We start from the raw sequence: 55,198 nt of genomic DNA on the forward strand, positions 1-55,198 counted from the left end.
CGGGGTGGGGGGGAGGGGGGGGTGGGGGCGGGGGGGGGTGGGGGGTGGGAGCGGGTGAGCCCGGTGGGGAGAGTGGCGGGGGGCTGGGGCGGGTGGGGGGGGAGCCGCCGGGGGGGGGCGGGGGGGGGCCCTGGGGGGGGGGGGGGGGCGCGAGGGGGCGCGGCGGTTCGGGTGCCCGCCACCGCCACGCCGAGCACGGCCCGTCTGCCGGGTCGTGCGGTGTCCCCGCCTGCCGTCTGTCGAGCTGCCATGGTCCACTCCGTAGGGCTCGTCGCTCCGGCCCGCGTGGTCCCCGCGGGCCTGCCGGTCGCGCCCCGATCATGGTCGGCGGCCCTGTACGCACCGGGACGGGCGGGGAAACGCATGAGAAAGCCGCGTCAAAACCGAGTATCCGTGGTGTGAACCCCCCGCGCGACGCGAAGGAAGAGACGAGTATCGTCACTGGAGATACGGGCACACCCATGCCCATGACCGACCGGAGGGGAAGTTGTCCCGATTCGTGCTGCTGAAGGTGCTGCTCGGCCCTCTGCTGAAGCTCTTCTTCCGCCCGCGGGTCGAGGGAGGCGAGAGCGTTCCCGCCGACGGGCCGGTCATCCTGGCCGGCAACCACCTCACGTTCATCGACTCGATCATCCTGCCCCTGGTCATGGAGCGGCAGGTGTTCTTCATCGGCAAGGACGAGTACGTCCGGGGCCGCAGCCTCAAGGGCCGGCTCATGGCGTGGTTCTTCACCGCCGTCGGCATGATCCCGGTGGACCGGGACGGCGGCCACGGCGGCGTCGCGGCGCTGATGACCGGGCGGCGGGTGCTGGAGGAGGGCAAGGTCTTCGGGATCTACCCCGAGGGCACGCGGTCACCCGACGGGCGCCTGTACCGGGGCCGCACCGGCATCGCGCGCCTGACGCTCATGACCGGCGCGCCGGTGGTGCCGTTCGCGATGATCGGCACCGACCAGGTCCAGCCGGGCGGCCGTGGCCTGCCCCGGGTGGGGCCCGGCCGGCGGATCACGGTCCGCTTCGGCGAGCCCCTGGACTTCTCGCGGTACGAGGGCATGGACCGCGACCGCTACGTGCTGCGGGCCGTGACCGACGAGGTCATGGCCGAGGTGATGCGCCTGTCCGGCCAGGAGTACGTGGACATGTACGCGACCAAGGTGAAGGCCGCCTGACGGTCACGGCCGGGCGGTGCGCCTGAGCAGGCGCTGGATCGTCGGGTAGGAGCGGCCGGTGGCCCGGGCGATCTGGGCACGGGTGTGCCCCTGCTCCAGCGCCGCGCGGGCCCGTTCCGCGAGCGCGGCCCGTTCCCCGGGGGACAGCCGTTTGTTCTTCGGGTAGCGCGGCAGCCCGACCGGCGGATGAACCGGCCGGGGCCGGGCCGCGACCGGCGGTTTCCCGCGCCCTGCTCAAGGAGTGGGGACGGCTCGCTCAGGCTGCCGTCCGCAGACGGCAGTGGTCGGTGGCGAGAGCCCGAAGACGGGCGGCCACGGCGTCCGGCCCGAGTGCTGCCAGGGCCCACAGGGCACTGAGGCGGCGGCCCGAGGCCCAGATGCCGGTGGTCGGCGGCCGGAACGGCGCAACGGCGATGTTCTGGGCGGCGAACGGCTCGGGGTCGAGGTAGGTGATGCCGCCGGTCCCGCACAGATACGTCCGAGCGCCGGTCGCGGCGGCCAGATCGGCGAGGCGGACGGACCGGCCCGGCCGAGCGGTCAGGCGGCTGCTGGTGAGGATCTGGCCCTGCCAGCCGATCAGGTCCAGCAGGACGCGGGTGGACGTCTGGGCGACGACTGCGGTCCGCCCGGTGGCGAATGCGTCCAGCACGGGTTCCAGGACCTCGGGTAGGGCGGGCCAGTGGGGGCTGGCGCCATAGTGCTGCCGCACCATCCCGGCGGTCCTGCGGCGGGCCAGAACCGGGTTGTCGATCAACGCGTCCCGGAGGAGGGTGGATCTCCCGCCGGGGAGGCGGGTGGGGATGGTGAGCCACTGCTGGCGGGCCGGGTCGCCGAGGTCCGCGAGCCGGGCTCGGTGCTGGTAGTCACGGCGGGTGAACTGCACGTCGTCCAGGACGATCCAGTAGTCCGCCGCGAACAGCTTGGCCAGCGTCGTCAGTCTCGGGAACACGTTGGGCTGGTGGATGGAGCACAGTCCGCCCGGTTCGGGCAGCTCACGAGGCGATGAGGCGGCTGGTGAAGCCGTCGCGGATGAGGGCTTCGTACGCGGCATGCACGTCCTCCGGAACCTCCTGCTCGATGGCGAATCCGAGCTTCGGATACTCGATGACCCGCTGGAGGTCGCCGACGAGCATGTCCAGGACGAGCTTTTCGTCGCCGATGGACTTCAGGTAGTCGTCGAACTCCAGCGGTTCCGACGCACAGAGGATCTCGACGTCGGGCCACAGCTTGCGGGCGGTCGCGAACGACCGCCTTTCCATGTAGGGCTTGGAGACCAGCAGCGCCGTGGTCGGGTGGATGCCGGCGGCGGCGAGAACCTCGCGGGCCAGCGTGATGTTCTGCCCGGTGTTGGACGCGTTCGGTTCCAGCAGGATCGCCTCGGCCGGCACGCCGAGTTCGATGGCGTACTCGCGGTAGTGGACGGCCTCCCCGCGCGGGAAGCGAGCCTCGGTGGTGGGACTGTTGCCGCCGGTGAACACCAGCGTCGGGAAGAGCCCGGCGCGATACAGCTCGGCGGAGTGGGCGGCGACGCCGAGGTCGTGGCTGCCCAGCCCGATCGCCACGTTGACGGGCCGCAGTTCGTGCCGCATCTGGTGGTAATCCCAGATCAGCTTGGCCTGCCACCACTGGTCCTCGGTGATGCCCTGCTGGTCGTTGCTCACGCGTTTCTCCCTGTTCACCGTTGTCGGGGCCCGGTCGGCCCCTCACGCATGGCCTCGATGCCCTCGATACTGCGCAGCTGGTGCACGAGTCCGTACTGCGAGGCCACCTTGGCGGCTTGGTCGAGGACGAGGTGGCCATCATCCCGGGTCGCCGTGTCGGAGAGCAGGATGTGGCCATGAGCGGTGTCCAGTCGCACGCGCTGCATCGGTGAGTCCGTGCTACCGCTGCTGCGGGCGATGTCGATGAAGTGCAGGGCCTGAGTGAGATCGCCAGCGCCGCGGCGGGCGAGGGCGAGTTTCTGGTGCGCCACCGACCAGTCGTCCGGTTCGGTGAGGTCTTCGAAGTCGCGGATCGCCGCCTGTATGACGCGGGTCGCATAGTCGTGCTGGCCGTCCTTGCTCAGCGCGGTCCCCACCCACAATCTCGCGCGTGCCCGGTCGCGGCGGGAAAGCCGGTCGTCGACGGCGAGGGTCTCGTAGCTGCGGGCGGCGATCTCCAGCTTGCCGGACATCTCGGTGACCACGGCCAGGGAGAGGTCGAGCTGGGCGACGCGGCGGGGGATGTCGAGCTGGGTGAACACCGCGCGAGCGCCTGCATAGGAATGCTGGGCGGACAGCGGGCCGAGGACGACGCCCTGGTCGCGCTCCAGGTCGCCGAGCAGGGCGGTCGAGCGGGCGAGGAGATACAGGCCCTTTTCGTCCAGCTCGGAAGCCTTGGACCGGCCCAGCCACCGGGTGAGGAGGCTGTGGGCGAAGGCGAAGTCCTGCCGGGACAGGGCGACCAGGACGCGGTCGAGGTCGTCGGCCCAGGACTCGTACTCCCAGGCTCTCGGCCCGGAGGCGGTGACACGGCGCCCACCGGCGCTCTGCACCGGGCTGGTCATCTCGGAGAGGAGCGTTTCGAACCGCTGATGGACGACGGCGTCCGCGCGGCCGAGAGCGGTGTCGAGGATGGCCTGGGTGTCGGGTCTCGGCTCGGTGTCGGCGAGCTTGGCCTCCCACTTGGACACGGTCGCAACCGCCAGGCCGAGCTGCTGGGCGAAGGCCCGCACGCTCAGTCGCAGGGCGAGACGCAGGGCCCTGGCCTCAAGGCCGGTCCACTGGTGCACGGTCGCCACGCATCACTCCCTTCCACCGGTCATCGAAGCAGATCCGTCCAGTCGGCAGGACGGAGGTGGATCAGAAGTAGAACGGCAGGTGGTTGGCCGCGAGTCGGCCGGACGCCACGCTCAGGATGTCACCACTTTCGAGCCTTTGGACGGTCCAGATCATGGAACCTCTCACGGAGCATCGCCCGGTCAGCGGCCCGGTCGTTTACGGCTTTCTGCGGCTGTTGCGGGTCTCCCGGGCGCGGCAGGACGCGCTGGTCGCCTCGCTCGCCGAGTACTGCCGCAGCCATGAGTTGGAGCTCTCCGGCGTCTTCACCGACCGCGACGCGTCCGCAGGTCCGGCTTCGGCGGCCTTCAGCGGGCTGCTGGACGTGCTCGCACTACCGGACGTCTATGGCGTGATCGCCCCGGCCGAGTCGCATCTGGGGCCGAAGGCCATAGCCGCTGAACGCGGGCGCCGGATCGAGGCGGCCGGCTCGCGGCTGCTGCTGGTCCGCAAGCCCCGCACCGCCCACCGCTCCGTCTCCAGCAACGGCCCCGGACGGCGCCGCCATCCCGGCACCATCCGCGTCATGGGCGCCGAGTCATGAGGACCGTGATGACCAGGACGACCCGGCGGTTCTTCGAGACCCGGCCCGAGTCAGTCCGCCAGGCGGATGCCGCGCTCACGGCCGACCGGCTGCTGCTCGGATGCGCCCCCATCCGCTGACCTCAGATCTCCTCACATGGCCCCCGGACGGAACGGATGAGAGGGAACTGCAATGGAAACCTTCGAACGTGCCAGACTTGACGCCTACTTCGCCCGGATCGCCACCCAGTTCGCCCCGGGTGGGCAGACTGCGTCGTTCCTGATCACGCACCTGCTGGCCGAACGTCCCGCGTTCGTCCGCGCGGTCGCCGCGATGACCCGGCTGGCCGCAGTGCTGCCCAAGCCCAAGTCCGTCCACCCGGCCGCGAAGCGTGCGGTCGAGCAGACCGTTCCGGTCGACACTCTCACCCGCGAGATGTTCACCGACGACGGCACCGCCCTGGACTACCTCGAGTCCCGGGCCGCAGGGGAGACGGCCTGCCTGCTGGATGTCGGCGGCTACTTCGCCCCGAGCCTCGCCGAGGTCCACAGCCGTTTCACTGGCCGGCTCAGTGGGGTGATCGAGGACACCGAGAACGGCCACCGCCGCTATGAAGACCTCGACAAACTACCCTGCCCCGTCATCTCCGTCGCCCGGTCCCCGCTGAAGGACCCCGAGGACTTCCTCGTCGGCCAGTCCGTCGTCTTCTCCACCGAGGCCGTCATGCGCGACCGCGGCGACATCCTCCACGGACGGCCCGCCCTGGTGATCGGATTCGGCAAGCTCGGCTCCTCGATCGCCCGGCTCCTGCACGCCAAGGGCGTCCAGGTCACCGTCTTCGACATCGACCCCGTCCGCCGCATTCAGGCCCTCTCCCACGGGTTCACCGTCGCCCGTGACCGCGAGGCCGCCCTGGCTGGCGCCGGCCTGGTCCTCTGCGCGACCGGAGCGGTCTCCCTGCGGGGAGAGGACTTCTCCCATCTCCGCAATGGCACCTACATCGCCACCGTCACCAGCAGCGAGGACGAACTCGACCTGGCCGGACTCCCCGACGTCTACACCCGCACGCAGGTCGGCGACCACGTCACCCGCTACCAGACCACGGGCCACTACTTCTATCTGGCGAACGGCGGCAACGCCGTCAACTTTATTCACGGCGCCAGCGTTGGGCCGTTCATCTTCCTGGTTCAGGCCGAGATCCTGGCCGCGATCAGGATGCTCACCCGCGAAGACCTCGCTCCCGGCATCCACGAGGTCCCCGCGACCGACCGCGCCGCCATCGCGGCGACCTGGCTCAACTACTTCAATAGGTGATCACTATGGCCATCACGGCAGACCACATCCGCACCACCCTCGCCGACTACCTTGACCGGCACCCCGAGGCCAAGACCGAACTCGGCATCGTCCTCGGGCTTCTGGACGACGGCGACGACCTCACCAGCCGTAAGACCTGCCCCGGCCACGTCACCGCCGGAGCGATCCTCGTCCGCCCCGACAGCCACGTCCTGCACATTCTCCACAACGCCACCGGAAAGTGGCTGCTGCCCGGCGGCCACCTCGAAGCCTCCGACGGCACGCTTCTCCAGGCCGCCGGCCGAGAGCTCACCGAGGAGACCGGTATCCCGCCCCTCGTCATCACCCCGCACAGCCAGGTTCCCCTCCACATCGACATCCATCCCATCGACGCCAATCCCGCCAAGGACGAGCCCGCCCACCAGCACTTCGACTTCCGCTTCCTCTTCCGTACCACCGCCGACATCGGCGAGCTCCAGACCGAAGAGGTCTCCGGCGCCACTTGGCGCCACCTCGAAGCGCTGTCCGATTCTCAGTTGCGGCAGCGGATCACAGAGGCCATCCGTTGAGCACCGGGAAATAGTCGGCCTGGACGGCGGCTGCGCAAGGATTCCCGGCACGAAGCTCCGGCGACCACTGACCTCAGCCGCCGGGGCCGGGCGCTGCGACGTGGCATCTTCCCCCCGCTCCGTTACGAATCGTGAGGTGACCATGCGCTTGACGAGGAAGTGCGCCGACAACTGCTGGAGGGCGTCCGGTCCGCCCGTGCCGCCGAGTCCGTCGCGGGGGTGCGGCGGACGCTGGGGCCATTGCGGCGGCGCGGGGCCCGGGAAGCGGCGGATCTGGACGAGCGGGCCCGCGCGTGGCAGCTCGCCCACACCTGACTCAGTGCCAGGGGAGGGTGGCGCGGTGGTGCCAGTACGTCGTGGGGGGTTCCGCGAGGGTGGCCAGGGTGGCGCGTTGGGGGGTGGACAGGTGGAGGGTGGCCGCTGTCAGGTTGGCGGTGAGCTGGTCGAGGGTGGCGGCGCCGGAGAGGGCGATGCCGCACCAGGGGTGGGCCAGCACGGCGGCCAGGGCGACGGCGTCCGGGCCGGTGCCCGTCTCCTCCGCGACGCGGCGCAGCGCGGGTGGGGCGGCGTCACCGGCCAGGCGGCCGTTGGCCATGCCCTCCTTGACGATCACGGTGAGCCCGGCCTCGTGCGCCTCGGCCAGGGCGGGGCCCGCCGAGGTCTCCAGCACGTTGAACGTGGACTGGACCGTGCCGAACAGCGGGCGGCCGTCCACCGTGATCTCCAGGGCGGCGCGGATGGCGTCGGCCTGCGCGGGGCCGCTGGTGGACAGCCCGACGGTCACGCCGGAGGCGGCCAGCCGGGACAGGCGGCCGATCACCTCCGGGTCGGTGAGGGCGGGGCTCTCCGGGGTGACGGAGTGGATCTGGTAGAGGTCGAGGTGGTCGCCGAGCAGGGCGCGGGTCTCGGCGTACTGGCGGTCGAACGTGGCGGCCGAGTGGTCCTTGACCTCGTGCGTCCCCGCGTCGGCGCGCCAGTCGGCGGTGTAGGTGTAGCCCCACTTGCTGCCGACGACGACCTCCCCGGCGGTGTCCGGCCGGGTGGCGAGCCAGCCGCCGAGGAACTCCTCGGCCCGCCCGTACGAGCGGGCCGCGTCCACGTAGCGCACGCCGTGCGCGTGCGCGGCGTCGAGGAGCTGGTGCGTCCGGTCCCGCAGCGCCTCCCGGGTGCGGTCGGCGGGGAGGTCGCGCTCCCGCCCCAGGTTGATGTACCCGGGCCGGCCGACGGCGGCGAGTCCGAGCCCGACGCGGGCGGCGGGGGTGGCCTCGGGGTCGAAGCGGGAGAACGCCATGCGGGACCTTCCGTGCGGGGTCGTGCGGGTCGTACGGGGTGCGTCAGGCGGTCTCGCCGGCCACCCAGGCGCGCTGGCGGGCCAGGCCGGCCTTCGCCTCGGTGAGCTGGACGGCGACCGCGGCGGGCGCGGGGCCGCCGCGCGCGGCGCGGGCGGCGAGGGAGCCCTCGACGGTGAGCACCTCGCGCACCTCGGGCGTGAGGTGCGGGGAGATCTTCGCGAACTGCTCGTCGGTGAGCTGGTCCAGCTCGATGCCCTCCGCCTCGCAGACCTTCACGCACTCGCCGGCGACCTCGTGCGCCACCCGGAACGGCACGCCGCGCCGGACCAGCCACTCCGCGATGTCGGTGGCGAGGGAGAACCCGGCCGGGGCCAGCTCCGCCATCCGCTCGGCGTTGACCGTGAGGGTGGCCAGCATGCCGGTGAACGCCGGGAGCAGCACCTCCAGTTGGTCGCAGGAGTCGAAGACCGGCTCCTTGTCCTCCTGGAGGTCGCGGTTGTAGGCCAGCGGCAGGGCCTTGAGCGTGGCCATGAGGCCCGTCAGGTTGCCGATGAGCCGGCCGGACTTGCCCCGGGCCAGCTCCGCGATGTCCGGGTTCTTCTTCTGCGGCATGATCGAGCTGCCGGTGGAGAAGGAGTCGTGCAGGGTCACGAAGGAGAACTCCTTCGTGTTCCAGACGATGATCTCCTCCGCGATCCGCGAGACGTCCACGCCGATCATCGCCGTGACGAAGGCGAACTCGGCGGCGAAGTCCCGGGCGGCGGTGCCGTCGATGGAGTTGGCCACCGAGCCGCCCTCGAAGCCGAGGTCCGCCGCGACCGCCTCCGGGTCCAGGCCGAGCGAGGAGCCGGCCAGCGCGCCGGAGCCGTACGGCGAGACGGCGGTGCGGGCGTCCCACTGCCGCAGCCGCTCCGCGTCCCGGGCCAGGGCCTGGACGTGGGCCAGGACGTGGTGGGCGAAGAGCACCGGCTGCGCGTGCTGGAAGTGGGTCCGGCCCGGCATGGCGACGCCGGGGTGGGCGTCGGCCAGGGCGATCAGCGCCTCCTGGAGGTCGGCGATCAGCCCGGCGAGGATCCGCGCGTGGTCCCGCAGGTACATCCGGAACAGGGTGGCGACCTGGTCGTTCCGCGACCGGCCGGCCCGCAGCTTGCCGCCCAGCTCGGGGCCGAGCCGCTCCAGCAGGCCGCGTTCGAGCGCGGTGTGCACGTCCTCGTCGGCGACGGTGCCGGTGAACGAGCCGTCCGCGACGTCGGCCGCGAGCCGGTCGAGCCCGTCCAGCATCCGGCTCAGCTCGTCCTCGGTGAGCAGCCCGGCCCGGTGCAGGACGCGGGCGTGGGCGCGGGAGCCGGCGATGTCGTACGGCGCGAGCCGCCAGTCGAAGTGGACGGAGGCGCTGAGCCGCTCCAGGGCCTCGGCCGGTCCGTGCGCGAACCGGCCGCCCCACAGCCGCACGTCCGGGGCGCCGTGGCTGTCGTGGCTCACTGGGCGAGGTCCCGCCGGGCGGCGATCTTGCTGGACATGGCGAAGATGTCGATGAAGCCCTTGGACGCGGACTGGTCGAACGTGTCGCCCGTGTCGTAGGTCGCGAGGCTGAAGTCGTACAGCGACTGCTCGGACCGCCGGCCGGTGACGACGGCCCGGCCGCCGTGCAGGGTCATCCGGATGTCGCCGCTGACGTGCTGGTTCGCCTCCTCGACGAAGCCGTCCAGGGCGCGCTTGAGCGGGGAGAACCACAGGCCGTCGTAGACCAGCTCGGCCCAGCGCTGCTCGACCTGCCGCTTGTACCGGGCGAGTTCGCGCTCGACCGTGACGCTCTCCAGCTCCTGGTGGGCGGTGATCAGCGCGATGGCGCCGGGCGACTCGTACACCTCGCGGGACTTGATGCCCACGAGCCGGTCCTCGACCATGTCGATGCGGCCCACGCCGTGGGCGCCGGCCCGCTCGTTCAGCTCCTGGATCGCCTGGAGCATGGTGACGGCCCGGCCGTCGATGGCCACCGGGACGCCCTGCCGGAAGGTGATGACGACCTCGTCGGGGTCGCGGGGGGTCGAGGGGCTCTGCGTGTACTCGTAGATGTCCTCGATCGGCGCGTTCCAGATGTCCTCCAGGAAGCCGGTCTCGACGGCGCGGCCGAAGACGTTGGCGTCGATGGAGTACGGCGACTTCTTGGTGGTGGCGATCGGCAGGCCCTTGGTCTCGGCGAACGCGATGGCCTTGTCCCGGGTCATCGCGTAGTCCCGGACGGGGGCGACGCACTTGAGGTCGGGGGCGAGGGAGGCGATGCCGGCCTCGAACCGCACCTGGTCGTTGCCCTTGCCGGTGCAGCCGTGGGCGACGGTGTCCGCGCCGTGCTTGCGGGCGGTGGCGGCCAGGTGCTTGACGATCACCGGCCGGGAGAGGGCGGACACCAGCGGGTACCGGTCCATGTAGAGCGCGTTCGCCTTGACCGCCGGCAGGCAGTACTCCTCGGCGAACTCGTCCCGGGCGTCGACGACCTCGGACTCGACCGCGCCGCAGGCCAGTGCGCGCTTCCGGATGACGTCCATGCTCTCGCCGCCCTGGCCGACATCGACGGCGACGGCGACGACCTCCGCCCCGGTCGCCTCGGCGATCCAGCCGATGCAGACAGAGGTGTCCAGGCCGCCGGAGTAGGCGAGTACGACGCGCTGGGTCACGGTGTCTCCTTAGAATCCATGCACTGACTAGAATAAGTATGCAGGGCTCCGCATGTTTCGTCAATCCGGTGGCGCGCACTGGGATACTGCGTGCCATGGGCAAGGATTATGAGCGCATAGACGGCAGGCTGAGGACGTTCATCGAGGAGCAGCCCCTCTTCTTCACCGCCACCGCCCCCCTCGCGGGCGACGGCACGGTCAACCTCTCCCCCAAGGGCCTGACCGGGTCGCTCGCGATCCTGGACGACCGCACCCTCGCCTATCTCGACTTCGCCGGCAGCCACGCCGAGACCATCGCCCACCTCCGGGAGAACGGCCGCATCACGCTCATGTGGTGCGCGTTCTCCGGGCCGCCGACCATCGTGCGCGTGCACGGGCGCGGCGAGCCGGTCTTCCGGGACGACCCGCGCTGGCCGGGTCTGCTGGCCCGGTTCGCCGGCATCGACCCGGCCGACCACGGGCTGCGGGCGATCATCGTGGTGACCGCCGAGCACATCCGCGACTCCTGCGGGTTCGCCGTGCCGTTCATGACGTACGAGGCCGACCGCCCGCTGCACGCCAGGCGCTTCGCGCGCGAGACGGACGAGACGCTGGACACGTACTTCCGCTCGCGCTCGCACAACGGGACCAGCGTCGACGGCCTGCCGGGCCTGCCCCTGCCGCTGCCGCCGACCCCGCCCGCCGCGACGGGGGTGTGACGGCCGTGCGGAGCGCGTGGGAGCGGCCGGGGCTGCGCGAGGCCGCGGCGGAGAACGAACGGATCGTCGCCGCCGGGGAGTACACGGTGCCCGGCGGCGGCCGGGTGGAGATCGGCGCGGCGGTGGCGCGCGCCGCGGCCGGGCCCGCGCTGTTCGGGCCGGAGCCGGTGCCGGGGGTGCCGGCCGGGGGCGAGGCGCGCACGGCGGTCGAGGTGACCGGCGAGGACAGCCTGACCGCCGCGCGGCGGCTGGCCCGGGGCGGCGGCCCCCCGCCGACAGCCGGGCGGGGGTCCGGCGGACCGGGGGCGACGGCATGACCACGCTCCCCGACACCGCCGCCGAGCAGCGCACCGCGCGGGAGGCGCTGCGCCGGGCCCGCGCGCTGCTCGACCCGGCGCTGCGCGACTGGGTACGGCGCCTGCCCGAGCCGATCGCGCGGGTCGCCTCGTACCACTTCGGCTGGACGGACAGCGCCGGCCGGCCCGACAACGCGCCCGCCGGCAAGGCGCTGCGGCCCGCCCTCGTCTTCCTTAGCGCCGAGGCGGTGGGAGCGCCGGCCGAGAGCGCCCTCGCCCCGGCCGTCGCCGTGGAGCTGGTGCACAACTTCTCGCTGCTCCACGACGACATCCTCGACGGCGACGCGACACGGCGTCACCGCGCCACCGCCTGGACGGTGTTCGGCTCCTCCAGCGCGCTCCTGGCGGGCGACGCGCTGCTCATCCACGCGGCCCGGGTGCTGACCGAGGAGGCCACGGCGGCCGGCACGGTCACCGGCGTCCGGTGGCTGGGCGACGCCACCACCCAGCTCATCGAGGGCGAGTACGCCGATCTCAGCTTCGAGGAGCGCGACCACGTCTCCCTCGCCGAGTGCCTGGGCATGGCGGAGCGCAAGACGGCCGAGCTGCTGGCCTGTTCGTGCGCGCTGGGGTCCCTGTGGGGCGGCGGCTCCCCCGACCGGACGGACGCGCTGCGGCGGTTCGGCACCCACCTGGGCATCGCGTTCCAGCTCGCCGACGACCTCCTCGGCATATGGGGCGATCCGGCGGTCACCGGCAAACCGGCCGGGGCCGACCTGACGGCCCGCAAGAAGTCCCTGCCGGTGGTCGCCGCCTTGGACTCCGGCACCGACGCCGGGCGCGAGCTGGCCGAGCTGTACGCCCGGCCGCCCGCCCCGGACGCCGCCGCGTCGGACCCGGCCGCGACGTCCCGGCTCGCCTCGCTCGTGGAACGGGCCGGTGGCCGGGCCTGGGCCGAGGAGACGGCCGACGAGCAGGTGCGGCTGGCCCTGGACTGCCTGCGGGTCGCGGACATCGCGGACCCCGCCGCCGGAACGCTGGCCGCGCTCGCCCGGCACGCCTCGCGGCGCGACCGCTGAGAGACCGCCCGGGCGCGGCCGGTCCGCCCGGGCGGCTCAGTCCTCGTCGTCCTCCGGGTGCTCCTTCCCCTTCTGGGCCAGGCGCAGCAGATGGTCCGCCAGGGACTGGCCCCCGCTCGGGTCCCTGCTGATCAGCAGCAGGGTGTCGTCGCCGGCGATGGTGCCCAGGATGTCGTGCACCTCCGCCTGGTCGATGGCGGAGGCGAGGAACTGGGCGGCCCCCGGCGGGGTGCGCAGGACCACCAGGTTCGCCGACGCCTCCGCCGAGATCAGCAGCTCCCCCGCCAGCCGGGCCATCCGCTCCTCCTTGGCGGACTCGCCCAGCGGCACCCGGGGGGTGCGGAACCCGCCCTCGCTGGGGACGGCGTAGATCAGCTCGCCCCCGGTGTTGCGGATCTTGACCGCGCCCAGCTCGTCGAGGTCGCGGCTGAGCGTCGCCTGCGTGACGTTCAGCCCGTCGTCGGCGAGCAGCTTCGCCAACTGGCTCTGGGACCGCACCGGCTGTCTGTTCAGGATCTCGACGATCCGGCGGTGCCGGGCCGTCCGCGTCTGGGGCACGGCCGGGCCGTTCCCGGCCGGGTGCCGCTCGTCCGTCATGCTCTCTCCCCGTTGGTCATCGTTCTCCGGCCGACGTGTCCACGGTGTCGAGAACGCCGGGGAGTGCCGCGAGGAAGGCGTCCACCTCCTCGTCGCCCACGATCAGCGGCGGGGCCAGCCGCACCACGTCGGGGGCGACGGCGTTCACCAGCAGTCCGGCGTCCTGAGCCGCCTGCTGCACGCGCGGCGCCAGGGGCTCGGTGAGCACGATACCGAGCAGTAGCCCGGCGCCCCTGACCCGGTCGACGAGTGGGTGGCCCAGCCGCCAGATCCCGTCCCGCAGCCGCTCGCCCGCCTCCTTGACCCGCTGGAGCAGGTCCTCGGACTCGATGGTGTCCAGCACGGCGAGCGCGGCGGCGCACGACACGGGGTTGCCGCCGAAGGTGGAGCCGTGGGCCCCGGGCGTCAGCAGCTCCGCCGCCTCGCCGAACGCCATGGTCGCGCCGATCGGCAGGCCCCCCGCCAGGCCCTTGGCGAGGGTCACCACATCGGCCTCGACGCCCTGCGCCTGACCGGCGAACCAGTGGCCGGTCCGCCCGATGCCGGTCTGCACCTCGTCCAGGACCAGCAGCGTGCCGGTGGCGCGGGTGATCGCCCGGGCCTCCGCGAGATAGCCCTCCGGCGGGACGACCACGCCGTTCTCGCCCTGGATCGGCTCCAGGACGACCAGCGCGGTGTCCGTGGTGACGGCCGCGCGCAGCGCGTCGGCGTCGCCGTAGGGGACGTGGGTGACATCGCCGGGCAGCGGCAGGAAGCCCTCCTGCTTCTTCGGCTGCCCGGTCAGGGCGAGGGCGCCGACGGTGCGGCCGTGGAAGCCGCCGTGGGTGGCGACCATGTGCCGCCGGCCGGTGAGCCGGCCGATCTTGAACGCGGCCTCGACGGCCTCGGTGCCGGAGTTGCACAGGAAGACCCGTCCCGGCCGGCCGGCCAGGGCGAGGAGCCGCTCGGCGAGGGCGACGGGCGGCTCGGCCCCGAAGAGGTTGGAGACGTGGCCCAGGAGGGCGACCTGATCGGAGACGGCGCGCACCACGGCCGGGTGGCCGGTGCCGAGGGAGTTGACGGCGATGCCGCCGACGAAGTCCAGGTACTCCTTGCCGTCCGCGTCCCACATCCGGGCGCCCTCGCCGTGGGTGAGGGGGACGCGGGGGGTGCCGTAGTTGTCCATAAGGGCGTTCCGCCAGCGGGCGGTCAGCGCCGCGTTCCCCGTGGCGGGCGCGGTGGTCGGGGTGGTGTCGGCGTTCATGTCGGCTCTCCCTTACCGGCCTCGTCCGGGACGACCATCGTCCCGATTCCCTCGTCGGTGAAGATCTCCAGCAGGATGGAGTGCGGCACCCGCCCGTCGATGACGCGGGCGGTCCGCACACCGTTGCGGACGGCGTGCAGGCAGCCCTCCATCTTCGGCACCATGCCGCTGGCCAGGTCGGGCAGCAGCTTCTCCAGCTCGCTCTCCGTCAGCCGGCTGATCACCTCGTCGCTGGCCGGCCAGTCGGCGTACAGGCCCTCGACGTCCGTCAGCACCATGAGCGTCTCGGCGCCGAGCGCGGCGGCGAGCGCGGCGGCGGCGGTGTCGGCGTTGACGTTGTACACGTGGCCGTCGTCGGCGCTGCGCGCGATGGAGGAGATGACCGGGATGCGGCCGTCGTCCAGCAGCGCCTCCACGGCGCCCGGCTCGATGCCGGTGATGTCGCCGACGCGGCCGAGGTCGACACGTTCGCCGTCCACGGTGGCGAACCGCTTGGTCGCCGACATCAGGTGCGCGTCCTCGCCGGTCATGCCGACGGCGAACGGGCCGTGGGCGTTGAGCAGGCCGACGAGTTCGCGCTGCACCTGACCGGCCAGCACCATCCGGACCACGTCCATGGTCTCGGGGGTGGTGACCCGCAGGCCCGCCTTGAACTCGGAGGTGAGGCCGAGGCGTTCGAGCTGTGCGGTGATCTGCGGCCCGCCGCCGTGCACCACGACCGGGCGGAGCCCGGCATGGCGGAGGAAGACGACGTCCTGGGCGAACGCGGCCTTCAGCGCGTCGTCCACCATGGCGTTCCCGCCGAACTTGATGACGACGGTCTTCCCGTGGTGGCGGGTCAGCCAGGGCAGGGCCTCGATGAGGATGCGCGCCTTGGGCAGGGCGGTGTGCCTGCGGGTGGGCGACGTGGAGGTGGGCGGCACGGGTCCCGATGCGTGATTGTCCGTCATGACCGGCTTTCGCTTCTCGGCTCGTCGGAAGGAGGGTCGTCAGGAGGAGTAGGCGCTGTTCTCGTGGACGTAGTCGGCGGTGAGGTCGTTGGTCCACAGCACGGCGGACTCGGTGCCGGCGGACAGGTCGGCGGTGATGACGACCTCGCGGTGCCGCATGTCCACCAGGTCCCGGTCCTCGCCGACCGAGCCGTTCCGGCAGACCCAGACGCCGTTGATCGCGACGTCGAGCCGGTCGGGCTCGAAGGCGGCGGAGGTGGTGCCGATGGCGGAGAGCACCCGGCCCCAGTTGGGGTCCTCGCCGTGGATGGCGCACTTCAGCAGGTTGTTGCGGGCGATGGAGCGGCCGACCTCGACGGCGTCGTCCTCCGTGGCGGCGTTGACGACCTCGATCCGGATCTCCTTGGAGGCGCCCTCGGCGTCCTTGACGAGCTGGCGGGCCAGGTCGTCGCAGACGGCGCGGACGGCCTCGGCGAACTCCGCCGCGTCCGGCACGGTGCCCGAGGCGCCGGAGGCCAGCAGCAGCACGGTGTCGTTGGTGGACATGCAGCCGTCGGAGTCGACGCGGTCGAACGTGGTCCGGGTCGCGGCGCGCAGCGCCCGGTCCAGGTCGGGGGCCTCGACGTCGGCGTCGGTGGTGAGCACGACGAGCATGGTGGCCAGGCCGGGGGCGAGCATCCCCGCGCCCTTGGCCATGCCGCCCACGGTCCAGCCGGTGCCCTCGGCGACGGCGGTCTTGTGGACGCTGTCGGTGGTCTTGATGGCGATGGCGGCCCGCTCACCGCCGTCGGCGGAGAGCTGCCCGGCGGCCGTCGCGATCCCGGGCAGCAGCTTGTCCATGGGCAGCGGGATGCCGATGAGGCCGGTGGAGGCGACGGCGACCTCGGCGGCGCTGGTGCCGAGGACCTCCGCCACCTTCTCGGCGGTGGCGTGGGTGTCCTGGAAGCCGAGCGGCCCGGTGCAGGCGTTGGCGCCGCCGGAGTTGAGGACGACGGCGGAGACCCGGCCGCCCTTGACGACCTGCTCGGACCAGACGACAGGGGCCGCCTTGACGCGGTTGCTCGTGAAGACCCCGGCGGCGGCGGCGCGCGGCCCCTGGTTGACGACGAGCGCGAGGTCGGGCGCGCCGCTGTCCTTGATCCCGGCGGCGATGCCCGCCGCCGTGAATCCCCGTGCTGCCGTGACGCTCATGGAGCCACTCCGATCGTCGAGAGCCCCGTGTCCTCCGGGAGGCCGAGGGCGATGTTCATGCTCTGCACCGCGCCGCCCGCGGTGCCCTTGGTGAGGTTGTCGATGGCGCTGATGGCGATCAGGCGCCCGGCGTCCTCGTCCAGCGCGACCTGCACCAGCGCCGCGTTGGAGCCGGCGACGGCGCCGGTGGTGGGCCACCGGCCCTCCGGGAGCAGCCGGACGAACGGCTCGGCGGCGAACGCCTTGGCGTACGCCTCGCGCAGCGCCGGTCCCGTCACCCCGGGCCTGACCCGGGCGCTGCACGTGGCGAGGATGCCCCGCGGCATGGGGGCGAGGGTCGGGGTGAACGAGACGGTCACCCGCTCGCCCGCGACCGCCGACAGGTTCTGGATCATCTCGGGCGTGTGCCGGTGGGTGCCGCCGACGCCGTACGGGCTCATGGCCCCCATGACCTCGCTGCCCAGCAGATGCGGCTTGAGCGACCGGCCGGCGCCCGAGGTGCCGGACGCGGCCACGATCACCGCCTCCGGCTCGACGAGCCGCGCCGCGTAGGCCGGGAACAGCGCCAGGCTGACGGCCGTCGGGTAGCACCCGGGGACCGCGACGCGGGTGGAGCCGCGCAGCGCCTCCCGGGCGCCGGGCAGCTCGGGCAGGCCGTAGGGCCAGGTGCCGGCGTGCGGCGATCCGTAGAACCGCTCCCAGTCCGCCGCGTCCCGCAGCCGGAAGTCGGCGCCGCAGTCGACGATCAGCGCGCTGTCGCCGAGCTGCTCGGCGACGGCGGCCGAGTGGCCGTGCGGGAGGGCGAGGAAGACGATGTCGTGGCCGGCCAGCGTCCCGGGGGTGGTCGGCTCCAGGACCCGGTCGGCCAGCGGGACGAGCTGGGGCTGGAGAGCGCCGAGGCGCTCGCCCGCGTTCGCGTTGCCCGTCAGGGCGCCGATCTCGATCCGGGGATGCTGGAGCAGCAGCCGCAGGATCTCCCCTCCCGCGTAGCCACTCGCTCCCGCCACCGCAGCGCGCATCGCCATCGCCTCCCTCATACGTGGAGCATGACTATACGTAGCGCAGCAGCTTTATGCAATGGCGCCCCCCGCCACGCGGGGAAGCGGGCGTATACGTATCCGGCACGCGCCGGGCGGGCTTTCCGCCCGGCGTTCAGTGGCGGACGCCGAGGGCGCGCAGGGCGGACAGGGCCGCGTTGTGGCCGCTCATGCAGTGGGCCCCGGCGCCGGGCGGGGTGGCCGCCGAGCAGAGGTACACGCCGGGGACCCCGGTGCGGTACGGGTCGAGGGCGAGGCGCGGGCGCATGGTGAGCTGGAGCGGGGTGTTGGCGCCGCCGACGATGTCGCCGCCCACGTAGTTGGCGTTGTACCGCTCCAGCTCGGCGGTGGACATGGCGTCGGTCGCGACGATCCGCTCCCGGGTGCCGGGGGCGAACCGTTCGAACTGGGCGAGCATCGCCTCCGTCGCGTCGCCGGTCCAGCCGTGCGGCACGTGCGCGTAGGCCGAGACGGGATGGATGTCGCCCGAGGAACGGCCGGGGTCGGCCAGGTACTGCTGGGAGACCAGCATGAACGGCCGCTCGGGCATCCGCCCCCGGCTCATCTCCGCCTCCGCCCGCGCCACCTGCTCGAACGTGCCGCCCAGGTGGAGGGTGCCCGCGCGGCGGCACGCCTCGTCGCGCCAGGGCACGCCGCCCTCGACCGCGAGGTCGAGCTTGAACGCGCCGGGCCCCTGCCGGAAGCGGGTGTACGCGCGGCGGACGCGCGGCGGCAGGCGGTCGCCGACCACCCCGGCGGCGGCGGCCGGGGCGAGATCCAGCAGCACCGCCCCGGCCGGCGGCAGCTCGTCGAGGGAACGGACCCGCACCCCCGTCTCCACCCGCCCGCCGGCCTCGGTCAGCATCGCGGCCAGCGCGTCGGCGATGGCCCGCGGGCCGCCCCGGGCGACCGGCCACCCGAACCGGTGCCCGGCGGCGATGATCATCAGCCCGACCGAGGCGCCGACCGGCTGCTCCAGCGGCCCGAACAGGTGCGCCGCCACCCCGCCGAACAGCGCCCGCGCCCGCGCGGTGCGGAAGCGGCGGGCGACCAGCGTCGCGGGCTGGAGCGCCCGCAGCCCGAACCGGGCCATGCGCACCGGATGCCGGGGAACCTTCAGCATCGGCCGCATCACCTCGTCGGTGATCGCCTCGGCGTCGGCGGCCAGCGGCCCGAACAGCCGCCGCCAGGCCGGGCCGTCCTCGCCGAGCCCCGCCGCCGTCTCCTCCACCGACCGGTACAGCGCCCCGGCGCCCTCCCCGTCCAGCGGGTGCGCCAGGTCGATCTCGGGCCAGGCCCACTCCAGGCCGTACCGCTTCAGGTCGAGCGAGCGGAGGAACGGCGATCCGGCGCCCATGATGTGCGTCGAGGAGCAGTGGTCGAACAGCACGCCCGGCACGGTCAGTTCACCGCTGCGCGTGCCGCCGCCGATCTCGTCGGCCGCCTCCAGCACGGTCACCCGCAGGCCGTGCCGCGCCAGCGTGACGGCGGCGGCCAGCCCGTTGGGACCGGCCCCCACCACGATCGCTTCGTCCCAGTATCTTATACACACCTGCGCCACCCGGCGACTAGATGAGAGCGACATCAGTAGGTCACCGCAGGTCCTAATACGAAAACAAGCAGTAGATGACACTACATGACAGCGCAACACAGTCAGTCCGGACTCCCGGGCGGGTGACGCGCGTTGACCTCAACCAAGGCACAGGCTCCAGCGTCCGCGGCAGCCGTTGAGGCTGACCACGGACAGCGGGTGCACCTCGGTGCGCCAGTACGACTGCGGGGGCGCCTTGAGCGCGTAGAGCATGGCCGCGCGGATCACCGAGGACTCGGTGACGGCGACGATCCGCCCGTCGCCCTCGACCGGCCGGGTGTCCAGCCAGGCGCCGATCCGGGAGACGAAGGCCAGCAGCGGCTCCCCGCCGTGCGGCGCCGAGCGGGGGTCGGCCAGCCAGGCGTCCACGGCCGCCGGCTCACGGACGGCGGCCTCGCGCAGGGTCATGCCCCGCCACCGCCCCATGTCGCATTCGCGCAGCGCCACCTGGACCAGCGGGGCGAGCCCGAGGGCGTCGCCGGTCTGCCTGCTGGCAAGCGTCGGCGAGCAGTAACGGAGTTCGGCGGCGGCCAGCGGCAACAGCGCCGGAATGACGCGCTCCAGGGCTTGCCAGTCGGCGAGGTCCAGCGGCCGGTCGTCACCGAAACGCGCGTCGGGGACCGGCGTGCCGCGGGCCGCGGCGATCAGCGTGACCAGCATGGCGCGATCGTACGAGCATGCGAATAGGAGCACCACTACCACGACGTAAACAGCCCGCCCGCCGCACACCCGGGGACGAGGGCGGAACGACACGTACCCTCACGGCCCCTCCCAACGCCCCTCACACCGCCCGCCTCCCGGGGCTGCCGCCCGCGCCGGGCGGCCGTACGGTGGAACAGGAGTGACGTGGACCACCACACGAGGCGACAGGAGGCACTCCTGATGCGAGCCAAGGCCGGCGACCGGGTCGTCACGCGTGGCAGGACCGTCGGGCAGGGCGACCGGGTGACCGAGATCGTGGAAGTGCTGGGCCGGGACGGCGCGCCGCCGTACCGGGTCCGCGCGGAGGACGGCCACGAGAGCGTGGTCTCCCCCGGTCCGGACTCGACCGTCTCCCCGTCCCGCGGGCGCCGCCGCTGAACGGACGCCCCGCGTCGGCCCCGCCCCGGGGGCCGCGAAAACCGGTGGGACCACGGCGGGCCGTGCGCCTACGCTGCGCTGCCATGGCCACTTCAACCGACGACGGATACGAGATCTCGAACGACGCCGCCCGGATCGACTACGACCGCGTCCACCACTGGCTCACCACCGACACCTACTGGGCCCGGGGCCGCGACCGCGCCACCGTCGACCGGGCCGCCGGGGCGTCGCTCAACTTCGGGGTCTACGGCCCCGCCGGTGATCAGGTCGGCTACGCGCGGGTGGTCACCGACCTGGCGACGTTCGCCTGGGTCAGTGACGTGTACATCGACCGCGACCACCGCGGCCTGGGCCTGGGCGGCCGGCTGGCCGCCGCCATCCGCGACCACCTGGCGCCGTACCGGCTGAAGCGCGTGCTGCTGGCCACCCGGGACGCGCAGGAGGTATACGCCCGGGTCGGCTTCCAGCCCTACGACCAGCCCGAACAGATCATGGTCATGGGGTTCGCCCCCTGAGCTGCCGGACCCCGCCGGGCCCGGCGGCCCGCGCCGTGCCGTCGTAGTGGTCGGCCACCACCCGCGACATCGCGCCGATCGGGTCGGAGACGACGTGGCTCGCGGAGTAGAAGACGTTGCCGCCGACCTGCGGATGCCCGTCGCACGGCGTCAGGGGGCGCGACAGTTCGGCCGGGTCCTGCCAGGCGGCGGGCTGCGCGGGGTCGCCCGCCTTGTACAGGGCCTCGCCGATGTACAGATCGACGCCGGTACCGTCGGCGACGTCCGCCCACCACGCGACCAGGGTCTCGTAGTCGGCCGCCTCGTACCCGATGTGCCAGTAGACCTGCGGGACGACGTAGTCCAGCCAGCCCTCCCTGACCCAGGTCCGGGTGTCCGCGTACAGGTCGTCGTAGGTCTCGACCCCGGCCCGGGTGTCCGAGCCCAGCGGGTCCGTCCCCTTGTTGCGCCAGACCGCGAACGGGCTCACGCCGAACGGCAGCCCCGGCTTCGCCGCCCGCACCCGCTCCCGCATCTCCTTCACCAGCAGGTCGATGTTGTGCCGCCGCCAGTCGCCCCGGTCGTCGAAGTCCCCGCCGTACTCCTCGAACGCGTCGTCGTCGTCGAACTCCTCGCCCGCCACCGGATACGGGTAGAAGTAGTCGTCCCAGTGCACGCCGTCGATCGCGTAGGTCTCCACCGCGTCCGCCATCGCGTCCTGGACGAACGCCCGCACCTCGGGAATCCCCGGGTTGTAGTACAGCCGCCCGCCGTAGGGCACCACCCACTCCGGGTGCCGCCGCGCCGGGTGGTCCTCGGTCAGCCGGTCCGGGTCGTCGTGCGTGGCGACGCGGTACGGGTTGAACCAGGCGTGCAGCGCCAGCCCGCGCGCGTGCGCCTCGCGGACCGCCACGTCCAGCGGATCCCAGCCGGGGTCACGCCCCTGCACCCCGGTGAGCCACTCCGACCACGGCTCGTACGGCGACGGCCAGAGCGCGTCCGCGGTCGGCCGCACCTGGAAGAACACGGTGGTGAGCTTTCTCTCGACCGCCGCGTCCAGCAGCGCGACCAGCTCGGCGCGGCCCTCGTCCGGCGAGAGGCCGGGCTTGTCCGGCCAGTCGATGTTCGCCACCGTCGCGATCCACATGCCGCGCATGCCGGCCGCGCCGCCCACCGGCTCCGGCCGCCCGGACCGCGACGCGGACGCCGACGCCTGGCTGAGCGTGAGCGCTCCGGCGACCGTGCCCACGGCGGCGAAGGCCAGGCTCCTGCGGCTGATCCGTCCCATGATCGACCCCCTGCCGTACCTCTTTGTCACACATGCCCGGCACAGCGTGACGAATCTCCCCCCGTTACGCTTCCGTGACACGCCGTACGGCGGGAGCCCCGGCCAGTAAACACCACCGCCCCCCACACCCCCCGGCTCCCGTTCCACCCGCCGCCGGACGGGCCGGGTTCACCTCGCCGGGCCATACGAAGCCGGCGGACTGGTACTCAGCGAACCGCCGCACACCACGCACAGCGCCCGCCACCAGCCCAGCCACCGAAACCCCAACCCGTACGACGACCCGCCAAAACGCCCGCTTGCCCGACGCGGACCCCCTCTCCACGGACCTTCGCTCCCGGCACTCCCCAACACCGGAACCGACTCGCACGCCGAGCCCACGAGACAGGCAGAAATCTCGTATGCCGTCTTCTGCTTGAAAAAAAAAAAAAAAAAAAAAAAAAAAAAAAGAAAAGAAAAAAAAGAAAGAAAGAATGTACAGACTCTACGCGAACACAACTAAAATCAGAGAATAATTACGAGGACATGGGGCCGTCCGTCAGGACGCGCGCTTGCGTGGGGTGGACTTCTTCTTCGCGGGGGTCTTCCCGGTCTCGGCCTTCTTGGCCGTTCCCCCGGCCGCCGTCTTCTTCGTGGCTGTCTTCTTCGCCGCCGCCTTCCTCGGGGCCGCCTTCTTCGCCGGGGCCTTCTCCGCGGCCGTCTTCTTGATCGGCGTGACGGTCGCCTCCTCGCCCTCGCCGCGCGTCCGGCGCGCGCTGCGGACGCTGTCCTCCAGCGCGGCCATCAGGTCCACGACCTTCCCGCCGACCGGGACGGTCTCCCCCGGCCGCTCCGGCTCGGCCCCGGCGAGCTTGGCGCTGACCAGCGCCTCCACGGCCTCCCGGTACTCGTCGTGCAGCTCGGACATGTCCACCTCGCCGAGCGTGTCCATCAGGGTGTACGCGAGGTCCAGCTCGGCGTCCCGGATGGTGACCTTCTCGGCGGGCGCCAGCCCGGCGGCGGGCCGGATCTCGTCGGGCCACAGCAGCGTGTGCATCCCGAGCACCTCCTCGCCCTCCAGGGCGCGGACCAGGGCGAGGGTCTCGCGCCCGCGCATCGCGAGCTTGGCGATGGCGCCCTTCTCGGCGCGCCGCAACGCCTCGCGCAGCAGCACGTACGGCTTGGCCGCCCCCGCGTCGGCGGTCAGGTAGTACGAGCGGTCGAGCTGGTACGGGTCGATGCTCGCGACCGGCACGAAGCCGAGGATCTCGACGGTCCTGGCGGTGGGCAGCGGCAGGGCCGCCAGATCCTCGTCGGTCACCTGCACGACCGTGCCGTCCGCCGTCTCGTAGCCCTTGCCGATCTGGTCGCCGGACAGCTCCTCGCCGTCGATCTCGCACACCTTGCGGTAGCGGATCCGGCCGTCGTCGGCGGTGTGGATCTGGCGGAAGGAGACGGCGTGGTTCTCGGTCGCGCCGACGACCTTGACGGGGATGGTGACCAGGCCAAACGAGATGGCGCCCTTCCATACCGTTCGCATCATCTGCCCCTTTCGTGCCAGTCTCAGGGTATGCCTGTGGTCACGGTCGAGGGGCGTCGTCTGACGCTGTCGAATCTGGAGAAGGTCCTCTACGCGGACGGCACGACCAAGGGCGAGCTGCTCCACTACTACGCCGCCCACGGCGCCGTGCTCCTGCCCCACCTGCGCGACCGGCCGGTGAGCTTCCTGCGCTACCCGGACGGCCCGGAGGGCGAGAGGTTCTTCGCCAAGAACGTCCCGCCGGGCACCCCCGAGTGGGTGAGGACGGCCGAGGTGCCGCGCTCGGGCGGCGGCTCGATGCGCCAGGTGGTGGTCGAGGACCTGGCCGCGCTGGCGTGGGCCGCGAATCTGGTCGTGGAGTTCCACACCCCGCAGTGGCGCGCGTCCGACCCGGGGATGGCGGACCGGCTGGTGTTCGACCTCGACCCCGGCGCCCCGGCCACCGTGCTGGACTGCTGCGTGGTGGCGCGCTGGCTGCGCGACCGGCTGGCGGCGGACGGCCTGACCGCGTACGCGAAGACCTCCGGCTCCAAGGGCCTGCATCTGCTGTGCGCGCTGCGGCCCGTGCCGTCGGCGGACGCGTCGGCGTACGCCAAGGCTCTCGCGACGGAGGCGGCGGGCGAGCTGTCCGGGCTGGCGATCGCGGTGATGGCCCGGAACCTGCGGCCGGGCAAGGTGTTCATCGACCACAGCCAGAACGCGGCCCGCAAGACGACCGCCACGCCCTACACGGTCCGCGCCCGCCCCCGGCCCACCGTGTCGGCGCCGGTCACCTGGGACGAGATCGACACGTGCGCCGACCCGGCCGCCCTCGACTTCCACCTCGCCGACATCCCGGACCGCCTGGCCGCCCTCGGCGACCTGCTGCTGCCCCTGACCGACCCGGCCGAGGCGGCCCCCCTGCCCGCGCTGCGCTGAAACAGCGAGGCGCGGGCGGGGGACGTACCGCCGGATCAGGCGCCGCGCAGCGCCGCACCGGTACGGGCGACCGCCGCCGCCACCGCCGCCTCGCGGGCGGCCGTGGCCTCCTCGGCGGTCAGCGTGCGGTCCGGCGCGCGGAACCGCAGCGCGTACGCCAGCGACTTCCGGCCCGCGCCGAGCTGCTCGCCGGTGAAGATGTCGAACAGCCGCAGCGACTCCAGCAGTTCACCCGCGCCCGACCGCAGCGCGGCCTCCACCTCGGCCGCCGGGACCGACGCGTCCACGACCAGCGCGCCGTCCTGCGTGGCCACCGGGAACGACGAGATCCGCGGCGCGCTCGCCGGCCCGCCCCCGGCCCGCGCCAGCAGGTCGAGGTCGGCCTCCATCGCGCACGTCCGCGCCGGCAGGCCCAGCGCCTTGACCACCCGCGGGTGCAGCTCACCCGCGTGGCCGACGAGGGTCCTGCGGCCGTCCACGTCCGCGTACAGCGCGGCGCACCGGCCGGGGTGCCACGGCGCGTGCCGGTCGTTCTCGATGGTCAGCTCCGCCCGCGCCTCCCGGGCGACGGTCCGGGCCGCCTCGACGGCGTCCGCCCAGCCGGCCGGGCGGCCGGCGCCCCACCAGCCCGCCCGCTCGCGGTTCCCGGCGAGCGCGACGGCGACCCGGCGCGGCTGCCGGGGCAGCGACGCGTTGAGCCGCGCGATCTCCTCGTCGGACGGCCGGCCGGTGACCGGCAGCCGCACCGGGGCCGCCTCGTCGCCCGTGACGCGGAAGACCAGGCCGGTCTCGAAGAGGGCGACGTCCCCCGCGCCGCGCCCGTGGTTGCGGCGCAGCGCCTCCAGCAGCCCCGGCAGCAGCGTGGTACGCAGCGAGGGCTCCTCGTCGGAGAGGGGGTTGACCAGGCGTACGGTGCGGCGGCGGTCGTCCTCGGCCGGCAGGCCGAGCGCGTCCAGCGCGGCCGTGCCGAGGAACGGGTAGTTCAGCGCCTCGACATAGCCCGCCCCGGCCAGCGCGCGGCCCACCCGCCGGTGGAGCCGCTGCCGCCCGGTCAGCCCGCGCCCGGCCGGGGGGCGCGGGAGCGTGGAGGGCAGCGCCTCGTAGCCCTCCAGGCGGATGACCTCCTCGGCCAGGTCGTTGGGGTCGTTGAGGTCGGGGCGCCAGCTCGGCGGGGTGACGGTCAGCTCGTCGGTGCCGGAGACGGCGCAGCCGATCTCCTGGAGCCGCCGCACCACGGCCTCCCGCCCGTACGTCACGCCCGCGACCCGGTCGGGGTGGTCGGCCGGGATGACGATGGCGCGCGGCGCGGCCGGGGCCGTGACCTCGGTGACGCCCGGGTCGGCGGTGCCGCCGCCGAGCAGCACCAGCAGATCGACCGCGCGCTGGGCCGCCGCGGCGGCGGCCTCCGGGTCGACACCGCGCTCGAAGCGGCGGGCCGCCTCGCTGGACAGCTTGTGCCGGCGGGCGGCGCGGGCCACGGTGACCGGGTCGAAGTGCGCCGCCTCGATGACGATGTCGGTGGTGCCGGGCGCGGACTCCCCGGCGTCGGCGATCTCGGTGTCGGCGCCGCCCATCACCCCGGCCAGGCCGACGGGCCCGCCGCTGTCGGTGATCAGCAGGTCCTCCGGGTCCAGGACCCGCTGCGCGCCGTCCAGGGTGGTCAGCTTCTCGCCCGGCTCGGCGCGCCGGACCCCGAGGGGCCCGGTCAGCCGGGACCGGTCGTAGGCGTGGAGCGGCTGGCCGATCTCCAGCATCACGTAGTTGGTGACGTCGACGGCGAGCGAGATGGGCCGCATGCCAGCCTTCTGGAGCCGCCGCTGGAGCCAGATCGGCGCGTGCGCCTCGGGCCGCAGACCGGTGACGGTGCGGGCGACGAAACGGTCGCACGCCGCCGGGTCCTTGATCTCGACGGGGAAGCCGTCCCCGTTCGCCTCGGGCACGTCCAGCAGCGCGGGGTCGCGCAGCGGCAGCCCGAAGGCGGTCGCCGTCTCGCGGGCGACGCCGCGCATCGACAGGCAGTACCCCCGGTCGGGGTTGACCGCGATGTCCAGCACCTCGTCGACGAGTTCGAGCAACTCGATGGCGTCGGTGCCCGCCTCGTGCTCGGGCGGCAGGACGATGATGCCGGCGTGGTCGTCGCCGATGCCCAGCTCGCGCGCCGAGCAGATCATGCCCTCGGAGACCTTGCCGTAGGTGGGCCGGGCGGAGATCGCGAAACCGCCGGGCAGCACGGCGCCGGGGAGCACCACGACGACCTTGTCGCCGACGCGGAAGTTCGAGGCGCCGCAGATGATGTTCTGCGGCTCGCCGGTGCCGTTGGCGGTGCCGACGTCCACCTGGCAGTACCGGATGGGCTTCTTGAAACCGGTCAGCTCCTCGATCGCCAGCACCTTGCCGACGACGAGGGGGCCGGTGATGTCGGTGCCGAGCCGCTCGACGGTCTCGACCTCGAGCCCGGCCGCGATGAGCTTGACCGCGACCTCGGGTCCGGTCACGGCGGCGGGCAGGTCGACGTACTCGCGCAGCCAGGAAAGCGGGACGCGCATCAGATCTCCATCCCGAACGGCCGGGTGAAGCGCACGTCACCCTCGATCATGTCCCTGATGTCCTCGACGTTGTGACGGAACATCAGCATCCTCTCGATGCCGAAGCCGAACGCGAAGCCGCTGTACCGGGCCGGGTCGATGCCGCAGGCCACCAGCACCCGCGGGTTGACCATGCCGCAGCCGCCCAGCTCGATCCAGCCCTCGCTGGAGCACGTACGGCAGGGCCGGTCCGGGTTCCCCACGGACTCGCCGCGGCAGCGGAAGCAGACCATGTCCATCTCGGCGGACGGCTCGGTGAACGGGAAGTAGTCCGGGCGCAGCCGGGTCCGCATGCCCTCGCCGAAGAGCGACTGGACCATGTGGTCCAGGGTGCCCTTCAGGTCGGCCATGGTCAGGCCCTCGTCCACGGCGAGCAGCTCGACCTGGCTGAACACCGGCGTGTGGGTGGCGTCCAGCTCGTCGGTGCGGTAGACGCGGCCGGGACAGACCACGTAGATCGGCGGCTCGCGGTCCAGCATGGAACGGATTTGCACCGGCGAGGTGTGGGTGCGCAGCACCAGGTCCGCGTCGGCGGACCCGCCTTTGGCGCCCTCGACGAAGAACGTGTCGTGCGTGGAGCGGGCCGGGTGGTCGGGGCCGAGGTTGAGCGCGTCGAAGTTGAACCACTCCGCCTCGACCTCGGGGCCCTCGGCGACCTCGTAGCCCATCGCCACGAAGATGTCCTCGATCCGCTCCGACAGCGTGGTCAGCGGGTGCCGGGCGCCGGCCGGGACGCGGTCGTGGGGCAGGGTGACGTCCACCGCCTCCTCGACCAGCACGCGCTCGTCGCGCTCCGCCTCCAGCTCCCGCTGGCGGGCGGCGAGCGCCTTGCTGACCGCGCCCCGGGCCTGGCCGACGCGCTTGCCCGCGTCCGCCTTGGCGTGCGGCGGCAGGGCGCCGATCTCGCGGTTGGCCAGGGCCAGGGGCGAACGGTCGCCGGCGTGCGCGACCTTGACCTCGCGCAGCGCGTCGAGGCTGTCCGCGGCGGCGATCGCCGCGAGTGCCTCGTTCCGCACGCGGTCGATCTCTTCCGGTTTCAGTGCCTCGACCTCGACAGGGTCGTACGACTTGTTGGGTGCCGACATCTCTTCCCGTGCTTCCGTGTGGATTGCGCCCCGCTGCGCGCCCCGGGGTGCCCGGGACCGAGTCTAAGGGGGCGCACGTGGCGGTCCGTACGCGGTGGGAGCCCGCGGGAGCGGCCGGCCGGCGTCAGGAGAGGAACGCCGGGGTGCCCGCGGGCAGGATAAATCGGAACCTGGCGCCGCCCCCGGCGGACCGGCCGACGGTGACGGTGCCGCCGTGGGCCTCGACGATGCCCTTGACGATGTACAGCCCGAGTCCCGTGCCGCCGCGGTCGCTGCCGCGCCAGAAACGCGTGAAGACCCGTTGCATCGCCTCTTCGGGGATGCCGGGTCCTTCGTCGCTCACGGTGACGGACATGCCTTCCTGTCGTGTGCTGCTCGGCGGTACACGGGCCATCTCGATGGTGACGGTTCCGGCGCCGTGGCGCACCGCGTTTTCCAGCAGGTTGACCAGGACCTGATCGATCTTGTCGGGGTCGGCCCACAGGCCGGGCAGCGGTCCCTCGACGCGCAGGTCGAAGCGGTCGGCCGGGCAGCCCCCGTTGACCAGCGTCTTCACATGGCGGCGGACGGCCTCGTCCAGGCGGACGGGCTGGCGGCGCAGCTCCAGGCGGCCGGAGTCGATGCGGGAGACGTCGAGCAGCTCGGTGATGAGGCGGGTGACGCGGTCGGCGTCGCCGTCGACGGTCTGGAGCATGAGCCGCTTCTGGTCGTCGGTGAAGCGCTCCCACTTGTCGAGAAGGGTGGCCGTGAACCCCTTGACGGAGGTGAGCGGGGAGCGCAGCTCGTGGGCGACGGTCGCGATCAGCTCGGCGTTGCTGCGCTCGGTCCGCTTCCTGGCGTCGGTGCCGCGCAGGGTGACGACGAGGCGGCGTACGGGCCCGCCGGGGCCGGTGCGCACGTACCGGGCGGAGACCAGCACCTCGCGCCCGCCGGGCAGCAGCAGGTTCCGTTCGGGCTGCCCGGAGCGGGTGGCCAGGCCGTGGTACGGGTCGGTGATCCGCCACCAGCGGCGGCCGTCGAGGTCCTCCAGCGGGAGCGCCTCCTCGATGGGGACGCCGAGCGCGGCGCCCGGCGCCCGGCCGGTGAGCCGCGCCGCCTCGGCGTTGAAGCATGTGACCAGGCCGCGCCGGTCGGCGACCACCAGCCCGTCGGGAAGATCGTCGGGCCGGAGGTCCAGCTCCCCGGCGCCGGGTGCGGTGTCCATCCCGTTCGCCCCTCTCCCAGTGCGCGTCAGCCTACTAGTGCCCGCCGGGTGCGCCCCGCCCCGGCGGGGGCGGTCACCGGGGCGCGCGGCAGCCACCGGGCGCACGCTGGGCGCGGGCCGAGGCGTAGAGGCACACGGCGGCGGCGGTGGCGAGGTTCAGGCTCTCCGCCCGGCCGTGCAGGGGGACGCGGACGACCGCGTCGGCGAGCGCGCGGGTCTCCGCGGGCAGACCCCACGCCTCGTTGCCGAAGATCCACGCGGTGGGTCCGCCCATCCGGTCCGCGTCCAGCTCGGCGTCCAGGTCGCGGTCGCCGCCGCCGTCGGCGGCCAGCACCCGCACCCCGGCGCCGGCCAGGCCGCGCACGGCCTCCCCGACGGGGACACCGACGGCCACCGGCAGGTGGAAGAGGCTGCCGGCGGAGGCGCGGACGGCCTTGGGGTTGTACAGGTCCACGGAGGCGTCGGTGAGCACCACGGCGTCGGCGCCGGCGGCGTCGGCGCAGCGCAGCACCGTACCGGCGTTGCCGGGGTCGCGGACGTGGGCGAGCACGGCGACCAGCCGGGGCCGGGCGGCGAGGATCCCGGCGAACGGGCGGTCGAGGAAGCGGCAGACGCCGACCAGGCCCTGGGGGGTGACGGTCTGCGAGATCCCGGCGACGACGTCCGGGTCGGCCAGGTGGACGCGGGCGCCGGCCGCGTGCGCCGCGCCGACGAGGTCGGCGTGCCGCTCGGCGGCCTCCGGGGTGGCGAACAGCTCGATCAGGGTGGCGAGCCCGTCGGCGCGGTGGGCGACGGCCTCCCGCACCGCCTGCGGCCCCTCGGCGAGGAACCTGCGCTCCTTGCCCCGGAAGGCGCGGCGGGCCAGGCGCCTGGCGGCGGCGGCGCGCGGGGAGCGCGGGGAGATCAGCTCGGCGGCGGGACCCATGGCGGACGGCTCACTTCTGCGCGTCGGACGGTGGACTGCGCGGGCCGGGGGACGAGGGGGGAAAAGGCGGACCCGCAGGCACGGGGCCTGCGGGTCCGGGGCGCCGGGGACGCGGGAACGTCGCTCAGGCGGCGGCCTTCGGCGCGTTCACGTCGCTCGGCAGCGCCTTCTGGGCCGTCTCGACCAGCACGGCGAACGCGTTCGGGTCGTTGACCGCCAGCTCGGCGAGCATCTTGCGGTCCACCTCGATCTCAGCGGCCTTCAGGCCCTGGATGAAGCGGTTGTAGGTGACGCCGTTGGCGCGGGCGGCGGCGTTGATGCGCTGGATCCAGAGCTGCCGGAAGTCGCCCTTGCGCTTCTTGCGGTCGTTGTAGTTGTAGACGAGGGAGTGGGTGACCTGCTCCTTCGCCTTCCGGTACAGCCGCGAGCGCTGGCCGCGGTAGCCGCTGGCCTGCTCGAGAATCGCCCGGCGCTTCTTGTGGGCGTTGACTGCCCGCTTGACGCGTGCCACGTGTGTACTCCTTGTTGCGGGGCCGCGGAGTCGTCACGCGGCCCGGGAACGGATGGGGTCCGGTCGGCTGCCCGGCGCCCGCCGCCGGATGTCGGCGTGCGGTCGCGGCCGGGTCACTTGCCGAGAAGCTTCTTGATCCTCTTGGCGTCGGCCGGAGCCGTCTCCGCGGTGCCGGCGAGGCGACGGGTCAGCGTCGACGGCTTGTGCTCCAGGTAGTGACGGCGACCGGCGCGCTGGCGCATCACCTTGCCGGAACCACTGATCTTGAAGCGCTTACCGGCACCGGTGTGCGTCTTGTTCTTCGGCATGTCGCCGTTCTCTCCTCGTCCTCTTCGCTGTCTGTGCCCCGCAGGAGGCGGCTGCCCGGCCGTCAGGCCGAGGCCCTCCCCTGCTGGCGCTCAGCTTCCTGCTGGCGCTCGGTTTCCTGCTGGTGCTGGCGCTCGGCCTTGCGGGCGGCCTGCGCCTCCCGGGCCTCGGCCATCGCCTCGGTCTTCTTCTTGTGCGGACCGAGAACCATGATCATGTTCCGGCCGTCCTGCTTGGGGTTGGACTCGACAAAGCCCAGATCCTGGACGTCCTCGGCGAGCCGCTGGAGCAGCCGGAAGCCCAACTCGGGGCGGGACTGCTCACGACCGCGGAACATGATCGTGATCTTGACCTTGTCCCCCTGCTTCAGGAACCGGACGACGTGACCCTTCTTGGTGTCGTAGTCGTGCGGGTCGATCTTCGGCCGGAGCTTCATCTCCTTGATGACCGTGTGCGCCTGGTTCTTGCGCGCTTCACGGGCCTTCATGGCCGACTCGTACTTGAACTTCCCGTAGTCCATGAGCTTGCAGACCGGCGGGCGGGCGTTCGCGGCCACCTCGACCAGGTCCAGGTCGTACTCCTGGGCAAGCTCCAGGGCCTTGGCAAGCGGCACGATGCCGACCTGCTCGCCACTGGGACCGACGAGTCGCACCTCGGGGACGCGGATCCGGTCGTTGATGCGGGGTTCGGCGCTGATGGGGCCTCCTCGGTTGCGCCGCGCGGATGTCTGGCGAACAGCCGCGCTGGTATAGATCATGTGGACCGCCGCGCCGCGGCGTCAAAAAACGCCCCGGACGGCACACAGGCGGGGCTCCACGCAGACCGGGAGTACCGCCGCAGTGTCACCGCGGGGCGCAGCCTGACCAGTGACCTGCCGCCCCTCGGGACGGTCAGGTGGGAGTGCGGAGCCCTCCACTTGCGGGCCGGAGCACATGGGTGTCCGGCCGGTCGTCTTCCATCTTACCTCAGACCGGCAAGACCACACGCCGGGCGCCCACCCGGCGTCACCCGCCCGCCGGACCGGCATAGTCTGGGCGCCATGAGCGACGCGAGTGACGACATCGGCGGGATGACCAGGGACATCGCGGAGGTGCCCGCGGTCGAGCTGATCACGACCGTCGCGGTGCATCTGATGAGTTCCGCCGCGGTCAACCTGGGGCTCGCCGAGGACGGCGAGCGGCACAAGGACCTCGACGAGGCCCGGAAGCTGATCACCGCGCTGGCCGGCCTGGTGACGGCGAGCGCGACCGAGGTGGGTTCCTACCACGCCGCTCCCCTGCGGGACGGGCTGAAGACGCTCCAGCTCGCCTTCCGGGAGGCGTCCGCCGTCCCGGACGAGCCGGGCCAGGGTCCGGGCGAGAAGTTCACCGGGCCGGTCCACGGCTGACCTCCGGCGCCGCGACGACGGCGCGGTGCGCGAGCACCGCGACCGCGGCGCCGACCAGCGGCGCCAGGATGAACAGCCAGAGCTGCGCCAGCGCGTCCCCGCCCGCGAAGAGCGCGGGCCCGAAGCTGCGCGCCGGGGTGACCGAGGCGCCGGTCAGCGGCACGCCGATCAGGCTGACCGCGCCCAGCGCCAGCCCGAGCGGCAGACCGTCGAGGCCGCGCACGGTGATGTCGCGGGTCACCGAGAGGAAGACGAGGACGAGCAGGAACGTCAGCACCGCCTCGGCGACGAAGGAGCCGCCGAGGGAGAGGCCGACGGCCGAGCGGTCGTCGTAGCCGTTGGTGCCGAACGCGTCGCTCGTCTCCAGCCCCGGCACCTGATGGGCCACCAGGAAGAGCAGCGCGGCCCCCAGGAACGCCCCCACCAACTGCGCCGCCCAGTACACGCCGGCCGCGCGCGGGCTCATCCGGCCCGCGAGCAGCATGCCGAGCGTCACGGCGGGGTTGACGTGGGCGCCGGAGACCGGTCCGAGGACGTGCACGAGGGCCAGGAGCGTGAAGGCGAACGCCAGCGCGATGCCGAGGGTGCCGATGTACTCACCGGCCAGGACGGCCGAGCCGACGCCGAAGAAGACGAGCACCAGGGTGCCGACCAGTTCGGCCGCGAGCGGACGGACATCGGACTCGCCGGACGTCTCGCTGGTCATGCGCCCTCCACTGCCTGACGGGTGACTTGACTCGCAGTCTTCGCCAGGCGCGCGCCGGACGCACCCCGGGCCGCGCCGCACGGGTGGCGGGCCCGGCGGGCGTCCGCTCAGCGGCGGTAGGTCGGCTCGCCGGGGAGGGTGGTCGTGGGGGGCAGGACCGCCAGGTGCAGGCCGCGGACCAGGTGGGTGCGGAGGGTCTCGTCGGCGGCGAGGGCGCGGGCGAGGCGGCCGACCGTGGCCGCCGCGTCGGCCGCGGGCTCCAGGTACAGGGCCAGGGCGCCGTCGGCCTCGCCGCCGGGGACCAGATGGGCGGTCGTCACCGCGGGCTCCGCCGCCAGCAGGTCGCGCACGGCCCGTACGACGGCCGGGTGGCCGGCCGGATCGGCGCCGGCCGCGACGGCCCGTAGCGCGGCGCCGGACAGCTCGTAGGTGACCGGCCCGGCCACGTCGAGGACCAGCGCGCCCGCGTTCTCCTGGACGGCGGCGCGCAGCGCCTGCTCGGTGGTGACCGCGACGGGCCGCGCGTCGGGGCGCCAGCGGGCCAGGTGCTCGGTGGCGGTGAAGGCCGGCAGGGCGCGGCGGCCGTCCGGCAGGGCGAGGGTGAGGACCGCCATGTCGCTGCTCTTCTCGCGGCGCAGCCCGTCCGGGCCGGTCTCGGTCTCGCCGAGGACGGCGACGACGGGAACGAGGAGGCGGGCGCCGGTGAGCGCCGTCAGGAGCCGGGGCTCGGCCGCCGGGTCGCGCGACCAGTCGGCGAGCGCCCGGGCGAGCGCCGGGTCCGCCGTTCCGTCGTCGTCGGCGAAGGGGGACCGCGGGATGTCTTTGAGCGCCACGCGTCGAGGGTATCCCGGCGTCCGCGCACGGCTGCCCGCGCCCGTAACAGGCTTGTCCGAGCCTACTGTTACGCGTTCTTCATTCAACAGGCGATGACTATGTCACTACGGAGAGATAACGTGCTGATCATGAGTTCGCCGTGGCGGGTCCGCCCCGCCCTGGTGGTCGGCACCACGCTCACCACCGCGCTGCTGACCGCCCTCGCCGTCAGCGACTCCGGGCCGTTCCCGCTGGGAGTGGAGGACACGGGGGGCACGCCCGGCACGTCGGACGCCGCGGCGTCCGGCCCGTCCACCGAGGCGTCGGGGGTGCCGCCCGTCTGGGAGCGCTCCGGGGCCGCGCCGGACGCGCTGCCGCCGACCGAGGCGGACCTACTCCTGGCCGAGGCCGTGGAGCCGCTGGTCGCCGAGGGCGAGGTGCGGATGTCGGTGGCGGTGATCTCCCTGGAGACCGGCGCGAGCGCCGCGTACGGCGACGACCTGTACGACACGGCCAGCATCGCCAAGGTGAACATCCTGGCCGCCCTGCTGCTCCAGGCGCAGGACGAGGAACGGGAGCTGACCGCGGCGGAACGGCGCAACGCCGAAATCATGATCCGGAACAGCGACAACGCGGCGGCCGACGAGCTGTGGCGCTCCATAGGCGGCGCCGAGGGACTGGACGCGGCCAACGAACGGCTCGGGCTGACCGGGACGACCGGCGGTCCGGACGGCCACTGGGGCCTGACGCAGACCACGAGCCGGGACCAGATAGCCCTGCTGCGGGCGGTGTACGGCGACGACTCGCCCCTGGACGCCGCCTCGCGCGCCTATGTGCGGGAGCTGATGGCCGGGGTGGTGGCCGGACAGGACTGGGGGATATCGGCCGCGGCCGACGGGGGGTTCGAGCTGAAGAACGGCTGGCTGCCCCGCTCCGGGACCGGCCTGTGGGACGTCAACAGCATCGGCCGCGTCTCCTCGGGGGGCGAGGACTACCTGGTGGCCGTCGTCTCCGACGGCCACCTTACCCAGGCGGACGGCATAGCGGCCGTGGAGGCCGCCGCCGTGGCCGCCGTCGACGCGGTCAGTACGGCAGGCCGGCCCGGCCAGCGGCCCGGCGTCTGAACCTCGCCCGCAGCCGGGCGGTTCCGCCGGTGAGCGCCACCGAGGCGCCCAGCAGCAGCACCCCCAGCGCCCCCGACACGGGCGCCAGCCAGGCCGTTCCGCTCGATCCGGACGCCTCCGGCCGCGGCCCGGGGCCGAAGTACTCCCCCGTGTAATCGCCCACCGCGTCCGCGGGGCCGGACGCGGTGAACGCCTCCGCCGCCTCCAGCGCCGCCGCCGGGTCCACGGTGCCGCTGCCCAGCGCGTCGCTGCGCCCGCCCTCCGGCGGGTTCGGCGCGGTGTCCGTGAGCAACTGCCGTATCTGGGCCGGGGAGAGGTCGGGGTAGGCGGCGCACAGCAGGGCGGCCGAGCCGGAGACGAACGCCGCCGCCGCCGACGTTCCCCAGCCGGTGTAGTAGTCGCGGTCGGGGTCGGCCACGATGACGTCCTGGCCCGGCGCGCTGAGCGTGGCGTACCAGCGGCGGGTGGAGAACTCGGTGGGGCTGCCGCCCCGGTCCACGGCCGTCACCGCGATCACCCCGGGGTAACCGGCGGGGTAGGAGACGGGGTTGCCGTTCTCGCCGCCGTTGCCCGCCGAGGCGACCACCACCACGCCCTGGGACAGGGCGTAGCGGACGGCGGCGTCCTCCTCGGGGTCGGGGTGGGCGGACTCGCTGTCGTCGCCCAGGGAGAGGTTGATGACGTCGGCGCCGTGGTCGGTCGCCCAGCGGATGCCCTCGGCGAGGGCGCCCGAGCGGGTTTCCCTGGCCTCGTCGCGGTCCGGGTCGTTGTCCTCCAGCAGGACGCGGACCGGCAGGATCTCGGCCTCGGGGGCGACGCCCAGCACGCCGTCGCCGTGGTCCGCGCCGTGCCCGCGCCCGGCGATGATGCCGGCCATGGCCGTGCCGTGCTCGGCCCACAGGGGATCGCCGGGCTCGGCGCCCATGCCGACGAAGTCGTGGCCGTCCAGCACCGCGCCCATCAGGTCGGGGTGGGAGGCGTCGACGCCGGTGTCGAGCACGGCGACGGTGACGCCCGCGCCGCGGGTGGTCTCCCACGCCTCGGGGGCGTTGATCGCGTCCAGCGCCCACTGCTGCTGGTCGCGTATGGAGTCGGCGTGCGCGGGCGCGGCGCCGAGCGGCGGGCCGGGGGCGAGGAGCGCCCCGCGGGCGACGGCGGCGGGCAGGGCGCGGCGGCGGGGGGGCATCGGGGCTCCTGTGCCTGCCGGCCGGCCGCCGCGCGCAGGCCGCGGGGGACGCCGTCCGCGAGGGCGCGGGCGTCGTGGCCCAGGCCGGCGAGCGCGATCGTGCTGTGCCGGCCGTCGGCGGTGGCCTCGGCGGCCGGTTCCGGGTCGGATATCGCGCGGCCGTCGGCGAACCCGGTGACCGCGAAGGCGACGACGGGCAGTCCGGCGACGACCTGGACGGTCCAGGAGCCGCGCTGGGGGTCCTGGAAGTCCTCGGCGGGCGTGCCGGGGACGGGGAACGTACGGGGCATGAGGTCGGTCCTGGCGGTCAGGCCGTCCTCGGTGAGCCGTTCGTCCAGGGCGGCCATGGCCGCCGCGTCGGCCTCGGGGAAGAGCAGCCCGACGGTGGTGACGTTGGTCGCGGTCTCGTCGGTGTAGGTGGCGCGCACCAGGCGGTGGCAGCCGACCGGGGCCAGCGCGGCGGCGAGCAGCGGGTCGAACGCCTCGGCGCAGCCGCTGTCGGGCGCGACGGCGACCCGTATCCAGCGCCGGGCGGCGCCGCCGGGACCGGCCTCCTCGGGGGTGAGTTCGGGCGGGAACAGCTCGTCCACGGGGACCTCCCGCCACAGCGCCCGGCCGTCGTCGAACGCGACCTCCGCGGCGGTGCGGTCGTCGCCGCCCCCGGCGAGCCACGTCCCGGCGGCGGCCCCGCCGAGCAGCCCGGCGCCCAGCACCAGGCAGACGATCGCGGCCACGAGCCGCGTCGAGGGGCTCGCCGTGGAGGCGCGGGCGGTGAGGGCGCGGCCGTGGCTTTTTTCACCACCGGCGCTGCCGGCGCAGGGGATGGGGTGGGGCGGGGGGGTGGACGCAGCCGTGGAAAGAGCAGAAGGATGAGGAGTCGTGAGACGCGGAGAGAGCGACCTCCGCGGCGGTGCGGTCGTCACCGCCCCCGGCGAGCCCCTCGACGCGGCTCGTGGCCGGGATCGTCTGCCTGGTGCTGGGCGCCGGGGGAACGGGCGGTATCGGAGGCGGCAGGGGCGGAAGCGGTGAACTTCGCGGTCCCTGCTCGGTGTTCATCCGCACACTCCCCGGCCGCGCGGCGTCCCGCTGCCCTTGCTCGACGTGGGTCACTCTACGGTCGGGACCTCAGACTTCGGTACCGGGTCCGCCGGAGACGGTCCTGACACCGAGGACCAGACGGTCGAGATCGGCGACCTGCGGCGCATCGTCCCCGATGTCGAATCCCAGCCGGATCATGACGAGATCGCCGGAGTCGTCCGGGGCGGGGAAGGCGACGGTCTCCACGTACGCCTGGGTGCCCGCCGCGGTCTCGATCCGGGACCTGACGCGGTAGCCCTCCTGCCCGGCGACGGTGACCTCCTCGGCCAGCAGGCGCTGGGAGTCGGTGACGCCGCCGTACGCCTCCTCGCTGTACGACTCGCGCTCGTTCTCGCCGATGTCGGCGACCGCGACCTCCCGCGGGGGGACGCCGCCCATGCCGGGGCGGACGAAGAGGAACGCGCCGCCCTCGACGCAGCGCAGGCTCTCGTCGCCGGGGCACGGGTACTCGCCGGAGGTCACCGAGACGCCGCCGGTGAGTTCGCCCTCGGTCCAGCCGTCGAGGAGGGGCAGCGCGACGCCGCCCGCCGTGGCGCCGGTGACCCCGGCCGCGCCGCCGTTCCCGTCGTCGTCCCCGGTGCCGGGGTCCTCCCCGGCCGAGGTGCCGGGATCGTCCGCGCGCGGCTCGCCGTCCTCCCCGCCGTCGCCGCCGAGCACCAGCACGGCGATGACGGCCAGGACGGCCGCCAGGGCCCCGCCCCCGGTGACGAGGGCGGCGGTCACGCCCCGCCGCCCGGGCGGCGGGGCGGGCGACGGCGGCGGGCCGAACGGCTGGTACTCCGGCAGCGCGACGGACGCCGGGAACGCCGGCGGGCCGCCGCCGGGGACGCGGGTGTGGGCGGTCCACGCGGAACCGTCCCACCAGCGCTCCGGCGCGGGCCCGCCACCGCTGTGGCCGGGATCGGGGTACCAGCCGGGAGGGGTCGTCATGCTCACCCGGCGAACCTCTCACAGCCGCCCCGGACCCGGCCAGCACCGTTCCGGCTGGAATCGGCCGCACGTTCCGGCCACCCGCGGCCCGCCCGGCCGCCCGGCCGCCTAGAGCGGCGTCACGTACGCGCCGGAGATGCCGCCGTCCACCAGGAAGCCGGCGGCGTTGACGAACGACGAGTCGTCGCTGGCGAGGAACGCCACGGCGGCGGCGATCTCCTCCGGCTCGGCGAACCGCCCGGCCGGCACATGGACCAGGCGGCGCGCGGCGCGTTCCGGGTCCTTGGCGAACAGCTCCTTCAGCAGCGGGGTGTTGACCGGCCCCGGGCAGAGGGCGTTGACGCGGATGCCCTCGCGGGCGAACTGGACGCCCAGTTCGCGGGACATGGCGAGCACGCCGCCCTTGGAGGCGGTGTAGCTGATCTGGGAGGTGGCGGCGCCCATCACCGCGACGAAGGAGGCGGTGTTGATGATCGAGCCCTTGCCCTGGCGGCGCATGTAGGGGATCACGGCCTTGCAGCACAGGTAGACCGAGGTGAGGTTGGTCTGCTGGACGCGCTGCCAGGCGTCGAGTCCCGTGGTGAGGATGGAGTCGTCGTCGGGCGGCGAGATGCCCGCGTTGTTGAAGGCGATGTCGACCGAGCCGTACGTGTCGTGGGCGGTCCGGAACAGCGCCTCGACCTGCTCGGCGTCGGTGACGTCGGTGTGCGCGTACCGGCCGCCGACCTCGGCCGCGGCGGCCTCGCCGCGCTCGGCGTCCACGTCGGCGCAGACCACGTGGGCGCCCTCGGCTGCCAGCCTGCGGACGGTCGCCAGACCGATGCCGCTGCCCGCCCCGGTGACGACGGCGGTGCGGCCCACGAGGCGGCGGCAGACGGCGGTGGTGTCGGTCACTGGTTCTCCTTGTCGCTGGGGTGTGGCCGGGGTGTCGCCGGTCCCGGGCGCCCGGGGTCCGGTGCTCAGTGCCCGGTGTCGAGGAAGACGTTCTTGGTCTCGGTGAACGCCGCCAGGGCGTCCGGTCCCAGTTCGCGGCCCAGGCCCGACTGCTTGAACCCGCCGAAGGGGGTGGTGTACCGGACGCTGCTGTGCGAGTTGACCGAGAGGTTCCCGGCGGCGACACCGCGCGCCACGCGCACGGCGCGGCCCACGTCGCGGGTCCAGATCGAGCCGGAGAGCCCGTACTCCCCGGCGTTGGCGAGCCGGACCGCCTCGTCCTCGTCCTCGAAGGGCGTGACGACGGCGACCGGCCCGAAGATCTCCTCGACGGCGGCCCGGTCCCCGGCGGCGTGGGACTCCAGCACGGTCGCCGGGTACCAGTACCCCTTGCCCGCCGGGACCTCGCCCCGGATGGCCGCGGGCGCGTCCTCGGTGACGTAGGACCGTACGCGCTCCCGCTGCGCGGCGGAGATCAACGGGCCCATGGCGGTGGCCGGATCGGCCGGGTCACCGGCGCGGACTGCGCGCACGGCCGGTTCCAGCAGGGCGAGGAACCGGTCGTACACGGTCCGCTGGACGAGGATGCGGCTGCGGGCGCAGCAGTCCTGCCCGGTGTTGTCGAGGAACGCGCCCGGGGCGGTGGCGGCGGCGCGCTCGATGTCCGCGTCGGCGAAGACGATGTTGGGGCTCTTGCCGCCGAGTTCGAGGGTCACGCGCTTCACCCGGGCCGCGCAGCGGGCCATGATGCTCCTGCCGACGGCGGTGGAGCCGGTGAACACCACCTTGGCGACGCCCGGATGGTCCACCAGGGCCGTGCCGGTGACCGGACCGGCGCCGGGCAGCACCTGGAACAGGCCCTCGGGCAGCCCGGCGTCCAGGGCGAGTTCGGCCAGGCGGAGCGCGGTCAGCGGGGTGGTCTCGGCCGGTTTGAGGAGCACGGCGTTCCCGGCGGCGAGCGCGGGCGCGGTGCCCCAGGCGGCCACGGGCATCGGGAAGTTCCACGGCGCGATGACGGCGACGGTGCCGAGCGGCTCGTGGAAGGTGACGTCGAGGCCGCCCGCGACCGGGATCTGACGGCCGGTCAGCCGCTCCACTCCCCCGGCGGCGTAGTCGAGCAGGTCGCGGACGTTGCCCGCCTCCCAGCGGGCGTTGCCCAGCGGGTGCCCGGCCTGGCGGACCTCCAGCAGCGCCAGCTCCTCCGCCGCCGCGTCCACGACCGAGGCGAACCGGCGCAGCAGCCGGGCCCGTTCGCCTCGGTCGTGGGCGCGGCGGCGGCGGGCTCTTCTCCACATCTGACGCTGCCGACGAGACAGGCGAGGGGGAGTGGGGGGGTGGCGGGAAACGATCAACGTACAAGAGGTCTTTTTTTTTTTTTTTTTTTTTTTTATTTCTTTTTTTTTTTTTTTAAGAGTCTCGTGGGCTCGGAGTGTGTATAAGAGACAGGTTGCCTGTCTCGTGGGCTCGGAGTGTGTATAAGAGACAGGTGCTCCTGGGCCTGCGGCTCGTCCTGCACGGTGATCGGTGTCCTCACATGCGCTCGAAGGAGCGGAAGCGCTCCCAGTCGGTGACGGCGGAGTCGTAGGCGTCCTGCTCGACGCGGGCCATGGTGGCGTAGTGGTCGACCACCTCGTCGCCGAACGCGTCGCGGGCCAGCCGGCTGTCGTGCCACAGCGCGGCGGCGTCGCGCAGGGTGGCGGGGACGCGGGCGGCGTCGCCCCGGTAGGCGTTCCCGGTCTCGGGCGGGGGGAGTTCGAGGCCGTTGTCCACGCCGTGCAGCCCGGCCGCGATCATGCCCGCGACGGCGAGGTAGGGGTTGACGTCGCCGCCGGGGAGCCGGTTCTCCATGCGCAGGGACGGGCCGTGGCCGACGACGCGCAGCGCGCAGGTGCGGTTGTCCGGGCCCCAGGCGACGGCGGTGGGGGCGAAGGAGCCGGCGCGGAAACGCTTGTAGGAGTTGATGTTCGGGGCGTGGAGGAGGCTCAGTTCGCGCAGGGCGGCGAGCTGTCCGGCGAGGAAGTGCCGCATCGTGGCGGACATCCCGCCGTACGGTCCGGCGGGGTCGGTGAAGACCGGCCGGCCGTCGCGGTCGCGCAGCGAGAAGTGGATGTGGCACGAATTGCCCTCGCGCTCGTCGTACTTGGCCATGAACGTCAGGGCCATGCCCTCCTGGGCGGCGATCTCCTTGGCGCCGGTCTTGTAGACGCTGTGCTGGTCGCAGGTGGTCAGGGCGTCGGCGTAGCGGAACACGATCTCGTGCTGGCCGAGGTTGCACTCGCCCTTGGCGGACTCGACCGTCATCCCGGCGGCGCCCATCTCGTTGCGGATGCGGCGCAGCAGCGGCTCGACGCGGCCGGTGCCGAGGACGGAGTAGTCGCCGTTGTACTGGTTGGCCGGGGTCAGCCCGCGGTACGCGGCGTCCCACGCCTGCTCGTAGGTGTTCCGGAAGACGATGAACTCCAGCTCGGTGCCGACGTGGGCGGTCCAGCCGCGCTCGGCCAGCCGGTCGAGCTGGCGGCGGAGGATCTGCCGGGGCGAGGCGGCCACGGGGGTGCCGTCGTGCCAGGCCAGGTCGGCGGTGAGCATGGCGGTGCCGGGGGGCCAGGGGACCCGCCGCAGGGGGGCGGGGGCGCCGTGGAGGGCGAAGGCGCCGTAGCCGCGGTCCCAGGAGGCCATGGCGTAGCCGTCGACGGGGTTCATGTCGGCGTCCACGGCGAGCAGGTAGGCGCAGCCCTCGGTGCCGTGCGGCAGCACCTCGGAGAGGAAGAAGCGGGCCGCGAACCGTTTGCCCTGGAGTCTGCCCTGCATGTCGGTGAAGGCCAGGACGACGGTGTCGATCTCGCCGAGATCGGCCAGACCTCTGAGTTCCTCGAGGGAGAGCGGGGGTGTGCGCGTCACCACGTCTGCGGCCTCCTGTTCGGTTCCGCCGGAGGCCATAAGGTATCCATGCAGACCTTTGAAGGGGAAGTAGGCCCGATGGACGGCGTGGAGAACGGCGGCCGGGCACCGGGCACGGCCTGGCCGGCCGGAGTGCTCCGGCCGGTGCGGAGCGGCAACGGCTTCGAGGAGGCGCTGCGGCAGCTCCTGCGGGTGCTGCGGCTGGGCCTGGTCCCCGAGGGGGGCCGGCTGCCTGCCGAACGGGAACTGGCGCCGATGCTGGGCGTCAGCCGGGTCACGCTGCGCGAGGTGCTGCGTGTGCTCCAGGACGAGGGCCTGGTGGAGAGCAGGCGCGGCCGGTACGGGGGAACGTTCGTGCGGCGCCGTCCCGTCCCGGCGCGCGGCGGCGCCGGGGCGGAGCTGCGGCGGCGGATCGCCGGGGTGGACCTGGAGGACACGCTGCGGCTGCGCGAGGTGCTGGACGTGGGCGCGGCCGGGCTGTGCGCGGCCGACGGGCTCGGCCCGGCGGCCGCGCGGCGACTGCGCGCCGCGCTGGCCGCCACGGGCGAGGCGCCGCCGGCGGAGTACCGCCGCGCGGACACGCTGCTGCACCTGACGCTCGCGGAGCTGTCCGGGTCGCCGTCGCTGGCCGCCCAGTACGCGGCGGTCCGCGCCACCCTGAACGACCTGCTGGACTGCCTCCCGCTGCTGGTGCGGAACCTGGAGCACTCGCAGGCCCAGCACGCCGCCCTGGTGCGGGCGGTGCTGGCGGGCGACGCGGACGGGGCGCGCGAGGCGATGCGCGAGCACTGCGCGGGGACGGCGGCCCTGCTGCGCGGCTTTCTGGAGTGACCCGGAGCGACCCGGAGCGACCCGGCGGGGGGCTTGTGCGGGAGCCGCCCGGACCGCAAAGGGATGGGGGCAGACCTTTCCGGCGCGAGGCGGGAGGGGCCCATGACCGAAGGCCCCGAAGCGCGCATACCCGCCGGAGGGGATCCGTACCTCGGCCGGCGCACCCTGCGCACCGGCAGCGCCGGTCCGCTGCTGCTGACCGGGCTCGGCGTGGCGTATGTCGTCTCCGGCGACTACGCCGGATGGAACTTCGGGCTGGCCGAGGGGGGTTTCGGCGGGCTGGCGGTGGCGACGGCGCTGATGGGCCTGATGTACACCTGCATGGTCTTCGCGCTGGCCGAGCTGGCGGCCGTGCTGCCGACCGCGGGCGGCGGTTACGGCTTCGCGCGCCGCGCCCTCGGCCCGTGGGGCGGCTTCCTGACCGGGACGGCGATCCTCATCGAGTTCGTGCTGGCCCCGGCGGCGATCGCGATCTTCATCGGTGACTACGTCGAGTCCCTGGACCTGTTCGGCCTCACCTCCGGCTGGCCGGTGTATCTCGGCTGCTTCGTCCTCTTCCTCGCCATCCACCTGTGGGGCGTGGGCGAGGCGCTGCGTTTCAGCCTGGTGGTGACCGCGATCGCGGTGGCCGCCCTGGTGGTCTTCGCGTGCGGTGCCCTCGCGGACTTCCACGGCGGCTCGCTGAACGACATCCCCGCCGACCCCGACGCCTTCGGATCCAGCTCCTGGCTGCCGTTCGGGCTGCTGGGCATCTGGGCGGCGTTCCCGTTCGGCATGTGGTTCTTCCTCGGCGTGGAGGGCGTGCCGCTGGCGGCCGAGGAGGCCAGGGACCCGGTCCGCACCCTGCCGAGGGCGATGGCCTGGGCGATCGGTGTGCTGCTGGTCCTGGCGGTGGTGACGCTCCTGGCCGCGTCCGGCGCGCGCGGCCCGGCGGCGGTGCGGGACGCGGGGAACCCGCTGGTGGCGGCGCTGGAGCCGGACGGCGAGACGACGGCGCTGAGCCGTTTCGTGAACTACGCCGGGCTGGCGGGCCTGGTCGCGTCGTTCTTCTCGCTGGTCTACGCCGGGTCCCGGCAGCTCTTCGCGCTCTCCCGGGCGGGCTACCTGCCGCGTTTCCTGTCCCTGACCAGCCGCCGCAAGGCCCCCTACCTGGGTCTGCTGGTCCCGGGCGCGCTGGGCTTCGCCCTGGCCGCGGGGACCGGGGACGGCGCGCGGATGCTGAACGTCGCCGTCTTCGGCGCGGCCGTGTCGTACTGCTTCATGACGCTGTCGCACGTCGTGCTGCGCCGCCGGGAGCCGGACCTGCCGCGCCCCTACCGGACGCCGGGCGGTGCCGTCACCTCGGGCGTGGCGTTCGCGCTGGCGCTGTCGGCGGTGGTGGCCACGTTCCTGGTGGACCGGGACGCCGCCCTCATCGCGCTGGGGGTCTACGCGGTGGCCGTCGCGTACTTCGCCTTCTACAGTCGGCACCGTCTGGTGGCCGCCGCTCCGGAGGAGGAGTTCGCGGCGCTGGCCGCGGCCGAGGCCGAACTCGCCCGCGACTGACGGGCGGGGGGAGCACGGCGTGCACAGGCGCGAACCGCCGCTGATCGGCGTCAGCACCTATCTGGAGGCGTCGGCCCGCTGGGGCGTGTGGGACCAGCCCGCCGCGCTGCTGCCGGCCGGGTACCACAGGTTGGTGCAGCGGGCGGGCGGCGTGGCGGTGCTGTTGCCGCCGGACGCGGGCCGGGGGGCGGCGGCGGGGGCGCGGGGCCGCCTCGGCGGCCTGGTGATCGCGGGCGGCCCGGACGTGGACCCGGCCCGCTACGGCGCCCCGCGCGACCCGCGCACCGGCCCGCCCGCGCCGGAGCGCGACGCGTGGGAACTGGCGCTGATCGAGGCGGCGTTGTCCCGCCGGATGCCGCTGCTCGGGGTCTGCCGGGGCATGCAACTGCTGAACGTGGCCCTCGGCGGCACGCTGCGGCAGCACGTGGACGGCCACGCCGGTCCGCCCGGCGTCTTCACCGAGCACGAGGTGATCCCGGTGCCCGGGACCCTCCTGGCGACGATCCTGCCCGGACCGGTCCGCGTCCCGGCCTACCACCACCAGGCGGTGGCCGGCCTCGGCGCGGGCCTGATCCCCTCGGCCCACGCCCCGGACGGCACGGTGGAGGCGGTCGAGCTGCCCACCGCCGAAACGTGCGTCCTGGCCGTCCAGTGGCACCCCGAGGCGGGCCGCGACACGGCGCTGATGACGAGCCTGGTCGCCGCCGCCTCCCGGGGGTCCTGACCGCGCCGGGCTCAGCGGGCCGCCGCCAGCGCGGTGGCGAGGACCGCCGGGGCCTCGGGCAGGGCCGGGCCGTACCAGGTGAGGGGGCGACCGCTGACCAGGGCGGCCGGAAGCGCCGGGAACGCCCCGGGGCCGTCGTCCGCCGTGAACGCGTAGGGCTCGTCGGGGAGCACCACCAGATCCGCCCGGCCCGGCGCGGTCAGCTCCGGCAGCGGCACACGTGGATAGCGCTCCGGGTGCCCGGCGTAGGCGTTCCGCACGCCCAGCCAGGCCAGCCCGTCACCGGCGAACGTGTCGCGTCCGAGCACCATCCACGGCCGTCGCCACACCGGCACCACGGTGACGCGCTCCGGCTTGCCCGGCCGTACCGCCGCCCACGCCTCCTCCGCCTCGGCCAGCCACGCGGGCCGCGCGAGTCCGCAGCCGGCGACCAGCACCCGTTCCAGCTCCGTGAACGCCCCGGCCAGCGTGCGGATCTCGGTCACCAGCACCTCGACGCCCGCCGCCCGCAGGGCCGCCAGGTCCGGCGCCCGGTTCTCCTCCTCGTTGGCGACGACCAGATCCGGCCGCAGCGCCACCACCCGGGCCACGTCCGGGTTCTTGGTGCCGCCGATCCGTTCCACCGCCAGGTCCGCCGGGTGCGCGCACCAGTCCGTCGCGCCGACCAGCAGCTCCGGCGCGGTGGCCGCCACCGCCTCGGTCAGCGACGGCACCAGCGACACGACGCGCCGCACGCCGCTCACCGCGCGGCCTCCTGCCCGGCGCGGCGCCCGCCGGGCAGGATCCGGGCCACCCAGTGCGAACGCCCGGCGGCCAGCGGCGCGATCACGGCGAGGATGAGCACGTATCCCGCGATGAACGGCGACAGCCGCTCGTCCAGCCCGGCCCCGGCCGCCATGGTGGCCAGGATCAGGGCGAACTCCCCGCGCGCCAGCAGCGTGGTCGCCACATTGGCGGACGGCCGCGGCCCGAACCGGTAGATCCGGCCGGTGAGCAGCCCGGCCAGCAGGTTCATCGAGACGGTCACCAGCAGCGCGATCAGCACCGGCACGATCACCGTCGGCAGGTCCCCCGGGTCGATGGACAGGCCGAACGAGAAGAAGAAGATGGCGGCGAACGCGTCCCGCAGCGGGTGCACCAGCTCCCTGATCCGCTCCCCCGAGCCGGTGTTGCCCAGGATGAGGCCGACCATGAACGCCGCGATGGCGTCCGCCACCCCGAACTTCTCGGCCACCCCGGCGACGAGAACCGCCGCGCCCAGGAAGGAGATCACCAGCAGCTCGTCGTCCTTCGTCGCGAACATCCGGCCGATGGCCCGGGTCCCCCAGCGGGCGGCCACCGCCAGCAGCAGCAGGAAGCCGAACGCCTTCCCGAAGTCCCCCACCGACGCAGCCAGGCTGTCCGCACCGGAGATGACCGGTTGCAGGGCCGCCAGGTACAGGGCGAGGAAGACGTCCTCCACCACGATGATGCCCAGGATCGGCCGGGTCTCGGGGTTGTCGACGCGACCGAGGTCGAGCAGCACCTTGGTCACGATCGCCGACGACGAGATCCCGAGGACCCCGGCCAGGACCAGCGCCTCCTCGGTGCCCCAGCCCAGCCCGAAGCCGAACGCCAGTCCGGCGCCCACGTTGAGCGCGAGATACGCGCCGCCGGCCGCGGCCATCTTCCGGCCGCCGCTCCTCAGGTCGTCGATGTGGAATTCGAGCCCGAGGTAGAACAGCAGGAGCACCAGCCCGAGTGCCGACAGCATCGCCAGCTCGTGCGGATCCTCCACCAGCACATAGCCGGGCGTGTGGGGGCCGAGCAGAATGCCGGCGAGGATGAACAACGGAATCGTCGGCAGCCCGATGCGGCTGCCCAGGCGGGCGAGGACGGCGGCGGCGACAAAGGCGCCGCCCATGGCGAGCAGGGTGTCCGCGTGGATGGTTCCTCCCGGGTGACCGGCGGAAGCGCGCGACGGAGGCGTTCAGCCGGAAGAGTCAAGCGGGGGTCAAGGAATCGTCAACACTTAGCTTACCAAACGACTTTTTTGGCTCCCGCCGTCCGCTTCCGGGGGCTCACCGTGCCCCACCCGCGCCTTACGGCATGATCCCAGGGTGACCAGACGACTGATGCTGCTCGACACCGCCTCGCTCTACTTCCGGGCCTACTTCGGCGTCCCGGAATCGGTGCGCGCCCCCGACGGCACGCCCGTCAACGCCGTGCGCGGCCTGCTGGACTTCATCGCCCGCCTCGTCCAGGACCACCGGCCCGACGAGCTGGTCGCCTGCCTGGACGAGGACTGGCGCCCGGCCTGGCGGGTGGAGCTGATCCCGTCGTACAAGGCGCACCGCGTCGCCGAGGAGGTCGCCGGGGGCGCCGACACCGAGGTGGTCCCGGACACCCTCACCCCCCAGGTGGCCGTGATCGACGACGTCCTCGACGCCCTCGGCATCGCCCGGCTCGGCGCCCCCGGCTACGAGGCCGACGACGTCATCGGCACCCTCACCGACCGGGCCGCCGGACCGGTGGACATCGTCACCGGGGACCGCGACCTGTTCCAGCTCATCGACGACGCCCGCGGCGTGCGCGTGCTCTACCCGGTCAAGGGCATGGCCACCCTGGCCGCCTTCGACGAGGCGGCGCTGCGCGAGAAGTACGGGGTGGACGGCCCCGGTTACGCCGACCTGGCGCTGCTGCGCGGCGACCCGAGCGACGGGCTGCCCGGCGTCCCCGGCATCGGCGAGAAGACCGCCGCCCGGCTGTTGGACCGCCACGGCGACCTCGCCGGCATCCCGGCCGCGCTGGACGCGCCGGGCGGCGGCCCGTTCACCCCGGCGCAGCGCAAGCGGCTGACGGAGGCCCGGCCGTACCTGGCGGTGGCCCCCCGCGTGGTGCGGGTCGCCCGGGACGTGCCGCTGCCCGACCACGACGCGACGCTGCCGGCCGGGCCGCGCGCCGCCGAGGCCCTGGACGCGCTCAACGCCCGCTGGGGCCTCGGCGGCCCGCTCACCCGCCTGCTGACCGCCCTGCGCCGCTGACCCCCCGGGGCGGGCCGGGGGCGGCGCCTACCCGACGGAGCTGTACGCCACCACGCCGCGCAGCATCTTGTCGACCGCCTTGCGGGCGTTGGCCGTCACCGTCCCGCCCTCCGGCGCCGCCGCCGCGATCTGGCCCAGGACGTCGATGACCTGCTTGCACCAGCGCACGAAGTCACCGGCGGGCATGTCGGCGTCCCGCAGGACCGCGTCCAGGCCGTGGCCCTGCGCCCAGCGGTAGGCGGGCCAGGCGAACCCGAGGTCCGGTTCTCGCTGGCCGACGCCCGTGGCCCGGCCGATGGCGTGCCGCTCCTCCAGCGCGTCCAGCCGGCCCCAGATCTTCACCATCTCGCCCAGCGCGTCCCGCGCCCTGCCGCCGGGCACCTCCGGCGGCGGGGCGTCGTCGGCGCTGCGGGTCTCGAAGACCAGGGCGGAGACGCAGGACGCCAGCTCGGCCGGGTCAAGACCCTCCCATACCCCCTCGCGCAGGCACTCGCTGGCCAGCAGGTCCAGCTCGCCGTAGAGCCGGGCCAGCCTGCGGCCCTCGGGCGTCACCTCGTCGCCGCGCAGATACCCCAGCTCGGTCAGGAGCGCCGCCACCTGATCGAAGGTGCGGGCGATGGTGTTGGTCCTGCCCTCGATGCGCCGTTCGAGCTGCCGCGTGTCCCGCTCCAGCCGGTAGTACCGCTCGGCCCAGCGCGCGTGGTCCTCCCGCTCGGCGCAGCCGTGGCACGGGTGGGCGCGGATCTCCGTCCGCAGCCGCCCGATCTCGGCGTCGTCGGCCGCCGCCGACCGCCCCTTGCGGTGCCGGCGCGGCACGGCGTGCCCGGCCTTGGACCGCAGCGCCGACGCCAGGTCGCGCCGGGACTGCGGGCTGCGCGGGTTGAACGACTTCGGGATCCGCATCCGGTCCAGCGGCTCCACCGGCACCGGGAAGTCCATCGACGCCAGCCGCTTGACCTGCCGCTGCTCGGTCAGCACCAGCGGGCGCGGCCCGTCGTGGTGGTCGAACCCCCGGTGCCCCGCGCTGCGCCCGGCGGGCATGCCCGGGTCCAGGACCAGGGCCAGCCCGGCGTACTTGCCGGTCGGCACGTGGATGATGTCGCCCGGCCTGAGCTGCTCCAGCGACGTGTGCGCGGCGGCCCGGCGCTGCGCCACGCCCTGCCGCGCCAGCTCGGTCTCCCGGTCCTTGAGGTCACGGCGCAGCCGCGCGTACTCCTCGAAGTCCCCCAGGTGGCAGGTCATCGCCTCCCGGTACCCGGCGAGCCCGGTCTCGTTGCGCTGCACCTGCCGCGAGATGCCCACCACCGAGCGGTCCGCCTGGAACTGCGCGAACGACGTCTCCAGCAGCTCCCGCGACCGGTGCCGCCCGAACTGCGACACCAGGTTGACCGCCATGTTGTACGACGGCTTGAACGACGACCGCAGCGGATAGGTCCGCGCCCCGGCCAGCCCGGCCAGGGCCGCCGGGTCCATGCCGCGCTGCCACAGCACCACCGCGTGGCCCTCGATGTCGATGCCGCGCCGCCCGGCGCGGCCGGTGAGCTGCGTGTACTCGCCGGGCGTGATGTCCGCGTGCTGCTCGCCGTTCCACTTGACGAGCTTCTCCAGGACCACGGAACGGGCCGGCATGTTGATGCCCAGGGCCAGGGTCTCGGTGGCGAAGACCGCCTTGACCAGCCCCCGGACGAACAGCTCCTCGACGATCTCCTTGAACGTCGGCAGCATCCCGGCGTGGTGCGCGGCGATGCCCCGCTCCAGGCCCTCCAGCCACTCGAAGTACCCCAGGACGTGCAGGTCCTCGTCGGGGATGGAGGCCGTGCGCCGCTCCACGATCTCCCGCACCCGGGTGCGGGCCGCCGCGTCGTTCAGCCGCAGACCCGCGTGCAGGCACTGCTGGACGGCCGCCTCGCAGCCCGCCCGGCTGAAGATGAAGGTGATCGCGGGCAGCAGGCCCTCGGCGTCCAGCCGGTCGATGCCCTCGACGCGGCTGGGCGGGTAGGCGCGGGCGCGCTGCCGCCGCTCGCGCTCCCGGTCGGCGGCGCGCTTGCGGTCGCGGCCGTCCCGGTACCGGTCGCGGGCGGTCCACGGGCGGGTGTTCTCCATCCGGGCCATGCGCAGCAGGTCCGGATTGACCTCCCGCTTCTCGCCCGACTCCTCGAACAGGTCGTACAGCCGGCGCCCGGCCAGCACGTGCTGCCACAGCGGCACCGGGCGGTGCTCGGAGACGATGACCTGGGTGTCGCCGCGGACGGTGTCCAGCCAGTCGCCGAACTCCTCGGCGTTGGAGACCGTGGCCGACAGCGAGACCAGGGTGACGGACTCGGGGAGGTGGATGATGACCTCCTCCCACACCGCGCCGCGGAAGCGGTCGGAGAGGTAGTGCACCTCGTCCATGACCACGTAGCCGAGGCCGTCCAGCGCCCGGGAACCCGCGTACAGCATGTTCCGCAGGACCTCGGTGGTCATCACGATGACGGGGGCGTCGCCGTTGACACTGTTGTCGCCGGTGAGCAGACCGACGCGGTCGGCGCCGTACCGCTTGACCAGATCGGTGAACTTCTGGTTCGACAGCGCCTTGATCGGCGTCGTGTAGAAACACTTCCGGCCCTGCTGGAGGGCGAGATGGACGGCGAACTCCCCGACGATCGTCTTGCCCGAGCCGGTGGGCGCCGCGACCAGGACGCCCTTGCCGGCCTCCAGGGCCTGGCACGCCTCGATCTGGAACGGATCCAGCCCGAAGTCGTACAACTCGCGGAACGGGGCGAGCGCGGTGGCCTGCTCGGCGGCGCGGCGCCGGGCGGCGGAGTAGCGCTCCGCGGGGCTCATGTGGTCGGTCATTGTGCCTACGAGCCTACCGGCCCCGCCCCGGACGGAGACGTGAACTTTCACTGGCCGCCCGGCGCCAGCAGCCGCACCGCGCCGGGCACGCACACGGCGGTGAGCGGCAGCGGTCCCAGGGGTTCACCGTCGGCGTACCCGGTGACGCCGGGGGCGTCGATCTCCACCCGGGCCGCCTCGGACACGGACACCGCCGGGTGGTCCAGGTGGGTCCCCCGGTACACGCGGGGGAAGACGCGCAGCAGCGTGGTCCTGCTGACCTCGCCGACCACGGTGACCGTGAACAGGCCGTCGTCCACCCGGGCGCCCGCGCAGATCCGCATGCCGCCGCCGTAGCTCGCCGCGTTGCCCACCGCGACCAGGGTCGCGTCGGTCTCCCGCCACGGGCCGCCGTCGAGCCGGAGCCGGAAGGGCACCGGCCGCAGCGCGGCCAGCTCGGCGACCATCGCCACGTCGTAGCGCCGGGGGCCGCGCGGCCACCGCATCCGGTTGCCCCGGTCGGTGACCCGGGAGTCGAAGCCGGACGCCAGCACGCTGCCGAACCACGCGTCCCCCACCCGCCCCTCTCTCTTCTCCCCATCGGCCGCTGCCGATCACGATGATTGTCTCTTTTACGCTTCTTATTCTCCCATCAATACCCATTTCAATATTATCATCCTTCCCCGTACAACTTACTTTACGATTTCACATGCTTTAAGGCGTGCATTTAAGCGAGGTGTGAATGCCACGTGTTTATCTTGTGAAGTGCCGTGCAGCCTCGGAAACTAGCGCTCTCCTGTTCGGCCAGGGCGTCAGATGGGTATGAGAGACAGGTCGGGGGAGACGCGGCGGCACCCGGGTCCCGGGTGGGCAGCCCGCAGGCGCGCGCCGTGTCGTTCCCCGTGCCGGCGGCGACGATGCCCAGCGGCGTGGCGGTGCCCGCGACCGCGCGCAGGGCCAGGGAGACCAGCCCGTCGCCGCCGACCGCGACCACGGCCCCGGGCCCCCGGGCCACCGCCGCCTCGGCCCGCCGCAGCGCGTCGGGCGCGTCCTGGCCGACGACGCTCCGGACCCGGAACCCGGCCTCCCGCAGCACCCGGGCGGCGGGCCGGGCGGCACGACCACCGCGGCCCCGGCCCGCCGCCGGATTGACGAGCAGGGTTATCTCACCGCTCACCGCTCACCCGCGGTCCCGCCGGTCACGTCGCGTCGTCGTAGCCGTTGACGTGCGACGGGCCGTCGTCCGGCGACGGGGCACCGACCCGCTCCACCGGCTCCAGGGTGGCCGGGGTGAGGTCCAGCGAGGACGCCTCGTCGTCGCTCAGCTCCGCGTCCGGATCGGCACTCCGCCTGCGCCGGTCGTTGAGGAGGGCGATGACGCAGGCCAGGAAATACAGCCCGGTGACGGGCACCTGGAGCGCGACCATCGACAGCAGGTCGGTCGGGGTGATCGCGGCGGCGAAGACGGCGATGCCGACCACCATCCAGCGCCACCAGCTCAGCATCCGCTGCCCGGAGAGCACGCCGCCGAAGTTCAGCATGACGAGCACCAGCGGCAGCTCGAAGGACAGGCCGAAGGCCAGAGCCATGCGGACGGTGAGGTCCAGCAGCTCCTCGACGGTGACGAGATTCTCCGCGCCCTCGGCGCTGAAGCTCAGCAGCACGGGGATGGCACGCGGCAGCAGCCAGTACGCGAAGTAGACCCCGGTGAGGAACAGCGGCACGCCGAACCCGACGACGGCGCTGGTGTACTTCTTCTCGTGCTTGTGCAGTCCGGGCGCGATGAACGCCCAGAACTGGTACAGCCACACCGGCGAGGACGCGATCAGACCGACCAGCAGGGAGACCCTGAAGAAGGTGGCGAACGGCGCGGTCAGGCCGTTCTGCGTGAGCCGGGCGCACCGGTCGATGGCGCTGTCGGTGTCGTTGACCTCGTCGCACTCGGGAAGCGGCTCGGTGAGGACATCCATGATGTCCTGGGCGAAGAACAACGCGATGATCGTGATCGCCAGGATCGCCGCCATCGACACCCCGAGCCGGTTGCGCAGCTCCCGAAGATGCTCGGTGAGAGGCATCCGCCCCTCGGGGTCCTTCTCCTTCTTGCGCGTGGCCTTCGGCACCCCACGTCCTCATCTCGTAGGGGGGCCGGCACCACGCCGGCCACCCGCTCTCACTGCTGGGTCGACAGTACGTCAGCCCTGCGTCGTGCCCCTGGGCTCGTCCACCGGGCGCGCGGCGGCCGTGTCACCCGGGGCGGACTGGATGGTCCTGGGCGCGGTGCCCGGCGCGGCGCCGTCCGCGCCGGCGGGGGGCTGGTCGCCCTTCATCGCGGATGTCTCGCTCTTGAGGATCCGCATGGACTTGCCGAGCGCGCGGGCGGTGTCCGGCAGGCGCTTGGAGCCGAAGACGACCACGACGACAAGGGCCACGAGGAGGATGTGCCATGCGGAAAGCGAGCCCATATCGTCCGTCCACTTCTGATCGGGAGAGATCTGTCCGCCGTGCCGGCCCCCGGATGTTTTCCGGCCGGTGGCACGAGCCGCAATTTTAACTCCCGCCGGTGAACAACGGGCAATGCCCGGACGTCCGCCTATTCTCCGCGGCCGTCCGGTCCCGTCCCGCTGTCCGGGCCGTCGGCGCTGTTCATGACATACATCCGGCCGGCCGCGCCGCCCCGGGCGGCCAGCGGCGCGGCGGACCGTTCGAGTTCGTCGACGGCCCGGCTGATCCGCTCGGCGCTGTCGCCCACGGCCCGCGCGAACCGGCGGACCTCGATGCCGACGCGCACCGCCAGAACCGCGAGGACCGCGACTCCGCAGAACGCGAGCGTGAGCTGGAACATGGGCCAGAACATCGCTACGGGGTCTCCTCGTACAGGTCCAGGGCGGCGCGGGCCGCCGCCCGGGCGCTGTCCGCCAGCTCCGGCGGCGAGACGATCCTGCCGTCCCCGCCGAGCCGCAGCGCCAGCCGGCGCAACGTGGCCGGGTCAGGGGTCCGCAGCGTGACCCGCAGCCCGCCGTCGGGCAGCTCCTCGGCCGTGTCGTGCGGATAGTACTCGGCGACCCACCGGCCGCCCGGCCCGACCTCGATCACCACCTCAGGATCGGAGGGCGCGGGCTGCACCAGCCCCTCGCTCAGGTCCCTGGGCTCGACGGGCGGCGGGTCGGCCGGGGTGTCCAGCAGCTCGATGCGGGCCACCCGGTCCAGCCGGAACGTGCGCCGCGCCTCGGTCCTGCGGCACCACGCCTCGACATAGGTGTGGCCGAGCGCGAAGAGCCGGATCGGGTCGATCTCCCGGTCGGTCAGCTCGTCGCGGCCCGGCGAGTAGTAGCGGATGAGGAGCCTGCGGCGCTCGGTGATCGCCCGGTCCACGACGGCGAAGACGCCGCCCTCGGCCTCGAAGGTGACCGACAGCCGGGAGCTGGCGCCGGCGCTCTCCCCGGCCGCCGCCTCCAGCTTGGCCGTGGCGCGCAGCAGCGCGTCCTTGTCGCCGTCCCGCAGCCCGGGCAGCGTCGCGACGGCGCGGGCGGCGACCAGCAGGGCCGTCGCCTCGTCGGCGGCGAGCCGCAGCGGCTGGCCGGTGCCGGAGCCGACGGCGTCCGCGTTGTGCCACCAGATGTGCTCGCCGTCGGTGTCGATGTCGAGCAGGTCGCCGCCGCGGAAGCTGGTGCCGCACATGGGCAGCACGTTGAGGTCGGAGATCAGCTCGTCCTCCGAGATCCCGAAGGCGCGCGCCACCTCGTCGACGCGGGCGCCGGGGCGCTCGCGCAGATAGGTCACGAGCGACAGCATCCGCCGGGTCCTGTCGATGGCGGTGGTCGCCATGTCCGCTCCTCTCCTTCCTCTCCCCTGGTGTCCCCGCGTCCCCGCGCGTCCCGCTCAGCCCTTGGCGACCGCGCGCAGCCGGTCCACCACGTCCGCCCGCAGCTCGGCGGGCTCCAGCACCACGACGTCCGGGCCGAACTCGGCGAGCCAGGCGTCGAGTCCGTGCCCGTAGGGGATCTCCAGCTCGTCCCAGTCGGCGTCCACGGCGGAGATCCGGGCCGCGCGGGCGCGCAGCGGATACCCGGAGCCCGCCCGCAGCCTGATCCGCGCCTGGCCCGTGGCGTGCTCCCCCGCCCAGCGCGCGACGCTCTCGCGGACCGCGACCTGGCCGGGGACCTCGGTGGTGAAGGCGCCGGAGCGCGACCGGACACGGCCGACGATCCGGGAGAGCCGGAACACACGCGCGGCGCCCCGGTCGCGGTCGAACC

The 55,198-nt window shown here is 73.5% G+C and carries 55 protein-coding genes and 2 pseudogenes (1 of these 57 only partly in view); 17 read left to right on the forward strand and 40 right to left on the reverse strand.

The annotated features are described in order from the left end of the window. Window positions 1-487 precede the first annotated feature (487 nt). The gene (locus tag BN2279_RS10810) at window positions 488-1,168 is read left to right on the forward strand and encodes a lysophospholipid acyltransferase family protein (RefSeq protein ID WP_059008480.1); all 681 of its coding nucleotides are present in this window, start codon (window positions 488-490) and stop codon (window positions 1,166-1,168) included. A gap of 3 nt (window positions 1,169-1,171) precedes the next feature. Here the strand turns inward: BN2279_RS10810 and BN2279_RS31475 are convergent, their stop codons facing one another. The 4 genes from BN2279_RS31475 to BN2279_RS10825 form a co-directional block, all read right to left on the reverse strand. Continuing rightward, window positions 1,172-1,342 carry a helix-turn-helix domain-containing protein gene (locus tag BN2279_RS31475; RefSeq protein ID WP_107115531.1) on the reverse strand — a complete coding sequence of 57 codons (171 nt, stop codon included), beginning with the start codon at window positions 1,340-1,342 and terminating at the stop codon, window positions 1,172-1,174. Window positions 1,343-1,424: 82 nt separating this feature from the next. Further along, window positions 1,425-2,219 carry a WbqC family protein gene (locus BN2279_RS10815; RefSeq protein ID WP_079032060.1) on the reverse strand — a complete coding sequence of 265 codons (795 nt, stop codon included), beginning with the start codon at window positions 2,217-2,219 and terminating at the stop codon, window positions 1,425-1,427. Then, window positions 2,161-2,829 (reverse strand): YdcF family protein, encoded by a 669-nt coding sequence (locus BN2279_RS10820; protein WP_059008481.1) that lies wholly within the window; start codon window positions 2,827-2,829, stop codon window positions 2,161-2,163. The genes BN2279_RS10815 and BN2279_RS10820 overlap by 59 nt, the downstream gene beginning before the upstream one ends. A 14-nt stretch (window positions 2,830-2,843) precedes the next feature. Then, window positions 2,844-3,947, reverse strand: a complete 1,104-nt coding sequence (locus BN2279_RS10825) for a tetratricopeptide repeat protein (RefSeq protein WP_059008482.1) — start codon at window positions 3,945-3,947, stop codon at window positions 2,844-2,846. Between the two features lie 152 nt (window positions 3,948-4,099). Between BN2279_RS10825 and BN2279_RS10830 the strand changes: the two genes are divergently transcribed. The 4 genes from BN2279_RS10830 (at window position 4,100) to BN2279_RS29300 (ending at window position 6,684) form a co-directional block, all read left to right on the forward strand. After that, the gene (locus BN2279_RS10830) at window positions 4,100-4,528 is read left to right on the forward strand and encodes a hypothetical protein (RefSeq protein WP_059008483.1); all 429 of its coding nucleotides are present in this window, start codon (window positions 4,100-4,102) and stop codon (window positions 4,526-4,528) included. 171 nt (window positions 4,529-4,699) lie between these two features. Continuing rightward, window positions 4,700-5,821, forward strand: coding sequence for an adenosylhomocysteinase (locus tag BN2279_RS10835; protein WP_059008484.1), 1,122 nt, complete (start codon window positions 4,700-4,702; stop codon window positions 5,819-5,821). A gap of 5 nt (window positions 5,822-5,826) precedes the next feature. Continuing rightward, window positions 5,827-6,369 carry an NUDIX hydrolase gene (locus tag BN2279_RS10840; protein ID WP_059008485.1) on the forward strand — a complete coding sequence of 181 codons (543 nt, stop codon included), beginning with the start codon at window positions 5,827-5,829 and terminating at the stop codon, window positions 6,367-6,369. A gap of 159 nt (window positions 6,370-6,528) precedes the next feature. After that, entirely contained in the window at window positions 6,529-6,684 is a 156-nt protein-coding gene (locus BN2279_RS29300) for a hypothetical protein (protein WP_159037189.1), read from the forward strand. Between the two features lies 1 nt (window position 6,685). Here BN2279_RS29300 and BN2279_RS10845 read toward each other — a convergent pair whose 3' ends face one another. Genes BN2279_RS10845 through BN2279_RS10855 form a run of 3 tightly spaced genes read right to left on the reverse strand, consistent with a single transcriptional unit; the run spans window position 6,686 to window position 10,336 of the window. Beyond that, window positions 6,686-7,660: an aldo/keto reductase gene (locus BN2279_RS10845; protein ID WP_059008486.1), complete on the reverse strand. Its 975-nt coding sequence runs from the start codon at window positions 7,658-7,660 to the stop codon at window positions 6,686-6,688. Between the two features lie 43 nt (window positions 7,661-7,703). Further along, a complete protein-coding gene (gene argH, locus BN2279_RS10850) occupies window positions 7,704-9,143 on the reverse strand; it encodes an argininosuccinate lyase (protein WP_059008487.1) in 1,440 nt (479 codons plus the stop codon). After that, window positions 9,140-10,336, reverse strand: coding sequence for an argininosuccinate synthase (locus tag BN2279_RS10855; RefSeq protein ID WP_059008488.1), 1,197 nt, complete (start codon window positions 10,334-10,336; stop codon window positions 9,140-9,142). Before BN2279_RS10855 ends, argH begins: the two co-directional genes overlap by 4 nt. A gap of 95 nt (window positions 10,337-10,431) precedes the next feature. Here BN2279_RS10855 and BN2279_RS10860 point away from each other — a divergent pair, with 95 nt between their 5' ends. The 3 genes from BN2279_RS10860 to BN2279_RS10870 are packed head-to-tail and all read left to right on the forward strand — an operon-like array spanning window position 10,432 to window position 12,409. After that, entirely contained in the window at window positions 10,432-11,034 is a 603-nt protein-coding gene (locus BN2279_RS10860) for a pyridoxamine 5'-phosphate oxidase family protein (RefSeq protein WP_059008489.1), read from the forward strand. A gap of 5 nt (window positions 11,035-11,039) precedes the next feature. Then, complete coding sequence (locus BN2279_RS10865; RefSeq protein WP_234347729.1) at window positions 11,040-11,351, forward strand: poly(ADP-ribose) glycohydrolase domain-containing protein; 312 nt, start codon at window positions 11,040-11,042, stop codon at window positions 11,349-11,351. Next, window positions 11,348-12,409, forward strand: coding sequence for a polyprenyl synthetase family protein (locus tag BN2279_RS10870; protein ID WP_059008491.1), 1,062 nt, complete (start codon window positions 11,348-11,350; stop codon window positions 12,407-12,409). The genes BN2279_RS10865 and BN2279_RS10870 overlap by 4 nt, the downstream gene beginning before the upstream one ends. Before the next feature lie 36 nt (window positions 12,410-12,445). Here BN2279_RS10870 and BN2279_RS10875 read toward each other — a convergent pair whose 3' ends face one another. From BN2279_RS10875 to BN2279_RS10905, 7 genes are all read right to left on the reverse strand, one after another. Beyond that, on the reverse strand, window positions 12,446-13,006 hold the full coding sequence (locus tag BN2279_RS10875) for an arginine repressor (RefSeq protein ID WP_059008492.1): 561 nt from the start codon (window positions 13,004-13,006) through the stop codon (window positions 12,446-12,448). 16 nt (window positions 13,007-13,022) lie between these two features. Next, entirely contained in the window at window positions 13,023-14,249 is a 1,227-nt protein-coding gene (locus BN2279_RS10880) for an acetylornithine transaminase (protein WP_059008493.1), read from the reverse strand. Continuing rightward, the gene (gene argB, locus BN2279_RS10885; protein WP_059008494.1) at window positions 14,246-15,199 is read right to left on the reverse strand and encodes an acetylglutamate kinase; all 954 of its coding nucleotides are present in this window, start codon (window positions 15,197-15,199) and stop codon (window positions 14,246-14,248) included. The genes BN2279_RS10880 and argB overlap by 4 nt, the downstream gene beginning before the upstream one ends. A 39-nt stretch (window positions 15,200-15,238) precedes the next feature. After that, the gene (argJ, locus tag BN2279_RS10890) at window positions 15,239-16,390 is read right to left on the reverse strand and encodes a bifunctional glutamate N-acetyltransferase/amino-acid acetyltransferase ArgJ (protein ID WP_059008495.1); all 1,152 of its coding nucleotides are present in this window, start codon (window positions 16,388-16,390) and stop codon (window positions 15,239-15,241) included. After that, entirely contained in the window at window positions 16,387-17,415 is a 1,029-nt protein-coding gene (gene argC / locus BN2279_RS10895; protein ID WP_059008496.1) for an N-acetyl-gamma-glutamyl-phosphate reductase, read from the reverse strand. Before argC ends, argJ begins: the two co-directional genes overlap by 4 nt. A 127-nt stretch (window positions 17,416-17,542) precedes the next feature. Beyond that, window positions 17,543-18,979, reverse strand: coding sequence for a phytoene desaturase family protein (locus tag BN2279_RS10900; RefSeq protein ID WP_234347731.1), 1,437 nt, complete (start codon window positions 18,977-18,979; stop codon window positions 17,543-17,545). 138 nt (window positions 18,980-19,117) lie between these two features. Beyond that, window positions 19,118-19,678: a histidine phosphatase family protein gene (locus BN2279_RS10905; RefSeq protein WP_059008498.1), complete on the reverse strand. Its 561-nt coding sequence runs from the start codon at window positions 19,676-19,678 to the stop codon at window positions 19,118-19,120. Window positions 19,679-19,900: 222 nt separating this feature from the next. Between BN2279_RS10905 and BN2279_RS10910 the strand changes: the two genes are divergently transcribed. Next, complete coding sequence (locus BN2279_RS10910; RefSeq protein WP_059008499.1) at window positions 19,901-20,098, forward strand: DUF1918 domain-containing protein; 198 nt, start codon at window positions 19,901-19,903, stop codon at window positions 20,096-20,098. 83 nt (window positions 20,099-20,181) lie between these two features. Further along, window positions 20,182-20,613, forward strand: coding sequence for a GNAT family N-acetyltransferase (locus BN2279_RS10915; protein ID WP_059008500.1), 432 nt, complete (start codon window positions 20,182-20,184; stop codon window positions 20,611-20,613). On the opposite strand, the gene BN2279_RS10920 is transcribed toward BN2279_RS10915, so the two are convergent. Next, complete coding sequence (locus BN2279_RS10920) at window positions 20,594-21,880, reverse strand: glycoside hydrolase family 10-like protein (protein WP_059008501.1); 1,287 nt, start codon at window positions 21,878-21,880, stop codon at window positions 20,594-20,596. The two genes, BN2279_RS10915 and BN2279_RS10920, sit on opposite strands and share 20 nt — an antisense overlap. 535 nt (window positions 21,881-22,415) lie before the next feature. Beyond that, window positions 22,416-23,396 carry a non-homologous end joining protein Ku gene (ku, locus tag BN2279_RS10925; protein WP_059008733.1) on the reverse strand — a complete coding sequence of 327 codons (981 nt, stop codon included), beginning with the start codon at window positions 23,394-23,396 and terminating at the stop codon, window positions 22,416-22,418. A gap of 30 nt (window positions 23,397-23,426) precedes the next feature. Between ku and ligD the strand changes: the two genes are divergently transcribed. Further along, window positions 23,427-24,314, forward strand: a complete 888-nt coding sequence (gene ligD / locus BN2279_RS10930; protein ID WP_059008502.1) for a non-homologous end-joining DNA ligase — start codon at window positions 23,427-23,429, stop codon at window positions 24,312-24,314. 35 nt (window positions 24,315-24,349) lie between these two features. Here ligD and pheT read toward each other — a convergent pair whose 3' ends face one another. From pheT to infC, 7 genes are all read right to left on the reverse strand, one after another. Continuing rightward, window positions 24,350-26,860 carry a phenylalanine--tRNA ligase subunit beta gene (pheT, locus tag BN2279_RS10935; RefSeq protein ID WP_059008503.1) on the reverse strand — a complete coding sequence of 837 codons (2,511 nt, stop codon included), beginning with the start codon at window positions 26,858-26,860 and terminating at the stop codon, window positions 24,350-24,352. Further along, window positions 26,860-27,984, reverse strand: a complete 1,125-nt coding sequence (gene pheS / locus BN2279_RS10940) for a phenylalanine--tRNA ligase subunit alpha (protein WP_059008504.1) — start codon at window positions 27,982-27,984, stop codon at window positions 26,860-26,862. The genes pheT and pheS overlap by 1 nt, the downstream gene beginning before the upstream one ends. A gap of 124 nt (window positions 27,985-28,108) precedes the next feature. Next, the gene (locus tag BN2279_RS10945; protein WP_059008505.1) at window positions 28,109-29,188 is read right to left on the reverse strand and encodes a sensor histidine kinase; all 1,080 of its coding nucleotides are present in this window, start codon (window positions 29,186-29,188) and stop codon (window positions 28,109-28,111) included. Window positions 29,189-29,261: 73 nt separating this feature from the next. Further along, a complete protein-coding gene (locus BN2279_RS10950) occupies window positions 29,262-30,113 on the reverse strand; it encodes a TrmH family RNA methyltransferase (protein ID WP_059008506.1) in 852 nt (283 codons plus the stop codon). A 124-nt stretch (window positions 30,114-30,237) separates the two neighbouring features. Beyond that, on the reverse strand, window positions 30,238-30,624 hold the full coding sequence (rplT, locus tag BN2279_RS10955; RefSeq protein ID WP_059008507.1) for a 50S ribosomal protein L20: 387 nt from the start codon (window positions 30,622-30,624) through the stop codon (window positions 30,238-30,240). Between the two features lie 113 nt (window positions 30,625-30,737). Further along, a complete protein-coding gene (rpmI, locus tag BN2279_RS10960; protein WP_059008508.1) occupies window positions 30,738-30,932 on the reverse strand; it encodes a 50S ribosomal protein L35 in 195 nt (64 codons plus the stop codon). Window positions 30,933-30,994: 62 nt separating this feature from the next. After that, window positions 30,995-31,687 carry a translation initiation factor IF-3 gene (infC, locus tag BN2279_RS10965; RefSeq protein WP_059008509.1) on the reverse strand — a complete coding sequence of 231 codons (693 nt, stop codon included), beginning with the start codon at window positions 31,685-31,687 and terminating at the stop codon, window positions 30,995-30,997. Between the two features lie 282 nt (window positions 31,688-31,969). On the opposite strand from infC, the gene BN2279_RS10970 reads away from it, so the two are divergent. Beyond that, the gene (locus BN2279_RS10970; RefSeq protein WP_059008510.1) at window positions 31,970-32,317 is read left to right on the forward strand and encodes a DUF1844 domain-containing protein; all 348 of its coding nucleotides are present in this window, start codon (window positions 31,970-31,972) and stop codon (window positions 32,315-32,317) included. Here the strand turns inward: BN2279_RS10970 and BN2279_RS10975 are convergent. Both BN2279_RS10975 and BN2279_RS10980 read right to left on the reverse strand, forming a co-directional pair. Beyond that, a complete protein-coding gene (locus BN2279_RS10975; protein WP_059008511.1) occupies window positions 32,295-33,023 on the reverse strand; it encodes an MIP/aquaporin family protein in 729 nt (242 codons plus the stop codon). The two genes, BN2279_RS10970 and BN2279_RS10975, sit on opposite strands and share 23 nt — an antisense overlap. Window positions 33,024-33,130: 107 nt before the next feature. Further along, window positions 33,131-33,856 carry an SseB family protein gene (locus BN2279_RS10980; protein ID WP_059008512.1) on the reverse strand — a complete coding sequence of 242 codons (726 nt, stop codon included), beginning with the start codon at window positions 33,854-33,856 and terminating at the stop codon, window positions 33,131-33,133. A 129-nt stretch (window positions 33,857-33,985) separates the two neighbouring features. On the opposite strand from BN2279_RS10980, the gene BN2279_RS10985 reads away from it, so the two are divergent. Further along, window positions 33,986-34,960 (forward strand): serine hydrolase, encoded by a 975-nt coding sequence (locus BN2279_RS10985; protein ID WP_079032088.1) that lies wholly within the window; start codon window positions 33,986-33,988, stop codon window positions 34,958-34,960. Here BN2279_RS10985 and mycP read toward each other — a convergent pair. From mycP to BN2279_RS11015, 5 genes are all read right to left on the reverse strand, one after another. After that, window positions 34,920-36,146, reverse strand: coding sequence for a type VII secretion-associated serine protease mycosin (gene mycP / locus BN2279_RS10990; RefSeq protein ID WP_059008513.1), 1,227 nt, complete (start codon window positions 36,144-36,146; stop codon window positions 34,920-34,922). The genes BN2279_RS10985 and mycP overlap by 41 nt on opposite strands. Window positions 36,147-37,271: 1,125 nt before the next feature. Continuing rightward, window positions 37,272-38,174 carry a DUF2510 domain-containing protein gene (locus BN2279_RS11000; RefSeq protein ID WP_059008514.1) on the reverse strand — a complete coding sequence of 301 codons (903 nt, stop codon included), beginning with the start codon at window positions 38,172-38,174 and terminating at the stop codon, window positions 37,272-37,274. Between the two features lie 108 nt (window positions 38,175-38,282). Beyond that, complete coding sequence (locus BN2279_RS11005; protein WP_059008515.1) at window positions 38,283-39,068, reverse strand: 3-oxoacyl-ACP reductase; 786 nt, start codon at window positions 39,066-39,068, stop codon at window positions 38,283-38,285. A 65-nt stretch (window positions 39,069-39,133) separates the two neighbouring features. Continuing rightward, window positions 39,134-40,402: an aldehyde dehydrogenase family protein gene (locus BN2279_RS11010; protein WP_079032062.1), complete on the reverse strand. Its 1,269-nt coding sequence runs from the start codon at window positions 40,400-40,402 to the stop codon at window positions 39,134-39,136. A gap of 235 nt (window positions 40,403-40,637) precedes the next feature. Further along, complete coding sequence (locus BN2279_RS11015; protein WP_104531008.1) at window positions 40,638-42,008, reverse strand: glutamine synthetase family protein; 1,371 nt, start codon at window positions 42,006-42,008, stop codon at window positions 40,638-40,640. A 75-nt stretch (window positions 42,009-42,083) separates the two neighbouring features. Between BN2279_RS11015 and BN2279_RS11020 the strand changes: the two genes are divergently transcribed. The 3 genes from BN2279_RS11020 to BN2279_RS11030 all read left to right on the forward strand — a co-directional run bounded on the left by BN2279_RS11020 (window position 42,084) and on the right by BN2279_RS11030 (window position 45,105). Continuing rightward, entirely contained in the window at window positions 42,084-42,836 is a 753-nt protein-coding gene (locus BN2279_RS11020; RefSeq protein WP_059008517.1) for a FadR/GntR family transcriptional regulator, read from the forward strand. Between the two features lie 102 nt (window positions 42,837-42,938). Then, entirely contained in the window at window positions 42,939-44,381 is a 1,443-nt protein-coding gene (gene eat / locus BN2279_RS11025) for an ethanolamine permease (protein ID WP_059008518.1), read from the forward strand. Window positions 44,382-44,400: 19 nt separating this feature from the next. After that, window positions 44,401-45,105 carry a gamma-glutamyl-gamma-aminobutyrate hydrolase family protein gene (locus tag BN2279_RS11030; RefSeq protein ID WP_059008519.1) on the forward strand — a complete coding sequence of 235 codons (705 nt, stop codon included), beginning with the start codon at window positions 44,401-44,403 and terminating at the stop codon, window positions 45,103-45,105. Window positions 45,106-45,116: 11 nt separating this feature from the next. Here BN2279_RS11030 and BN2279_RS11035 read toward each other — a convergent pair whose 3' ends face one another. Next, a complete protein-coding gene (locus BN2279_RS11035; protein WP_059008520.1) occupies window positions 45,117-45,848 on the reverse strand; it encodes a helical backbone metal receptor in 732 nt (243 codons plus the stop codon). After that, complete coding sequence (locus BN2279_RS11040; RefSeq protein WP_059008521.1) at window positions 45,845-47,008, reverse strand: cation:proton antiporter; 1,164 nt, start codon at window positions 47,006-47,008, stop codon at window positions 45,845-45,847. Before BN2279_RS11040 ends, BN2279_RS11035 begins: the two co-directional genes overlap by 4 nt. A gap of 211 nt (window positions 47,009-47,219) precedes the next feature. Between BN2279_RS11040 and BN2279_RS11045 the strand changes: the two genes are divergently transcribed. Then, a complete protein-coding gene (locus BN2279_RS11045) occupies window positions 47,220-48,128 on the forward strand; it encodes a 5'-3' exonuclease (RefSeq protein WP_079032063.1) in 909 nt (302 codons plus the stop codon). Between the two features lie 27 nt (window positions 48,129-48,155). On the opposite strand, the gene BN2279_RS11050 is transcribed toward BN2279_RS11045, so the two are convergent. The 8 genes and pseudogenes from BN2279_RS11050 to BN2279_RS11085 form a co-directional block, all read right to left on the reverse strand. Then, window positions 48,156-50,966 (reverse strand): DEAD/DEAH box helicase, encoded by a 2,811-nt coding sequence (locus BN2279_RS11050; RefSeq protein WP_059008523.1) that lies wholly within the window; start codon window positions 50,964-50,966, stop codon window positions 48,156-48,158. A gap of 47 nt (window positions 50,967-51,013) precedes the next feature. Next, window positions 51,014-51,529: pseudogene (locus BN2279_RS11055) on the reverse strand (sphingosine kinase); the annotation flags it as partial. Window positions 51,530-51,792: 263 nt separating this feature from the next. Continuing rightward, window positions 51,793-52,122: pseudogene (locus BN2279_RS11060) on the reverse strand (diacylglycerol kinase family protein); the annotation flags it as partial. A 22-nt stretch (window positions 52,123-52,144) separates the two neighbouring features. Beyond that, complete coding sequence (gene tatC / locus BN2279_RS11065; RefSeq protein ID WP_059008524.1) at window positions 52,145-53,065, reverse strand: twin-arginine translocase subunit TatC; 921 nt, start codon at window positions 53,063-53,065, stop codon at window positions 52,145-52,147. A gap of 72 nt (window positions 53,066-53,137) precedes the next feature. Next, window positions 53,138-53,407 (reverse strand): Sec-independent protein translocase subunit TatA, encoded by a 270-nt coding sequence (gene tatA, locus BN2279_RS11070; protein WP_059008525.1) that lies wholly within the window; start codon window positions 53,405-53,407, stop codon window positions 53,138-53,140. Between the two features lie 128 nt (window positions 53,408-53,535). Next, window positions 53,536-53,799 (reverse strand): hypothetical protein, encoded by a 264-nt coding sequence (locus BN2279_RS11075; RefSeq protein WP_234347740.1) that lies wholly within the window; start codon window positions 53,797-53,799, stop codon window positions 53,536-53,538. 2 nt (window positions 53,800-53,801) lie between these two features. After that, window positions 53,802-54,770 (reverse strand): helix-turn-helix transcriptional regulator, encoded by a 969-nt coding sequence (locus tag BN2279_RS11080; protein WP_059008526.1) that lies wholly within the window; start codon window positions 54,768-54,770, stop codon window positions 53,802-53,804. 54 nt (window positions 54,771-54,824) lie between these two features. After that, a protein-coding gene (locus BN2279_RS11085; protein WP_059008527.1) for a helix-turn-helix transcriptional regulator crosses the window boundary here: on the reverse strand, window positions 54,825-55,198 show its 3' portion. The gene runs 580 nt beyond the window's last position; the window shows 374 of its 954 coding nt (coding positions 581-954); the start codon falls outside the window, past its right edge; its stop codon occupies window positions 54,825-54,827.

It is taken from the genome of Streptomyces specialis, assembly GCF_001493375.1.
Taxonomy (GTDB): domain Bacteria; phylum Actinomycetota; class Actinomycetes; order Streptomycetales; family Streptomycetaceae; genus Streptomyces; species Streptomyces specialis.

Excerpts from the sequence above, each read along its gene's own strand:
- BN2279_RS10970 (WP_059008510.1), top strand. The coding sequence starts at position 31,970 with ATGAGCGACGCGAGTGACGACATCGGCGGGATGACCAGGGACATCGCG.
- BN2279_RS11010 (WP_079032062.1), bottom strand. The coding sequence starts at position 40,402 with ATGTGGAGAAGAGCCCGCCGCCGCCGCGCCCACGACCGAGGCGAACGG.
- BN2279_RS10905 (WP_059008498.1), bottom strand. The coding sequence starts at position 19,678 with ATGCTGGTCACGCTGATCGCCGCGGCCCGCGGCACGCCGGTCCCCGAC.
- argC (WP_059008496.1), bottom strand. The coding sequence starts at position 17,415 with ATGGCGATGCGCGCTGCGGTGGCGGGAGCGAGTGGCTACGCGGGAGGG.
- BN2279_RS10840 (WP_059008485.1), top strand. The coding sequence starts at position 5,827 with ATGGCCATCACGGCAGACCACATCCGCACCACCCTCGCCGACTACCTT.
- BN2279_RS10815 (WP_079032060.1), bottom strand. The coding sequence starts at position 2,219 with ATGCCGCGTACGAAGCCCTCATCCGCGACGGCTTCACCAGCCGCCTCA.
- infC (WP_059008509.1), bottom strand. The coding sequence starts at position 31,687 with ATGATCTATACCAGCGCGGCTGTTCGCCAGACATCCGCGCGGCGCAAC.
- eat (WP_059008518.1), top strand. The coding sequence starts at position 42,939 with ATGACCGAAGGCCCCGAAGCGCGCATACCCGCCGGAGGGGATCCGTAC.
- BN2279_RS11040 (WP_059008521.1), bottom strand. The coding sequence starts at position 47,008 with ATGGGCGGCGCCTTTGTCGCCGCCGCCGTCCTCGCCCGCCTGGGCAGC.
- BN2279_RS10860 (WP_059008489.1), top strand. The coding sequence starts at position 10,432 with ATGGGCAAGGATTATGAGCGCATAGACGGCAGGCTGAGGACGTTCATC.
- BN2279_RS10950 (WP_059008506.1), bottom strand. The coding sequence starts at position 30,113 with ATGGGTCCCGCCGCCGAGCTGATCTCCCCGCGCTCCCCGCGCGCCGCC.
- BN2279_RS10985 (WP_079032088.1), top strand. The coding sequence starts at position 33,986 with ATGAGTTCGCCGTGGCGGGTCCGCCCCGCCCTGGTGGTCGGCACCACG.
- mycP (WP_059008513.1), bottom strand. The coding sequence starts at position 36,146 with ATGCCCCCCCGCCGCCGCGCCCTGCCCGCCGCCGTCGCCCGCGGGGCG.
- BN2279_RS11020 (WP_059008517.1), top strand. The coding sequence starts at position 42,084 with ATGGACGGCGTGGAGAACGGCGGCCGGGCACCGGGCACGGCCTGGCCG.
- BN2279_RS11000 (WP_059008514.1), bottom strand. The coding sequence starts at position 38,174 with ATGACGACCCCTCCCGGCTGGTACCCCGATCCCGGCCACAGCGGTGGC.
- BN2279_RS10975 (WP_059008511.1), bottom strand. The coding sequence starts at position 33,023 with ATGACCAGCGAGACGTCCGGCGAGTCCGATGTCCGTCCGCTCGCGGCC.
- pheS (WP_059008504.1), bottom strand. The coding sequence starts at position 27,984 with ATGTCGGCACCCAACAAGTCGTACGACCCTGTCGAGGTCGAGGCACTG.
- BN2279_RS10880 (WP_059008493.1), bottom strand. The coding sequence starts at position 14,249 with ATGAACGCCGACACCACCCCGACCACCGCGCCCGCCACGGGGAACGCG.
- BN2279_RS11050 (WP_059008523.1), bottom strand. The coding sequence starts at position 50,966 with ATGACCGACCACATGAGCCCCGCGGAGCGCTACTCCGCCGCCCGGCGC.
- BN2279_RS10830 (WP_059008483.1), top strand. The coding sequence starts at position 4,100 with ATGGAACCTCTCACGGAGCATCGCCCGGTCAGCGGCCCGGTCGTTTAC.
- argJ (WP_059008495.1), bottom strand. The coding sequence starts at position 16,390 with ATGAGCGTCACGGCAGCACGGGGATTCACGGCGGCGGGCATCGCCGCC.
- BN2279_RS10920 (WP_059008501.1), bottom strand. The coding sequence starts at position 21,880 with ATGGGACGGATCAGCCGCAGGAGCCTGGCCTTCGCCGCCGTGGGCACG.
- ku (WP_059008733.1), bottom strand. The coding sequence starts at position 23,396 with ATGCGAACGGTATGGAAGGGCGCCATCTCGTTTGGCCTGGTCACCATC.
- BN2279_RS10945 (WP_059008505.1), bottom strand. The coding sequence starts at position 29,188 with ATGGACACCGCACCCGGCGCCGGGGAGCTGGACCTCCGGCCCGACGAT.
- BN2279_RS10910 (WP_059008499.1), top strand. The coding sequence starts at position 19,901 with ATGCGAGCCAAGGCCGGCGACCGGGTCGTCACGCGTGGCAGGACCGTC.
- BN2279_RS10915 (WP_059008500.1), top strand. The coding sequence starts at position 20,182 with ATGGCCACTTCAACCGACGACGGATACGAGATCTCGAACGACGCCGCC.
- argB (WP_059008494.1), bottom strand. The coding sequence starts at position 15,199 with ATGACGGACAATCACGCATCGGGACCCGTGCCGCCCACCTCCACGTCG.
- pheT (WP_059008503.1), bottom strand. The coding sequence starts at position 26,860 with ATGCGCGTCCCGCTTTCCTGGCTGCGCGAGTACGTCGACCTGCCCGCC.
- BN2279_RS11080 (WP_059008526.1), bottom strand. The coding sequence starts at position 54,770 with ATGGCGACCACCGCCATCGACAGGACCCGGCGGATGCTGTCGCTCGTG.
- rpmI (WP_059008508.1), bottom strand. The coding sequence starts at position 30,932 with ATGCCGAAGAACAAGACGCACACCGGTGCCGGTAAGCGCTTCAAGATC.
- BN2279_RS10835 (WP_059008484.1), top strand. The coding sequence starts at position 4,700 with ATGGAAACCTTCGAACGTGCCAGACTTGACGCCTACTTCGCCCGGATC.
- BN2279_RS10875 (WP_059008492.1), bottom strand. The coding sequence starts at position 13,006 with ATGACGGACGAGCGGCACCCGGCCGGGAACGGCCCGGCCGTGCCCCAG.
- BN2279_RS10870 (WP_059008491.1), top strand. The coding sequence starts at position 11,348 with ATGACCACGCTCCCCGACACCGCCGCCGAGCAGCGCACCGCGCGGGAG.
- ligD (WP_059008502.1), top strand. The coding sequence starts at position 23,427 with ATGCCTGTGGTCACGGTCGAGGGGCGTCGTCTGACGCTGTCGAATCTG.
- BN2279_RS10845 (WP_059008486.1), bottom strand. The coding sequence starts at position 7,660 with ATGGCGTTCTCCCGCTTCGACCCCGAGGCCACCCCCGCCGCCCGCGTC.
- tatA (WP_059008525.1), bottom strand. The coding sequence starts at position 53,407 with ATGGGCTCGCTTTCCGCATGGCACATCCTCCTCGTGGCCCTTGTCGTC.
- BN2279_RS11075 (WP_234347740.1), bottom strand. The coding sequence starts at position 53,799 with ATGTTCTGGCCCATGTTCCAGCTCACGCTCGCGTTCTGCGGAGTCGCG.
- BN2279_RS11045 (WP_079032063.1), top strand. The coding sequence starts at position 47,220 with ATGCTGCTCGACACCGCCTCGCTCTACTTCCGGGCCTACTTCGGCGTC.